Annotated in this window: 53 protein-coding genes and 3 pseudogenes (2 of these 56 cut by a window edge); 43 read left to right on the top strand and 13 right to left on the bottom strand. The window is 69.1% G+C overall.

Translation table 11 applies throughout. The features are described 5' to 3' along the window. From QMO76_RS19080 to nrdF, 10 genes and pseudogenes are all read left to right on the top strand, one after another. Positions 1-442: the 3' portion of an NAD(P)H-dependent oxidoreductase gene (locus QMO76_RS19080; RefSeq protein WP_306362663.1), read on the top strand. Its footprint begins 128 nt before the window's first position; only the last 442 of its 570 coding nucleotides appear in the window; its start codon lies beyond the left edge, outside the window; it ends in the stop codon at positions 440-442. Between the two features lie 513 nt (positions 443-955). Continuing rightward, on the top strand, positions 956-1,189 hold the full coding sequence (locus QMO76_RS19075) for a redoxin NrdH (RefSeq protein ID WP_029927314.1): 234 nt from the start codon (positions 956-958) through the stop codon (positions 1,187-1,189). A gap of 76 nt (positions 1,190-1,265) precedes the next feature. Further along, positions 1,266-1,727: a class Ib ribonucleoside-diphosphate reductase assembly flavoprotein NrdI gene (nrdI, locus tag QMO76_RS19070; protein WP_029927316.1), complete on the top strand. Its 462-nt coding sequence runs from the start codon at positions 1,266-1,268 to the stop codon at positions 1,725-1,727. Positions 1,728-1,765: 38 nt separating this feature from the next. Continuing rightward, positions 1,766-2,263: pseudogene (locus QMO76_RS19065) on the top strand (ribonucleotide reductase N-terminal alpha domain-containing protein); the annotation flags it as partial. A gap of 6 nt (positions 2,264-2,269) precedes the next feature. Then, positions 2,270-3,451: pseudogene (locus tag QMO76_RS19060) on the top strand (LAGLIDADG family homing endonuclease); the annotation flags it as partial. A 24-nt stretch (positions 3,452-3,475) separates the two neighbouring features. Beyond that, a pseudogene (gene nrdE, locus QMO76_RS19055) lies at positions 3,476-5,092 on the top strand (class 1b ribonucleoside-diphosphate reductase subunit alpha); the annotation flags it as partial. 98 nt (positions 5,093-5,190) lie between these two features. Then, entirely contained in the window at positions 5,191-5,889 is a 699-nt protein-coding gene (locus tag QMO76_RS19050; protein WP_306362662.1) for a DJ-1/PfpI family protein, read from the top strand. Positions 5,890-5,975: 86 nt separating this feature from the next. Continuing rightward, complete coding sequence (locus tag QMO76_RS19045; RefSeq protein ID WP_306362661.1) at positions 5,976-6,419, top strand: MarR family winged helix-turn-helix transcriptional regulator; 444 nt, start codon at positions 5,976-5,978, stop codon at positions 6,417-6,419. Between the two features lie 406 nt (positions 6,420-6,825). Continuing rightward, on the top strand, positions 6,826-8,508 hold the full coding sequence (mgtE, locus tag QMO76_RS19040) for a magnesium transporter (RefSeq protein ID WP_306362660.1): 1,683 nt from the start codon (positions 6,826-6,828) through the stop codon (positions 8,506-8,508). A 236-nt stretch (positions 8,509-8,744) separates the two neighbouring features. Further along, a complete protein-coding gene (gene nrdF / locus QMO76_RS19035; protein ID WP_244961326.1) occupies positions 8,745-9,710 on the top strand; it encodes a class 1b ribonucleoside-diphosphate reductase subunit beta in 966 nt (321 codons plus the stop codon). Between the two features lie 200 nt (positions 9,711-9,910). Here the strand turns inward: nrdF and QMO76_RS19030 are convergent, their stop codons facing one another. After that, the gene (locus QMO76_RS19030; protein ID WP_306362659.1) at positions 9,911-11,020 is read right to left on the bottom strand and encodes an iron-siderophore ABC transporter substrate-binding protein; all 1,110 of its coding nucleotides are present in this window, start codon (positions 11,018-11,020) and stop codon (positions 9,911-9,913) included. 268 nt (positions 11,021-11,288) lie between these two features. Here QMO76_RS19030 and ctaD point away from each other — a divergent pair, with 268 nt between their 5' ends. Further along, a complete protein-coding gene (gene ctaD, locus QMO76_RS19025; RefSeq protein ID WP_306362658.1) occupies positions 11,289-13,019 on the top strand; it encodes a cytochrome c oxidase subunit I in 1,731 nt (576 codons plus the stop codon). An 88-nt stretch (positions 13,020-13,107) separates the two neighbouring features. On the opposite strand, the gene QMO76_RS19020 is transcribed toward ctaD, so the two are convergent. Further along, complete coding sequence (locus tag QMO76_RS19020) at positions 13,108-13,734, bottom strand: SagB/ThcOx family dehydrogenase (protein ID WP_306362657.1); 627 nt, start codon at positions 13,732-13,734, stop codon at positions 13,108-13,110. A 143-nt stretch (positions 13,735-13,877) separates the two neighbouring features. Here QMO76_RS19020 and serB point away from each other — a divergent pair, with 143 nt between their 5' ends. The 13 genes from serB to QMO76_RS18955 all read left to right on the top strand — a co-directional run bounded on the left by serB (position 13,878) and on the right by QMO76_RS18955 (position 26,420). After that, complete coding sequence (serB, locus tag QMO76_RS19015) at positions 13,878-15,179, top strand: phosphoserine phosphatase SerB (protein ID WP_306362656.1); 1,302 nt, start codon at positions 13,878-13,880, stop codon at positions 15,177-15,179. A gap of 78 nt (positions 15,180-15,257) precedes the next feature. Continuing rightward, positions 15,258-15,737 (top strand): protease inhibitor I42 family protein, encoded by a 480-nt coding sequence (locus tag QMO76_RS19010; protein WP_306362655.1) that lies wholly within the window; start codon positions 15,258-15,260, stop codon positions 15,735-15,737. Between the two features lie 93 nt (positions 15,738-15,830). Next, the gene (locus tag QMO76_RS19005; RefSeq protein WP_372342018.1) at positions 15,831-16,595 is read left to right on the top strand and encodes a peptidyl-tRNA hydrolase; all 765 of its coding nucleotides are present in this window, start codon (positions 15,831-15,833) and stop codon (positions 16,593-16,595) included. Between the two features lie 170 nt (positions 16,596-16,765). After that, entirely contained in the window at positions 16,766-16,972 is a 207-nt protein-coding gene (locus tag QMO76_RS19000; protein WP_306362653.1) for a hypothetical protein, read from the top strand. A gap of 55 nt (positions 16,973-17,027) precedes the next feature. After that, the gene (locus tag QMO76_RS18995; RefSeq protein WP_282785336.1) at positions 17,028-17,861 is read left to right on the top strand and encodes an ABC transporter ATP-binding protein; all 834 of its coding nucleotides are present in this window, start codon (positions 17,028-17,030) and stop codon (positions 17,859-17,861) included. Between the two features lie 278 nt (positions 17,862-18,139). After that, a complete protein-coding gene (locus QMO76_RS18990; protein WP_306362652.1) occupies positions 18,140-18,583 on the top strand; it encodes a hypothetical protein in 444 nt (147 codons plus the stop codon). Positions 18,584-18,872: 289 nt separating this feature from the next. Continuing rightward, positions 18,873-19,712, top strand: a complete 840-nt coding sequence (locus tag QMO76_RS18985) for an NUDIX hydrolase (protein ID WP_372342011.1) — start codon at positions 18,873-18,875, stop codon at positions 19,710-19,712. Between the two features lie 245 nt (positions 19,713-19,957). Next, positions 19,958-20,923 (top strand): DUF5996 family protein, encoded by a 966-nt coding sequence (locus QMO76_RS18980; protein WP_306362651.1) that lies wholly within the window; start codon positions 19,958-19,960, stop codon positions 20,921-20,923. Positions 20,924-21,196: 273 nt separating this feature from the next. After that, the gene (locus QMO76_RS18975) at positions 21,197-21,964 is read left to right on the top strand and encodes an enoyl-CoA hydratase-related protein (protein ID WP_306362650.1); all 768 of its coding nucleotides are present in this window, start codon (positions 21,197-21,199) and stop codon (positions 21,962-21,964) included. A gap of 47 nt (positions 21,965-22,011) precedes the next feature. Next, positions 22,012-22,986, top strand: coding sequence for a class I SAM-dependent methyltransferase (locus tag QMO76_RS18970; RefSeq protein ID WP_306362649.1), 975 nt, complete (start codon positions 22,012-22,014; stop codon positions 22,984-22,986). Between the two features lie 3 nt (positions 22,987-22,989). Further along, on the top strand, positions 22,990-24,294 hold the full coding sequence (locus tag QMO76_RS18965; RefSeq protein ID WP_306362648.1) for a class I SAM-dependent methyltransferase: 1,305 nt from the start codon (positions 22,990-22,992) through the stop codon (positions 24,292-24,294). A 28-nt stretch (positions 24,295-24,322) separates the two neighbouring features. Then, positions 24,323-24,877 (top strand): TetR/AcrR family transcriptional regulator, encoded by a 555-nt coding sequence (locus tag QMO76_RS18960; RefSeq protein ID WP_306362647.1) that lies wholly within the window; start codon positions 24,323-24,325, stop codon positions 24,875-24,877. 73 nt (positions 24,878-24,950) lie between these two features. Further along, on the top strand, positions 24,951-26,420 hold the full coding sequence (locus tag QMO76_RS18955; protein ID WP_306362646.1) for an SDR family oxidoreductase: 1,470 nt from the start codon (positions 24,951-24,953) through the stop codon (positions 26,418-26,420). A 26-nt stretch (positions 26,421-26,446) separates the two neighbouring features. On the opposite strand, the gene QMO76_RS18950 is transcribed toward QMO76_RS18955, so the two are convergent. Next, positions 26,447-27,736, bottom strand: coding sequence for a PQQ-binding-like beta-propeller repeat protein (locus QMO76_RS18950; RefSeq protein ID WP_306362645.1), 1,290 nt, complete (start codon positions 27,734-27,736; stop codon positions 26,447-26,449). Between the two features lie 269 nt (positions 27,737-28,005). On the opposite strand from QMO76_RS18950, the gene QMO76_RS18945 reads away from it, so the two are divergent. The 4 genes from QMO76_RS18945 to QMO76_RS18930 all read left to right on the top strand — a co-directional run bounded on the left by QMO76_RS18945 (position 28,006) and on the right by QMO76_RS18930 (position 32,901). After that, positions 28,006-28,743, top strand: a complete 738-nt coding sequence (locus QMO76_RS18945) for an acyltransferase (RefSeq protein WP_306362696.1) — start codon at positions 28,006-28,008, stop codon at positions 28,741-28,743. Positions 28,744-28,773: 30 nt separating this feature from the next. Beyond that, the gene (locus QMO76_RS18940) at positions 28,774-29,313 is read left to right on the top strand and encodes a DUF1697 domain-containing protein (RefSeq protein ID WP_306362644.1); all 540 of its coding nucleotides are present in this window, start codon (positions 28,774-28,776) and stop codon (positions 29,311-29,313) included. A 122-nt stretch (positions 29,314-29,435) separates the two neighbouring features. After that, positions 29,436-31,610 (top strand): hypothetical protein, encoded by a 2,175-nt coding sequence (locus QMO76_RS18935; protein WP_306362643.1) that lies wholly within the window; start codon positions 29,436-29,438, stop codon positions 31,608-31,610. Between the two features lie 46 nt (positions 31,611-31,656). Continuing rightward, positions 31,657-32,901 (top strand): VWA domain-containing protein, encoded by a 1,245-nt coding sequence (locus QMO76_RS18930; protein ID WP_306362642.1) that lies wholly within the window; start codon positions 31,657-31,659, stop codon positions 32,899-32,901. A gap of 111 nt (positions 32,902-33,012) precedes the next feature. On the opposite strand, the gene QMO76_RS18925 is transcribed toward QMO76_RS18930, so the two are convergent. From QMO76_RS18925 to QMO76_RS18915, 3 genes are read right to left on the bottom strand one after another with little or no spacing between them, the layout of a single operon-like run. Then, entirely contained in the window at positions 33,013-34,275 is a 1,263-nt protein-coding gene (locus QMO76_RS18925; RefSeq protein ID WP_306362641.1) for a glycosyltransferase family 4 protein, read from the bottom strand. A gap of 37 nt (positions 34,276-34,312) precedes the next feature. Then, positions 34,313-35,875: a glycoside hydrolase family 57 protein gene (locus QMO76_RS18920; RefSeq protein ID WP_306362640.1), complete on the bottom strand. Its 1,563-nt coding sequence runs from the start codon at positions 35,873-35,875 to the stop codon at positions 34,313-34,315. Continuing rightward, on the bottom strand, positions 35,872-36,654 hold the full coding sequence (locus QMO76_RS18915; RefSeq protein WP_306362639.1) for a bifunctional 2-polyprenyl-6-hydroxyphenol methylase/3-demethylubiquinol 3-O-methyltransferase UbiG: 783 nt from the start codon (positions 36,652-36,654) through the stop codon (positions 35,872-35,874). Before QMO76_RS18915 ends, QMO76_RS18920 begins: the two co-directional genes overlap by 4 nt. Positions 36,655-36,838: 184 nt before the next feature. Between QMO76_RS18915 and QMO76_RS18910 the strand changes: the two genes are divergently transcribed. The 3 genes from QMO76_RS18910 to QMO76_RS18900 all read left to right on the top strand — a co-directional run bounded on the left by QMO76_RS18910 (position 36,839) and on the right by QMO76_RS18900 (position 39,263). Then, on the top strand, positions 36,839-37,624 hold the full coding sequence (locus QMO76_RS18910) for an electron transfer flavoprotein subunit beta/FixA family protein (protein WP_306362638.1): 786 nt from the start codon (positions 36,839-36,841) through the stop codon (positions 37,622-37,624). 35 nt (positions 37,625-37,659) lie between these two features. Then, positions 37,660-38,619: an electron transfer flavoprotein subunit alpha/FixB family protein gene (locus tag QMO76_RS18905; protein WP_306362637.1), complete on the top strand. Its 960-nt coding sequence runs from the start codon at positions 37,660-37,662 to the stop codon at positions 38,617-38,619. A gap of 227 nt (positions 38,620-38,846) precedes the next feature. Further along, positions 38,847-39,263, top strand: a complete 417-nt coding sequence (locus QMO76_RS18900; RefSeq protein WP_306362636.1) for a hypothetical protein — start codon at positions 38,847-38,849, stop codon at positions 39,261-39,263. A gap of 37 nt (positions 39,264-39,300) precedes the next feature. Here the strand turns inward: QMO76_RS18900 and QMO76_RS18895 are convergent, their stop codons facing one another. Continuing rightward, a complete protein-coding gene (locus tag QMO76_RS18895; protein WP_306362635.1) occupies positions 39,301-39,708 on the bottom strand; it encodes a DUF1707 domain-containing protein in 408 nt (135 codons plus the stop codon). 56 nt (positions 39,709-39,764) lie between these two features. Here QMO76_RS18895 and QMO76_RS18890 point away from each other — a divergent pair, with 56 nt between their 5' ends. Further along, positions 39,765-40,703 (top strand): aminoglycoside phosphotransferase family protein, encoded by a 939-nt coding sequence (locus QMO76_RS18890; RefSeq protein WP_306362634.1) that lies wholly within the window; start codon positions 39,765-39,767, stop codon positions 40,701-40,703. Between the two features lie 33 nt (positions 40,704-40,736). On the opposite strand, the gene QMO76_RS18885 is transcribed toward QMO76_RS18890, so the two are convergent. After that, a complete protein-coding gene (locus tag QMO76_RS18885) occupies positions 40,737-41,594 on the bottom strand; it encodes a LysR family transcriptional regulator (protein WP_306362695.1) in 858 nt (285 codons plus the stop codon). 113 nt (positions 41,595-41,707) lie between these two features. Between QMO76_RS18885 and QMO76_RS18880 the strand changes: the two genes are divergently transcribed. The 3 genes from QMO76_RS18880 to QMO76_RS18870 all read left to right on the top strand — a co-directional run bounded on the left by QMO76_RS18880 (position 41,708) and on the right by QMO76_RS18870 (position 45,389). Continuing rightward, positions 41,708-43,000, top strand: a complete 1,293-nt coding sequence (locus QMO76_RS18880) for an NAD(P)/FAD-dependent oxidoreductase (protein ID WP_306362633.1) — start codon at positions 41,708-41,710, stop codon at positions 42,998-43,000. A gap of 460 nt (positions 43,001-43,460) precedes the next feature. Then, the gene (locus tag QMO76_RS18875; RefSeq protein ID WP_306362632.1) at positions 43,461-44,309 is read left to right on the top strand and encodes a GNAT family N-acetyltransferase; all 849 of its coding nucleotides are present in this window, start codon (positions 43,461-43,463) and stop codon (positions 44,307-44,309) included. A gap of 9 nt (positions 44,310-44,318) precedes the next feature. Continuing rightward, complete coding sequence (locus QMO76_RS18870) at positions 44,319-45,389, top strand: lysophospholipid acyltransferase family protein (RefSeq protein ID WP_372342017.1); 1,071 nt, start codon at positions 44,319-44,321, stop codon at positions 45,387-45,389. A gap of 213 nt (positions 45,390-45,602) precedes the next feature. On the opposite strand, the gene QMO76_RS18865 is transcribed toward QMO76_RS18870, so the two are convergent. Beyond that, entirely contained in the window at positions 45,603-46,013 is a 411-nt protein-coding gene (locus QMO76_RS18865) for a PRC-barrel domain-containing protein (protein ID WP_306362630.1), read from the bottom strand. 271 nt (positions 46,014-46,284) lie between these two features. Here QMO76_RS18865 and QMO76_RS18860 point away from each other — a divergent pair, with 271 nt between their 5' ends. Continuing rightward, the gene (locus QMO76_RS18860) at positions 46,285-47,127 is read left to right on the top strand and encodes an aminotransferase class IV family protein (protein WP_306362629.1); all 843 of its coding nucleotides are present in this window, start codon (positions 46,285-46,287) and stop codon (positions 47,125-47,127) included. A 58-nt stretch (positions 47,128-47,185) separates the two neighbouring features. Here the strand turns inward: QMO76_RS18860 and QMO76_RS18855 are convergent, their stop codons facing one another. After that, complete coding sequence (locus QMO76_RS18855; protein WP_306362628.1) at positions 47,186-48,286, bottom strand: enolase C-terminal domain-like protein; 1,101 nt, start codon at positions 48,284-48,286, stop codon at positions 47,186-47,188. 243 nt (positions 48,287-48,529) lie between these two features. On the opposite strand from QMO76_RS18855, the gene QMO76_RS18850 reads away from it, so the two are divergent. The 3 genes from QMO76_RS18850 to QMO76_RS18840 all read left to right on the top strand — a co-directional run bounded on the left by QMO76_RS18850 (position 48,530) and on the right by QMO76_RS18840 (position 52,116). Further along, on the top strand, positions 48,530-49,768 hold the full coding sequence (locus tag QMO76_RS18850; RefSeq protein ID WP_306362627.1) for a cysteine desulfurase family protein: 1,239 nt from the start codon (positions 48,530-48,532) through the stop codon (positions 49,766-49,768). A gap of 2 nt (positions 49,769-49,770) precedes the next feature. Then, positions 49,771-50,895, top strand: a complete 1,125-nt coding sequence (gene mnmA / locus QMO76_RS18845; protein WP_306362626.1) for a tRNA 2-thiouridine(34) synthase MnmA — start codon at positions 49,771-49,773, stop codon at positions 50,893-50,895. Between the two features lie 171 nt (positions 50,896-51,066). After that, entirely contained in the window at positions 51,067-52,116 is a 1,050-nt protein-coding gene (locus QMO76_RS18840; RefSeq protein ID WP_306362625.1) for a methionine synthase, read from the top strand. A 34-nt stretch (positions 52,117-52,150) separates the two neighbouring features. On the opposite strand, the gene QMO76_RS18835 is transcribed toward QMO76_RS18840, so the two are convergent. Then, the gene (locus tag QMO76_RS18835; RefSeq protein WP_306362624.1) at positions 52,151-52,495 is read right to left on the bottom strand and encodes a hypothetical protein; all 345 of its coding nucleotides are present in this window, start codon (positions 52,493-52,495) and stop codon (positions 52,151-52,153) included. Positions 52,496-52,601: 106 nt separating this feature from the next. Between QMO76_RS18835 and QMO76_RS18830 the strand changes: the two genes are divergently transcribed. Further along, the gene (locus QMO76_RS18830) at positions 52,602-53,045 is read left to right on the top strand and encodes an excisionase family DNA-binding protein (RefSeq protein ID WP_306362623.1); all 444 of its coding nucleotides are present in this window, start codon (positions 52,602-52,604) and stop codon (positions 53,043-53,045) included. Between the two features lie 12 nt (positions 53,046-53,057). Beyond that, positions 53,058-53,534 carry a hypothetical protein gene (locus tag QMO76_RS18825; protein ID WP_306362622.1) on the top strand — a complete coding sequence of 159 codons (477 nt, stop codon included), beginning with the start codon at positions 53,058-53,060 and terminating at the stop codon, positions 53,532-53,534. An 8-nt stretch (positions 53,535-53,542) separates the two neighbouring features. On the opposite strand, the gene QMO76_RS18820 is transcribed toward QMO76_RS18825, so the two are convergent. Next, positions 53,543-54,796 carry an ATP/GTP-binding protein gene (locus QMO76_RS18820; RefSeq protein ID WP_306362621.1) on the bottom strand — a complete coding sequence of 418 codons (1,254 nt, stop codon included), beginning with the start codon at positions 54,794-54,796 and terminating at the stop codon, positions 53,543-53,545. Between the two features lie 125 nt (positions 54,797-54,921). Here QMO76_RS18820 and QMO76_RS18815 point away from each other — a divergent pair, with 125 nt between their 5' ends. Then, positions 54,922-55,740 carry a metalloregulator ArsR/SmtB family transcription factor gene (locus QMO76_RS18815; protein ID WP_306362620.1) on the top strand — a complete coding sequence of 273 codons (819 nt, stop codon included), beginning with the start codon at positions 54,922-54,924 and terminating at the stop codon, positions 55,738-55,740. 12 nt (positions 55,741-55,752) lie between these two features. Here QMO76_RS18815 and QMO76_RS18810 read toward each other — a convergent pair whose 3' ends face one another. After that, positions 55,753-56,172, bottom strand: a complete 420-nt coding sequence (locus QMO76_RS18810; RefSeq protein ID WP_306362619.1) for a PPOX class F420-dependent oxidoreductase — start codon at positions 56,170-56,172, stop codon at positions 55,753-55,755. 162 nt (positions 56,173-56,334) lie between these two features. Between QMO76_RS18810 and ligA the strand changes: the two genes are divergently transcribed. Next, positions 56,335-57,671, top strand: the 5' portion of a protein-coding gene (ligA, locus tag QMO76_RS18805) for an NAD-dependent DNA ligase LigA (RefSeq protein ID WP_372342009.1). 745 nt of this gene lie beyond the right edge of the window; the window shows 1,337 of its 2,082 coding nt (coding positions 1-1,337); the start codon lies at positions 56,335-56,337; its stop codon lies off the right edge, out of view.

Here is a 57,671-nt window from a genome sequence, read left to right as displayed (position 1 = left end):
GGATATCCCTTTCTACAACGAAGATCTGGATGTCGAGGGCGAAGTGCCCGCCGCCGCGCAGGCGCTGCGTGACGCGATCGCCGCCGCCGACGGTCTGCTGCTGGTCACGCCCGAATACAACGGCACCCTCCCGGCCGTGCTGAAGAACGCCATCGACTGGGCCTCGCGCCCCTACGGCGCCGGTGCGATCAAGGGCAAGCCGACCGCCGTGGTCTCCGCGTCCATCAGCCAGAACGCCGCCAAGTGGGCGCACGGCGACGCCGTCAAGGCGCTGGGGATCGCGGGCGCATCCGTCGTGGAAGGCGCGCACCTGCACTTCGGCACCATCGGCAGCCGCTTCGTCGACGTCCACCCCGCCGATGACGCCGAGGCGCTGACCCAGCTGGCCGCGACCGTCGTCTCGTTGGCGGAATCGGCCGACGGCAACCTGGTCACCGCCTGACCGGCGCGTCACCGAACTCCCACGGGGCCACGGCTTTCGGAGCCGTGGCCCCGTCGTCCGCGGTGGGGTGCGAGCGCGCTGACGACACGCCGGGGCGGGTCTCGATTCGATGTCGGCCGCGTGACGGGACGGTGTTGCGACGCCCGTGCATCCGTGGTGTGCGTGTGACCCGCGTGATGGGTGTTATGCCTGATGAAGCAGCGTTTGCTGAGAATGTGCTAGTTGCCGAAATTGTGATCTCTGCCTCAGTCGTGTCGAGTTGCGAATTGAGTGTCCAGGTACTTACGGCACCGGAATTTCACCTTTGTGAGTCGCAACATGTCGTGTTGTGTGAATCTGTCGGCCACTAGGTGTAGTGTCTACAGCGCTGGAAAGCCACCCGAGATGAACAGTGGATCGGATCGGGTGACCAGGGGCTTCGGTTCCGCTTCCAGGGGTTTGCGCAGCTAGTACGTGGATGTTGTTTCAGTCGTGCACTGCATACGGATCGAAGGCGAGGAGAAGGGGACACCAATGACCATCACCGTGTACACGAAGCCTGCTTGTGTTCAGTGCAATGCCACCTACAAGGCGCTCGACAAGATCGGCGTCGACTACGACGTCGTCGACATCTCCGAGAACCCCGAAGCCCGCGACTACGTCATGGCCCTGGGCTACCTGCAGGCCCCCGTCGTCGTCGCCGGTGACGACCACTGGTCCGGCTTCCGCCCGGACCGCATCAAGGCGCTCGCCACCGTCGCGGCCTGAGCGGCCCCCCAGCGGCGTGCGGGGAAGCTCGCCGCTGGTCGCAGGTTCGCCCGATCGAACTGGGAAGGTGGCCGACATGTCCACCCAGACAGCCAATCTGGTCTACTTCTCGAGTGCGTCGGAGAACACGCACCGCTTCGTGGAGAAGCTGGGCCTCCCGGCGCTCCGCATACCACTGCATACCGCCGACTCGCTTCGCGTCGATGAACCCTACGTGCTGATCGTCCCCACTTACGGGGGCGGTCGGCACGTACTGGGTGGGAACCGATCCGAGAAGGAATTCGTGCCCCGGCAGGTGGCCAAATTCCTCAACGATCCCCACAACCGCGCCCTGCTGCGCGGCGTGATCGCGGCCGGCAATACGAACTTCGGCGATACGTACTGCTTTGCGGGAGAGGTGATCTCGCGCAAGGCGGGAGTGCCGTACCTGTATCGCTTCGAACTCATGGGAACTGCCGAGGACGTCGAGCGCGTCCGAGAGGGATTGGGATTGTTTTGGCAACGACAACAGCACCGGTCGGAAAGACTGCCCGCGTAGAGCGTCCGGTCAGCGGGGACTCCTCCACCACCGAGGGCCTGGACTACCACGCCCTCAACGCCATGCTGAACCTGTACGGCCCGGGTGGCGAGATCCAGTTCGACAAGGACCGCGAGGCCGCGCACCAGTACTTCCTGCAGCACGTCAACCAGAACACCGTCTTCTTCCACAATCTCGACGAGAAGCTCGACTACCTCATCGAGGAGAACTACTACGAGACGGAGGTGCTGGAGAAGTACAGCCGCGCCTTCATCAAGCAGCTGTTCCAGCAGGCGTACGCCAAGAAGTTCCGGTTCCCCACCTTCCTCGGCGCGTTCAAGTACTACACCTCGTACACGCTCAAGACCTTCGACGGCAAGCGCTACCTGGAGCGCTTCGAGGATCGCGTGTGCATGGTCGCGCTGACCCTGGCCGACGGAGACGAGATCCTGGCCTCGGAACTGGTCGAGGAGATCATGGAGGGCCGCTTCCAGCCCGCCACCCCGACCTTCCTCAACTCGGGCAAGAAGCAGCGCGGCGAGCCGGTATCCTGCTTCCCTGCCGGAACCCCGGTGGACACCATTGACGGTCCGCGAGCCATCGAGACGCTGCGCCCTGGGGACCGGGTGCTCTCCCACGACGGGACCTACGCCGCGGTGGAGGCGGTCGTCGAGAACCCGAACGATCAAGCGCTGGTGTCGCTTTCCCATTTCGGTCACAAGGAGCCCATTCGATGCACGCCTGAGCATCCGATCCTCGTGTGGACCACGCGAGACGTCGATACACTGATCGACGGTGACGGCGCCGACCCTTTCAACGGATTCGTGTGGCTCGCCGCCCAGGATGTCCATCCTTCGGACTTCATTGTCACTGCCGCGCCCCTGGAAGTGCGTGAGCGGCGAACGCACGACCTGATGAACCACGTCGGGGAAGGGACCTTCGAAGAGGTCGACGGCCTGATTCGCAAGGTGAATGTCGATGCGAAGCATCGGAACAAGCAACGGCACCGGCAGGGATTCGTGGCGGTCAACCGTTATGTCGAGGAGTCCTACGAACTCGGCCTCATCCTGGGATGGTACGTCGCGGAGGGGCACGTCTCGAGGCGAACCGGCAGCACGGTTCCGAACGGCGTCCATTTCACTCTCGGTGCGCATGAGACCGCGTATCAGGAGGAGCTTTCGGCTGCATTCAAGCAGGTGTTCGCCGTCGATCTCAGTGCGCACGCGAACCAGTCCGATCATTCGGTTCGCATGGTGTGCAACAGCAAGATCGTGGCCTCGCTGATGCTGTCCCTGGCCGGAACCGGATACAGCACAAAGCGGCTGACTCATGATGTCCTGACAGCGAACGAGGACTTTCAGCGTGGACTCCTCGCCGGTTTGTATCGTGGAGACGGCTGTTGCACCAACGGTGGGCTCGTGCTGGATCTGGTGAATCCCGAACTGGTGGACCAGGTACAGCTGATTCTTCGGCGTTTGGGGATCGTTTCGACAGTGCGCCGGTATGCGAATCAGGCGGGCAACGACACCGGCCAGGTGTTCGTTCCGGGTGTGCCGGGCGTGAACGAAGACTTCATCCTCGATGTAGGCAAGAATCTGCACAACTACGTGGGTCGCAAGGGCACGAAGCGGACAACGTACCAGGTTGTGCACGGGCGGCATGTGTACGGTATCCGGGAAATCGCGCGAACCGAGGAAACTCCGGAGCAGGTCTACAACCTGCATGTGGAAGGAACCCACACCTACGCTATTCGCGGCACGGTGGTGCACAATTGCTTCCTGCTGCGCATCGAGGACAATATGGAGTCCATCGGGCGCTCCATCAACTCCGCCCTGCAGCTGTCCAAGCGCGGCGGCGGAGTCGCGTTGCTGCTCAGCAATATTCGTGAGGCCGGCGCTCCGATCAAGAAGATCGAGAACCAGTCCTCGGGCGTCATCCCGATCATGAAGCTGCTGGAGGACTCGTTCTCCTACGCCAACCAGCTCGGTGCGCGCCAGGGCGCGGGTGCGGTGTACCTGCACGCCCACCACCCCGACATCTACCGCTTCCTCGACACCAAGCGGGAGAACGCGGACGAGAAGATCCGCATCAAGACGCTGTCGCTGGGCGTGGTGATCCCGGACATCACCTTCGAGCTGGCGAAGAAGAACGAGGACATGTACCTGTTCTCGCCGTACGACGTGGAGCGCATCTACGGCGTGCCGTTCGCCGACATCAATGTCACCGAGAAGTACTACGAGATGGTCGACGACAAGCGCATCCGCAAGTCGAAGATCAAGGCGCGCGAGTTCTTCCAGACCATCGCCGAGCTGCAGTTCGAGTCCGGCTACCCGTACATCATGTACGAGGACACGGTGAACCGGTCGAACCCGATCAAGGGCAAGATCACCCACTCCAACCTGTGCTCGGAGATCCTCCAGGTCTCCACGCCCTCGGAGTTCAACGACGATCTCTCGTATTCCAAGGTGGGCAAGGACATCTCCTGCAACCTGGGATCGCTGAACATCGCCAAGACCATGGACTCGCCGGACTTCGGCAAGACCGTGGAGACCGCCATTCGCGCGCTCACCGCGGTGTCGGATCAGACGCACATCCACTCGGTGCCGTCGATCGAGCAGGGCAACAACGAATCCCACGCCATCGGCCTCGGCCAGATGAACCTGCACGGCTACCTGGCGCGCGAGCGCGTCTACTACGGTTCCGAAGAGGGCGTCGACTTCACGAACATCTACTTCTACACCATCGCCTACCACGCGGTGCGGGCGTCGAATCTCATCGCCAAGGAACGCGGCACGTACTTCGGCGGCTTCCCGGAGTCCAAATACGCCTCGGGCGAGTACTTCGACAAGTACACCGAGCAGGCGTGGGAGCCCAAGACCGAGCGGGTGCGCCAGATCTTCGCCGACGCGGACGTGCACATCCCCACCCAGGACGACTGGCGCGAACTGAAGGCGTCGGTCATGCAGTACGGCATCTACAACCAGAACCTGCAGGCCGTGCCGCCGACCGGCTCCATCTCCTACATCAACCACTCCACCAGCTCGATCCACCCGATCGCCTCCAAGATCGAGATCCGCAAGGAAGGCAAGATCGGCCGCGTCTACTACCCGGCCCCCTACCTCACCAACGACAATCTCGACTACTTCGAGGACGCCTACGACATCGGCTACGAGAAGGTCATCGACACCTACGCCGCCGCCACCCAGCACGTGGACCAGGGCCTGTCGCTGACGCTGTTCTTCAAGGACAGCGCCACCACCCGCGACGTCAACAAGGCCCAGATCTACGCCTGGCGCAAGGGCATCAAGACCCTCTACTACATCCGCATCCGCCAGATGGCCCTGGAGGGCACCGAAGTCGAGGGCTGCGTGAGCTGCATGCTCTGAGCCGAGCGACGAGCCGAGGGCGCTTCCGGTACGCGAACCGGGAGCGCCCTCGGCGTTTCTAACCGGGGAACGGCGTCGGTGCTGACACCATCTCTGCCGTGACCGATGGGACGCGGCGAATTGGGATTCTGCTGTTCAACGGTGTCGAGGAGCTGGATTTCGCGGGGCCCTGGGAGGTCCTCGCCTTCTGGACGAAGCTGTGTCCGGAGGACGGCTGGGAGGTGTTCACCTTCTCGCGGCACGGGGAGAGCGTCGAATCCGCCAAGGGACTGAAGGTGATTCCCGACTGCTCCCTGGCCGACGCGCCGCCCATGGACGTCGTGGTGTTCCCCGGGGGCAAGGGCACCCGGTGGATGCTGCGGGACGACGCCGTGCTCGCCTGTGTGCGCCGGTTCCGGGACAAGATCCCGCTCGTCACCAGCGTGTGCACCGGATCGCTGGTACTGGCCGCCGCCGGGCTGCTGCACGGGCGACCGGCGACCACGCACTGGCTGTCCATGGACGTGCTGGCGCAGCTGGACCCGACCATCGACGTGCGGCGTGACGAACGGTTCGTCGACGACGGCGACATCATCACCGCCGCCGGTGTGTCCGCGGGGATCGACATGGCCCTCCATCTGGTGCAGCGGCTGGCGGGCAAGGAGCGCGCCCAATGGGTGCGCCGCGGCATCCAGTACGACCCCGATCCGCCGACCGGCACCGAGTGGCCGGACGGCGCGGACTGGGAGATCGGCTCGGTCGACCCGACCGCCGAATCCCGCGCCGACACCGGCCAGCTCGCCCGGCTGGTCCGCTGAGAACACCAGCGGGGGCGGCTGTTCCGTGATCCGGCGAGAATGTTGGCAAGACCAACAATGAAGGCACGGTGGTCTAGGCTGAGTTCGTGGATCCCCGCACCGCGCCGCGCCGACTGCGTTCGCTGCCGACCTGGCTGCTCGCTCGGAGCGCCGCTCAGGGGCAGCGGATCGTCGGCGAACGGCTGAGCTCCGCCGATGTCGCGCACCGCTACCACTTCTCGCTGCTGGCGGCGCTCGACGAAGCCGGGCCGACCAGTCAGGCCGAACTCGGGCGTCGTATCGGACTCGACCGCAGTGATGTCACCGCCGCCATCACCGATCTGGAGCGCGGCGGATACGTCGAACGCGCCCCCGATACCCGGGACCGCCGCCGGAATCTGGTGCACCTCACCGATTCCGGCCGCCGCCACCTCGACACGCTCGACACCCTCGTCCGCACCGCCCAGGCCGAACTCCTGGCTCCCCTCACCGGCGAGGAGCAACGCCACCTCATCCGCCTGCTCCGCACCATCGTCGACCACCACGCCTGACCGCGAGCGGAATCGGCGGTGCGAGCATCCGCGCGATGCCGCCGCCTGCGCGGCCCGCGCACTGCCCCGCATCGTCGGCCACGGTCCGGTCCCCGTCGCCGCGGTGGCGTGTCGCTGCCCACATGTGGCCTGTGGGTTAGGCCGGTTTGTCCGTGGGTTGTATTCTGCACGAGGATGATTTTTGCGCTCGCAATATGGCGAGTGGTCTCTGACGGTGCACGGCGACGATGGAGGAGGTGGGTTGCATGCGCAGCGAACCCCCCAGTCGAAGGCCGCGCGGCGCCGTCCCCTCGTTCCGCGGATAGGGCAGTAGGACTGCCGCGGTCGGGTCGGTGCCTCGCGGTGTGAAACCAGGTGTATGCCCTCGTTCACCCCCTTTACTCGCCTGCCCGGCCGAGGTTCCGTCATGACGCAGACAGATCTGCACGTCGCTCCGTCGACGTTGCCCGCATTCACCCCGCTGACCGATCGCGAGGCGGTATCGCCCCCGTGCGCGTCGGCGGCGCCCTACCGCGACCCGGCGCCGACCCACCGCGATACGGCGCGGCCGGGTCGTGAGACCGCGCTGCCCGACCGCGAAGCCGCATCGCTCGGCAGCGACCTCGCGCTGCCCGGTCGCGCGCACATGCGGGCCGCATCCGACGGCATGCTGCCCGACCGCGAGAACGGTCCCCGCACCGGCGAGAACGGATCGGAATACGCTGCCGCGCAAGATGTTCCGGCGCAGCAGTCCGCCTCCGCGCACGAGGACGACCGCGCGCCCTATGTCCCGCTGCGCGATATCGTCGACCCCCATCGCGTCGGCCCCACCCTGGAGTGGCTGGACGATCACGCCCCGCACGTGATCGCCGACGAACTCGCCCGCATGGACGCCGTGACCGCCGGGATGGTGTTCCGGCTGCTCGACAAGGACCGTGCCCTCGACGTCTTCGAGGAGCTGGAACCCGTTGACCAGCAGCAGATTCTGAGCGGGCTGCGAGACGAGCGCTTCCGGGAGCTGGTCGAGGAGATGGATCCCGACGACCGCGCCCGCATGCTGCGCGAGGCCCCCGCCAAGGTCGCCAAGAAGGTGCTGGCCGGCCTCAGCCCGCGCGAACGGCGCATGACCGCGCAGCTGCTCGGCTACCCCGAGGGGTCCGTCGGCTACTACATGACGCCGGAAGTCGTTGCGCTGCCGCGTAATCTGCCGGTCGTGCAGGCGCTGCAGTGGGTGCGCACCAAGGGCGGCAACGCCGAGACCGTCTACACCCTGCCGGTGGTGGACGGCGGCCGCCGCATCATCGGCGTGGTGGAACTGCGCGATCTGGTGCTCTCCTCCCCGGACGCCATGATCGCCGATCTGGTGGCGGCCGAACCGGTGTTCGTGCGCGCCACCGACTCGGCGGAGAAGGCCGCCCGCCTCATGCAGGGGGCCAATCTCATCAACCTGCCGGTGGTGGACAGCGAGGACCGTCTCGTCGGCCTGCTCACCATCGACGACGCCATCGAGGTCATCGAGGCCGCCGACTCCGAGGACGTGGCCCGCCAGGCCGGTGCCGCGCCCTGGGAGGGGCACTACATGGCGGCGGGCGTCTTCCAGCTGGCGCGCTACCGCGCCATGTGGCTGACGCTGCTGCTGGTGGCGGCCACCCTGACGGTCTCGGTCACCGACCTGTTCGAGGGCACCCTCGAACAGGCCGCGCATCTGGCGCTGTTCATCCCGCTGATCATCGGTGCGGGCGGCAATGCCGGCGCGCAGGCCGCCACCTCCTGTGTGCGCGCGGTGGCGGTGGGTGAGGTGCGGGGCTCGGATCTGTTCCGGGTGGTGTGGCGCGAATGCCGGGTGGGGCTGCTGCTCGGCACCATGCTGGCGCTGATCGGCGTGGTGATCGGCGGACTCTTCGTCGGCATGGAAATCGCCGCGGTGGTGGGGATTACGCTGGTGCTCATCTGCGCGTGGGCGGCCACCATCGGCGGCACCATGCCGCTGCTGGCCAAGAAGCTGCGCATCGACCCCGCGGTCATCTCGGCCCCGATGGTCACCACCCTGGTGGACGCGACCGGGCTGATCATCTACTTCAGCACCGCCAAGCTGGTGCTGGGCATCTGAGCGCCCGGCATCCGATCGGCAAACCTTCGGGCGGTCCCGCCGATAGCCGCCCGAAGGTGCTGTGACAGAGTGCACGGGTGGCCGCTCGGCTATCACCCCAGGACACCGAACGACACAACACCTTGTGCTGTAATACTTTGTCCGCCACAAGTAGTAGTGTCCAGGGCAAGAGAATCCGGTGAGCTGGGAAGGGTGAGTGAACGGGCGTGACCTCTGAGACGCATACGACGATGCGTGTGACCAAGGTGATCGATCGGGTGTCGGCGATCAACTGGAACCGCGTGCCCGACGAGAAGGATGCGGAGGTCTGGGACCGACTGACGGGCAACTTCTGGCTGCCCGAGAAGGTACCCGTCTCCAATGACATTCCGTCGTGGAACACGCTGACCCCCCACGAGAAGCAGCTGACCATGCGGGTCTTCACCGGCCTCACGCTGCTCGACACCATCCAGGGCACGGTCGGCGCGGTGAGTCTCATCCCGGACGCGCTCACCCCGCACGAGGAGGCGGTGCTCACCAATATCGCCTTCATGGAGTCGGTGCACGCCAAGAGCTACAGCTCCATCTTCTCCACGCTGTGCTCCACCCGGGAGATCGACGACGCCTTCCGCTGGTCGGAGGAGAATCCCAATCTTCAGCGCAAGGCGCAGATCGTCATGGACTACTACCAGGGCGACGATCCGCTCAAGCGCAAGGTGGCCTCCACCCTGCTGGAGAGCTTCCTGTTCTACTCCGGCTTCTATCTGCCCATGTACTGGTCCTCGCGGGCCAAGCTCACCAACACCGCGGACCTGATCCGCCTCATCATCCGCGACGAGGCCGTGCACGGGTACTACATCGGCTACAAGTACCAGAAGGGCCTGGAGCAGGTCTCCCAGGCCGAACAGGACGAGCTCAAGTCCTACACCTTCGAGCTGCTGTTCGAGCTGTACGAGAACGAGGTCGAGTACACCCAGGATCTCTACGACGAGGTCGGCCTGACCGAGGACGTCAAGAAGTTCCTGCGCTACAACGCCAACAAGGCGCTGATGAACCTCGGCTACGAGGGTCTGTTCCCCAAGGACGAGTGCGATGTGAACCCGGCCATCCTGTCGGCGCTGTCGCCCAATGCCGACGAGAACCACGACTTCTTCTCGGGCTCGGGTTCGAGCTACGTGATCGGCAAGGCCGTCAACACCGAGGACGAGGACTGGGAGTTCTAGAGCTCGCCCGCCTCTCCGGGTATTCAGCGGGCGGCTGAGTGCCGTGATGGGTCGGGCACCCGTGCCGGCGGATGGGAGCCGACCCGATGCTGGGCGTCCCCGGTGAGTTACCCCGATCCTCGCGAAATCAGTTGTTGCGTCACGTAGTCGAGGGTGTGCCTGGTGCCGGATGGTGAATCCATCCGGCACCACGGGCGAGGTCAGTCGGTCACGTAGCCGTTGAGGGTGTTGCGGATGTCCTCCAGCAGGGCCCGCGCCGCGGTCACGCCGCTGCCGTGCCAGATCACGTCGTCGACGGCGAAAGTGCGTTTGTCGGCGACCGCGGCGAGTTCCTTCCAGTCGTCGCCGCGCATGAGCGATTCGCCGAAGTCACGACCCTCGGGCCCGTCGAACATGACGTAGATTAGGTCGCCCTCCACCTTGTCCCGATTCTCCTGGGACGCCACATCCGCCAGTTCGAAGGTCGCGCCGCGCTGTGCGGTCGGCCGCTGCACCCCCGCATCGCCCAGCACCTGTCCGGCGAAGCTGTCCCCGCCGAGCACCTGGAGGTCGTCGGCGCGGAAGCGCACCACCGACGCCTGGGTCAGGCTGGCGGCCACCGCGTTTCCGGTGTCGCGGGCCGCGGTGCGGTAGTCGGCGAGCACCTGGTCGGCGGCCCGCTCCCGGCCCAGCGCCGCGGCGATCTCCGAGAACTGCCGCTGCCAGCCGCCGTCGCCGGAGACCAGGACGGTGGGCGCGATGCCGCGCAGCGCATCGTAGTTCGCGCCGTCGGTCGAGCCGCCGACGATCACGTCCGGATCCAGCGCGGCGATCCGCGCGGGGTCGGGCGTGCCGACCATGCCGACCGCGGGGATCTCGGAGATGCCGGTACCCAGGTAGGCGGGCTGGGGTGTGGGACCGGTGACGGTGGCCGCGCCGACCACCCGCTCCCACAGCCCCAGCGCGCAGATCGCGTCCAGGGCCGGGGTGGAGATCACCACGATGCGTCGCGGATCGGCGGGCACCTCGACGGTTCCGGTGGTGGTGTCCACGGACCTCGACTCGCCCGCGGCCGGGTCGGCGGTGGTGGGCAGCGCGCACGCGGTACGGGTATCGCGCTCCAGGCCGACCACACCCGCGCCCGCGATATTCGTGGTGGTGCGCACGATGGCGCTGGAGGTGTCGTCGGCCGGTTCGGCACAACCTGTCAACAGACCGGTCGGCAGCGCCGCGGCGGCGGCCAGTGCCACCCCCCAGATGCGCAGCCGCCGCGCGGGAGCGGGGGAGGAGGCGAACGGGTTTCGGGTGGAAGCGGACTCGCGCACCGACATGCGGAGGAGCGTACATGCGCGGAACAGCGGGCCCAATCGCGACGCTCTGGCCAGCACGAAGATTCGACGGCGCGCCCACCGCCGCCACGCCGCGATTCGACCGCCCCCAGGGGAAATACGACAGAGAGTAGGACCGGCCGCGACCGCTGCGACAGCACGGTTTACGATTCACAACAGCGCAAGCCACCCGTCGTTCGCGTGTGCGTGAAAACGCCGACGCCGGAAGCAACCGCGACGAACGACCAGAAGGCACCTGTCAGGAGGTTCAGTGACTGCCGTAGAGCCACGCCCAGTCCATGAAGTGGAAGCGGCTCGGCCATACCCGCCCCGTGTGGGTCCCAAGGGTTCGTTCATCTACAAGATGGTCACCACGACAGACCCGAAGACACTCGGCGTCATGTACCTGGTGACGGCGATGTCCTTCTTCCTCATCGGCGGCCTGATGGCCCTGCTGATGCGCGCCGAGCTCGCCCGTCCGGGCCTGCAGTTCCTGTCGCCGGAACAGTTCAACCAGCTGTTCACCATGCACGGCACCATCATGCTGCTGTTCTACGCGACCGCGATCGTGTTCGGCTTCGCCAACATCATCCTGCCGTTGCAGATCGGCGCACCCGACGTCGCCTTCCCGCGCCTGAACTCGTTCAGCTACTGGCTGTACCTGTTCGGCGGCACCATGGCGACCGCGGGCTTCATCACCCCCGGTGGCGCGGCCGACTTCGGCTGGACCGCCTACACCCCGCTGTCGGACATCGTGCACTCGCCCGGCGTCGGCGCGGACCTGTGGATCCTGGGTCTGGCGGTGTCCGGTCTGGGCACCATCCTCGGTGGCGTCAACATGATCACCACGGTGGTCTGCCTGCGCTGCCCGGGTATGACCCTGTTCCGCATGCCGATCTTCACCTGGAACATCCTGGTGACCGCGGTGCTGGTGCTGCTGGCCTTCCCGCTGCTGACCGCCGCGCTCATGGCGCTGGCCTACGACCGGCACCTCGGCGGCCACATCTACGACCCGGCCTCCGGTGGCACGCTGCTCTACCAGCACCTGTTCTGGTTCTTCGGGCATCCCGAGGTGTACATCATCGCGCTGCCGTTCTTCGGCATCGTGTCGGAGATCTTCCCGGTGTTCAGCCGCAAGCCGATCTTCGGCTACACCACGCTGGTGTACGCGACGCTGGGCATCGCCGCGCTGTCCATCGCGGTGTGGGCGCACCACATGTACGCCACCGGCGCGGTGCTGCTGCCGTTCTTCTCGTTCATGACCTTCCTCATCGCCGTGCCCACCGGCGTGAAGTTCTTCAACTGGATCGGCACCATGTGGCGAGGGCAGCTGACCTTCGAATCACCCATGCTGTTCTCGGTGGGCTTCCTGGTGACCTTCCTCTTCGGTGGTCTGTCCGGCGTCCTGCTGGCCTCGCCGCCGATGGACTTCCACGTGTCCGACACCTATTTCGTGGTGGCGCACTTCCACTACGTGCTGTTCGGCACCATCGTGTTCGCCACCTACGCGGGCATCTACTTCTGGTTCCCCAAGATGACCGGCCGCATGCTGGACGAACGGCTCGCCAAGTGGCACTTCTGGGCCACTTTCGTCGGCTTCCACACCACCTTCCTGGTGCAGCACTGGCTGGGCAACGAGGGCATGCCGCGTCGCTACGCCGACTACCTGCCCACCGACGGGTTCACCACGCTGAACACCATCTCCACCATCGGCGCCTTCATCCTGGGCGCGTCGATGCTGCCGTTCATCTGGAACGTCTTCAAGTCCTACCGCTACGGCGAGGTGGTGACGGTGGACGATCCGTGGGGCTACGGCAACTCCCTGGAGTGGGCGACCTCGTGCCCGCCGCCGCGGCACAACTTCTACGAGCTGCCGCGCATCCGCTCCGAGCGCCCGGCGTTCGAGCTGCACTACCCGCACATGATCGACCGCATGCGCGCGGAGGCACACGTGGGCTGGGGCGGCAAGGCGCACACCGTCAAGGAGACGGCGAAGGTCTGACCCCGCAGCCAGCGAGACCGTAACGCGGCGGCCGTCCCCGGACGGCCGCCGTGTTCGCGTTGCGGCGGCGGCCCCGCCGAGCGCGGCCTCACTCTCGCTGCGCCGCCGCCCGTCCGACCGCGAGCAGTCCGCGTAGCCGGTGATTCGCCGGCACCAGTTCCGGATGGGTTGCGGTGAGGCGTGTCTCGTCGAAGCCGCCGACGAAGACCGCGCCGAGGTCCAGCGCCGTCGCCTGTAGGCACATGTTCTGCACGGCGTGCCCGACCTCCATATCGGCGTAGCGTTCCCCGCGCCGACCCGTCGGCGGCTGCTCGGCGAAATGCGCTCGCACCCGGTCGATGTCGACCGCGACCGCCACCACCAGCGCGGCGTCGCGCAGCCAGGGCTGCGGGCCGAACGCGGCCTCGGCCAGCGCGGCCCGCACCTCGCGGTCACCGGTGCGGACGAGGCCGTGCGACTGCGGCACATACTCGTAGACGCCGGGATCCAGGCCGTCCACCCGGCTCACGGCCACGCGCAGCGCGACCGGATACAGCGCTCCCGCCGACGGCACCGTGCGGCCCGTCCCCGCTACACCCTGCCCGGACCACAGCAGGTCGGCCAGCGCCGCGCGCGCGACCGGGTCGGGGGTGAACTCGCGCACCGTCCGCCGCCGCGCGAGGATATCCGGCAGCGACCCCGGTGCGCCGGGATCGGGATCGGGCAATCTCCACATCGGGCGATCGTATTGCGGGCGGCGCGTGCGTGATACCCACCACCGGGGCCGTGGTCGGCGCGGGCCGTCGGAGAGGGACCTGGAAGAATGAGCGGGCCCGTCGCGTGCCGACGGTCAGGTCATACGCGAGAACGGAGTTTCGATTGAGCACGTCTGACACGACGGTTCTGGTCACGGTCACCGGACCCGACAAGCCGGGCGTGACGTCGGTGCTGCTCGCGGCACTGGCGAACAACTCCGTGAGCCTGCTCGACGTGGAGCAGGTCGTCATCCGCGGCCGCCTGACCCTGGGGGTGCTGGTGACGTGTCCCAGCGATCCGGAGGCCCTGCAGGATCAGCTCGAGGACGCCATGGCCACCGTCGGCATGCATGTCGACGTGGAGATCGGCGCGAACAACGTCTCGGGCGCGAAGCTGTCCACCCACGCCGTGGTGGTGCTCGGCAGCCCGGTCACCGCGCGCGCCTTCGGGGCCATCTCGCGGGAACTGGCCGGGCAGGGCGTCAATATCGACTCCATTCGCGGTATCGCCGACTATCCGGTGACCGGGCTGGAACTCATGGTGACGGTGCCGTCCGCGGACGCCGTGGCGGTGCCGATCGGCGGCGCGGGCCGACCGGCCGTGGTCGAGTCGGCGTCCGACGCGGTCGACACCGGCATGGCGGAGACGCGGCTGCGCACCGGGCTGGCCGCGGTGGCCGTGAAGGCGGGCGTGGATGTGGCGGTCGAGCGCGCGGGCCTGGCGCGCCGCTCCAAGCGGCTCGTCGTCTTCGACGTGGACTCCACCCTCATCCAGGGCGAGGTCATCGAGATGCTGGCCGCGCACGCGGGCGTCGAGGACGAGGTCCGCCAGGTCACCGAGGCCGCCATGCGCGGCGAGATCGACTTCGCCGAATCGCTGCGCCAGCGGGTGGCGACGCTGGCCGGGCTGGACGCCGCGGTGATCGACGAGGTCGCCGACCGCATCGAACTCACCCCCGGTGCGCGCACCACCATTCGCACGCTGCGCCGCATCGGCTTCCGCTGCGGCGTGGTCTCCGGCGGCTTCCGCCAGGTCATCGAACCGCTCGCGCACGAGCTGGAACTCGATTTCGTGCAGGCCAATACGCTCGAGATCGTCGACGGCAAGCTCACCGGCAAGGTGGTGGGCGATATCGTCGACCGCGCCGCCAAGGCGGTGGCGCTGCGGCGCTTCGCCGCCGAGGCCGGTGTGGCCATGGAGCAGACCGTCGCGGTGGGCGACGGCGCCAACGACATCGACATGCTCAACGCCGCCGGGCTGGGCATCGCCTTCCAGGCCAAGCCCGCACTGCGCGAGGTGGCGGACGCGGCGCTGTCGCATCCGTACCTGGACGCGATCCTGTTCATTCTCGGCGTCACCCGCGACGAGGTGGAGGCGGCCGACGCCCGCGACGGAATGCTGCGCCGGGTACCGCTCAACAGCTGACGCGCCCGCGTCGGTTCAACAGCTGACGCGCCCGCGTCGGTAGCCGGTATGCCAGGGATTCGCCAGTAGGCTCGCGTCATGCGTAGCCTCCTGCCGATAGTGGCGCTCGGCCTGGTACTCGTCGGCTGTTCCACCGAGTCCGGCGACTCCGACCCGGCAGCGACCACGGCGCAGCGCACCACCGCGCCGAGCACCGCCGCGGCGTCCACCACCGCGCCCGATCCCGCGCCGAGTCCGGTCACGGTCGACGAGTCGGCGAACGGCACCGAACTGGACCTGCTGACCGGGCAGCGGCTGCTGGTGCGGCTGCCGTCCAATCCGTCCACCGGAGCGTCCTGGGCGATGGTGCGACTCGATCAGGACATCCTGCTCCAGGACGGCGAGCCGGACTACCGAGCGGATCCGGGCCCCGCCATGCCCGGCAAGGGCGGCACCGAGACGTGGGCGTTCCGCGCGGAGCGGCCGGGGACCGCCACCCTCGAACTGGTCTACGCCCGGTCGTGGGAGGAACCCTCCGACACGGATCAGCGCTTCACGCTCACCGTGCGCGTCCCGTAGTCCCGTCCCGGCACATCGACAATGCACTCGAGGGAAATGCGCTCGACGGACGGCGAGTTGGCGGTGCCGGGCATTCTCGAGCAGAGTGGATCGGTGACCGAAGATGTGTGCGATATCGAATCAGCATCCGGATTCGCGGAATTCGCGGTGCGGCACGCGGAATTGGCGCGCGGTTACGGCGGCGCGGGCGATCCCGACGATCCGGCGCTGGTCCAGGCCATGCAACTGGTATTGCATATCCCGAAGGCCGATCCGCCCCGCCGTGCCGCCGTGTTGGCCGCTGCCGCCGCCGCGACGGTCGCGCTGTGTCTCGACGAACGGGTGGGGCCGGACGGGCCGTGGGCGGACCGGTATCTGGCGTGGCAGCGGGCGCGGATCCGCAAGGTCGCTCGCCGGGCCCGCGGCGCGCACTGGCTGGCCGCCCAGGAGGTGGACGGGGTGACCGTGGATCTCGACGGGGCGCAGGCGCGGGCCCTGGTGCCAGGACCCGTCGGTTCGATCGACGCGCGGATCAAGCGCCTGCAGATCGGCGGCACCGAACTGCCCCTCGACGAACCCGGCGATCTCGACGACAGGTATCCGGTGCTATGGGTGAACGCCGAATTGGGTATGTCCGTGGGTAAGGCCGCCGCGCAGGTGGGACACGCGAGCATGCTGCTCGCCGGGGCTCTGCCCGTGCAGCGGGTGTACGCCTGGTCCGAGTGCGGTTTCCGCTGCGCGGTGGCGGACGCCGATCCCGATCGCTGGGCACGGCTGCGACAGCGCGTGGCCGAGGGCGGTGCGATCGCCGTCCGCGATGCCGGATTCACCGAGGTGGCTCCGGGGTCGATGACGGTGATCGCGGTGCCGGGACGGTGACGGAACATCGCCGCGCGGAGGGACGTTGAATCGTTGCGCGATTGCCGCGCCGATGTCCCAGCGATGAACCGAATGGTCTCCACACTGGCCTATGTGTGCTGCCGGTATCGACTTCGCCGTACCGCTGGGCAAGGATCGGGGCACGAGTTTCCGCGGGAGGAAACACGGAGATGACTACTCTGCTGGTGATTCTTATCGTGTGGGTGCTGCTGTCCATTCCGGCGGCGCTGATTCTGGCACGCATGTTCCGCCGACCGCGCATCGACCGGCGGCCGTCGGAATTCGACGGCCTGGAAATGCGGGAACGTGCGCAACGCTGGGAATTCGACCGTCCCGCCGACGAATTCGACCGCGATCGGCGGCCCAGCGGACTGTGACACGCGCCCGGTGATCGCCCACCACGTTGACGCGCGGCGTGGGGCGTGAGACAAGATGGAGCCCGTGCCGCAACCGGATCCCGATCTGCTCATCGACTTCAACGACGTCACCGTCCGACGTTCCGGTCACACCCTCGTCGGGCCGGTCACCTGGCAGGTGGAACTCGACGAACGCTGGGTGGTGCTCGGCCCCAACGGCGCCGGGAAGACCTCATTGCTCCGCATGGCCGCCGCCGAGATGTATCCCACCTCGGGGACGGCGAACCTGCTGGGGGAGGTGCTCGGCCGGGTCGACATCAGCGAGCTACGCCCCCGCATCGGACTCTCCTCGGCGGCCGTGGCCAGCCGGGTCCCGCTCGACGAGAAGGTGTCGGACCTGGTGGTCTCGGCCGGATACGCGGTCATGGGCCGCTGGCGGGAGCGCTACGACGACATGGACACCGACCGTGCCGTCGACGTGCTGGAAAGCCTGGGCGCCGAACACCTTTCCGACCGCGCCTACGGCACCCTCTCCGAGGGCGAACGCAAGCGGGTGCTCATCGCCCGCGCGCTCATGGCCGATCCGGAACTGCTTCTGCTCGACGAACCCGCCGCCGGTCTGGACCTGGGCGGCCGGGAGGAACTGGTGGAACGCCTGGGCGACCTGGCCGCCGACCCCGACGCGCCCGCCACCGTGCTGGTCACCCACCACGTCGAGGAGATTCCGCCGGGCTTCACGCACGGCATGCTCCTCAACGAGGGCGCGGTGATCGCGCAGGGACTGCTCGAGGATGTGCTCACCGCCGACAACCTCAGCGAGGCCTTCCGCCAGTCCATCACCCTCGATCGCATCGACGGCCGCTACTTCGCGCGCCGCAGTCAGCGCTTCGGGCGGCACCGCACCCGCTGAGTGGTCGGCGGGTGACGCCTCACGTGTGCGTTTCACTTGCTCCGATTCGGTTACGCGGCTGGTGAATCGGTGTCATGCTCACGGCGTTCGGGGCATTCGTCCGATTCGGTGACGAGTGTTCGCTGCGCCGCGAACCTCCCGGCGGGCAAACTGTCCGCAACATGATCGGGGCGCGTCGAACAGGGTGGGCAGCGCGCAATGCCCCGCTTTCCATCCCGGGGCGAACACTCAGCGCGGTGCGGCGGCCGGAGGTCGGGTCGCGGACGGAGGGAGCAGCGTTGCGTCGAACTCTCGTCTCGGTGGTGCTCGCCGTTGTCCTCCTGGGTGCTGCCGCATGCGTGGCGAATCCGCCGCCACCCCAGCGGGCCACGGCCACCGCGACACCCGCGGGCGTCGCCACGGCCACGCTGCCGGTCACGCTCGCCGGCAAGACCGTGCGGGTGCGCTACGACTCCGGCCCCGCGGTGACACTCGCGTTCGCCGCGGACGCCGCATCCGTGATCCGCCGCGGCGCGGATCGGTCAGCCACCACCGTCCCGGCCACCGTGGTCGCCCTCGAGGCCGGGGTCTTCCTGGTGACCTGGACCGAAGCCGACGGCATCGCGAGCCAGGTCCAGGACTTCCGCACCGGCGCGGTGCACGGCACCTGGGCGCACCGCCCCGATCCCGACGCGCCGTACACGATCGAAACGCGCACCGGCACCGTACGGCTGTCCGGCTGAGGCCCGACCGGCGTGGAGCGACCCCGCACCGACCTTGTGCGAGCAGGTACCGACCTTGTGCGAGCAGGCTGACCGAGCAGGTGCAACCGGGTGGTTCGGCAGGTCCGGTGCCAATCGGCGCTGTATGACCGGCCGCGAAACCGATCGGCCGCCATGCGACCGGCCGATTGGCGACCGGCTCGGTGTCGGTCCGGCCGGATGCCCGGTTCGGTGTTGTGTGGCTGGTCGACCGGGTGCCGGATCGGCACCGCCCTGTCGCGCCGACCTAGCAAACGTTAGGGTGCGGAGTGTGAGCGAGACAGTTGCGCGCGGCGAGCAGCCGATCGCGGTGCCGGTCCGGGACGCCTCCACGGTCATGCTGGTGCGAGACGGCGCGAACGGACCCGAGGTCTTCCTGCAGCGCCGGGTGAGCGCCATGGCGTTCGCGCCCGGGATGACCGTCTTCCCGGGCGGCGGGGTGGACGCCACCGACGCCGCCGTGGCGCTGGACTGGGCCGGACCCGAACCCGCCTGGTGGGCGGCGCGTTTCGGGGGCGCCGACGCGGCACGGGCGCAGGCGCTGGTCTGCGCCGCGGTGCGCGAGACGTTCGAGGAGTGCGGGGTGCTGCTGGCCGGGCCGACCGCCGACACCGTGGTGGCCGATACCGCCGTCTACGCCGAGACGCGCGGCCGGCTGGAGCGTCGCGAACTGTCCTTCGCCGAATTCCTCACCCGCGAGCGGCTGGTGCTGCGCGCCGACCTGCTGCGACCGTGGGCGAACTGGATCACCCCCGAGGTGGAGTCGCGCCGCTACGACACCCACTTCTTCGTGGCGGTGCTGCCCGAGGGGCAGCAGGCCGACGACGCCACCTCCGAGGCGGAGGTCGTCACCTGGTCCACCCCCGCCGAGGCCATCGAACGCTGGCGGTCCGGTCTGGACGTGCTGCTCCCGCCCACCTGGTCGCAGCTGGTCGCCCTGGCCGAATTCGGCTCCACCGCCGACATTCTCGCGGCCACCCCCGTGATCGAACCGATCATGCCGGTCTACGACCCGGAGTCGGGCGGCCCCACCCTGGCCTTCCCGAACGCCGCACGCTACTTCTCCGACCTGCCCGCGGGTGCACGCCTGCGCGGATCCCAGCGGCCCTGAGCGCGGCGGTGCTTCGGCGGCGGGCCTCGAGTCCAGCGGATTTCGGCGGTCGTGAGCGCAGCGGATTTCGGCGGTCGCGAGGGCGGTGCGTCTCAGCGGTCCCGGGCGCGACCACGCAAACCCCGGCGGCGTAGGCCGAGGGCGTCGTGATCGGCCGAGCGTCCGGAGGCCGCGGTGCCCGGGGTTACCCTGAGCTTGCTGATTTCGTGCATATCCGGCGAACGCCCGACGAGAGGTGCGTACCGATGGCCATGACCGACCCGCTGCCCGCGATTCCACTCGCATCCTGGCGGCCCACCAAGGAGACGCTGCACCGCTACCTCCAGATCGTCGGCAAGGTGGCGCTGGAGCGCGGGATTCGCCGAAACCATTGGTGGCATATGACATTCCGGCCCACCGCGCGCGGTTGGACCACGGTTCCGCTCGGTTCGGCCCGCACCGGACCGGTCTTCACCTGCGCCTTCGACTTCTTCGATCACGAACTGCGCATCGAGACCGATCACGGTCGGCGCGCTGCGGTGCCGCTGGCGGGGCGGTCGGTGGCGAGCTTCTACACCGAGGTGATGGCGGCCCTGCGCGCCGCCGACATCGACTGCGCACTGCCCAATCCGACCCCCTTCGACCTGCCCGATCACGGCCGCCCCTTCGACGAGGACACCGAGCACGCCGACTACGACCCGGAGCGGGCGCGGCACGCCTTCCTGGTGTACAGCCAGGTCGGCCGGATCCTGGAGGAGTTCAGCGCCGCCTTCTCCGGAAAGATCAGCCCGGTGCAGGTCTTCTGGCACACCTTCGACATCGCGGTGCAGCGCTTCGCGCCCCGGCAGATCGAGATGCCCGCGAGCGTGGATCCGGTGACCCGCGAGGCGTATTCGCGCGAGGTGATCAGCGCCGGATTCTGGTTCGGCGACGACAAGGTCCCCGAACCGACCTTCTACTCCTACGTCGCCCCCGAACCCGACGGGCTGACCGACGCCGAACCGCGCCCGGCCAAGGCCCGCTGGGTGCCCTCGGGTTCGGCCCACGCCGCCTACTACGCCTACGACGAGGCCCGCGCCACCGCCGACCCGGTGGGCGCGGCCCTGGAGTTCTACCAGTTCGTCTACGGCCGCGGCGCGGAATTGGCGGGCTGGGACGCCCCCGCCCTGACCTGCTGGGGCGGCATTACCGACCCGGTGCTGCGCGAGCAGGACCCCCGCTGGGCCGACTGACCACCGCCCGGTGCTCGGCGGCCGGGCGGGCGGCCCGGGGCGGCTCGGCGCGTCTCGGGACGGCTCGGAGTGGCTCAGGCGTCTCGGCGTGGCGTGGCTCGGGCTTGGCGCGTCTCGGAGCGGCGCGTCTCGGGACGGCTCGGGGAGGCTCGGCGCGGCGTGGCTCGCCGCGTCTCCGCGCGGGACGGCTCGGCCCGGGTGGTGTTCGTGGAGTACCCGCACCGCCGCATCCGGCATGGAGCACGGTGTCGCGCGGCAGTACGCTGGCCCGCTGTGGCCGAATTCGTAACCGTGGACCGGGGTGTGGCGGAGGGGATCGCCGTCATCCGAATCGCACGTCCGCCCATGAATCTGATCGATCTCCAGGTCGCGCTGGAGGTGGCGAGCGCCGCGGACGGGCTCGCGACGGACGAGAGTGTGCGGGCCGTGGTGCTCTACGGCGATGAGCGGGTGTTCTCGGCGGGGGACGAGCTGACCGAACTGGCCGGGCTCTCCGCCGCACAGGCGGCCGCCATGGCCGCGGACTTCCAGCGGGCGCTGGGCGCGCTGGCGCGGCTGCCGCAGCCGACGGTGGCCGCCATCAGCGGGTACGCGCTGGGAGCTGGGCTGGAATTGGCGCTGGGCGCGGATCGGCGGATCATCGGCGACAATGTGAAGCTCGGCCTGCCGCAGATCAAGGCGGGGTTGATCCCGCTGGCGGGGATCCGGCGGCTGAGCCTGCTCATCGGCCCGGCGGCGGCCAAGGATCTGGTCTACACCGGCCGTTTCGTCGATCCGGAGGAGGCTGCCTCGCTCGGCCTCGTCGACGAGGTCGTCGCCCCCGACGATGTGTTCGAGGCCGCCGTCGGCTGGGCACGGCGGTTCAGCACGGGTCCGGCCAAGGCCCTCGCGGCCGCCAAGCGGGTCTTCGAGGCGGGCACGCACGGCCACGATCGCGCCCGCGCGGAATGGGCGGAGCTGTTCGACACCGAAGATCGGCGGATAGGAACGAGTTCCTATTTGGCGGCCGGTCCGGACGCGGCCCGATTCGTGGGCGGATGACCGGGCCGATCAGCGGGCTCGCCTGGTGATTCATTAGGCTGCCCTGCATGACTGCTCGTCCTGACGATCCAGCGCCGAACCCGCACGCCACCGAGGCCGAGGTCCAGGCCGCGCTGACCGACAACAAGCTCGCCCAGGTGCTGTATCACGACTGGGAAGCCGAGACGTACGACGACAAGTGGTCCATCTCCTACGACGAGCGCTGCATCGAGTACGCGCGCGGCCGATTCGACGCCGTGGTCCCGGATGCCCCCCTGCCGTACGACCGGGCGCTCGAGCTCGGCTGCGGCACCGGCTTCTTCCTGCTGAACCTGATGCAGTCCGGGATCGCGAAGGCCGGCTCGGTCACCGACCTGTCGCCCGGCATGGTGAAGGTCGCGACGCGCAACGGCCGCAACCTCGGCCTGGATGTGGACGGCCGGGTCGCCGACGCCGAGACCATCCCGTACGAGGACGACACCTTCGACCTGGTGGTCGGCCACGCCGTGCTGCATCACATTCCGGATGTGGAGCTGGCGCTGAAGGAGTGCCTGCGGGTGCTGAAGCCGGGCGGTCGTTTCGTCTTCGCGGGTGAGCCGACCACCATCGGCAACCTCTACGCCCGCAAGCTGGGCCAGGTCACCTGGAAGCTCACCACCGAGGTCACCAAGCTGCCGTTCCTGCGGGACTGGCGGCGTCCGCAGGAGGAACTGGACGAGTCCTCGCGCGCGGCCGCCCTGGAGGCCGTGGTCGATCTGCACACCTTCGATCCCACCGATCTGGAGGGCATCGCCCGCCGCGCGGGCGCGGTGGACGTACAGGCCAAGACCGAGGAGTTCGCCGCCGCGCTGTGGGGCTGGCCGGTGCGCACCTTCGAGGCCGCCGTGCCCGCCGAGAAGCTGACCTGGCGCTACCGCATGGCGCAGTACAAGGCGTGGCTGGGGTTGTCCAAGCTGGACGAGAGGGTGCTGCGCCACGTGGTGCCGCGACAGTTCTTCTACAACGTCATGATCACCGGCGTGAAGCCCGGCGGCTCCAAGTAGCCGGTGGGCTACGCCTTCACCCGCGACGATGTCGCCTATCTCGGCAGCGCGGCCGGTGCGGCCGCGCTCGCCGAGGCCGACCGGCTGCCGCTGACCGCCGCGACCCTGCTGCGCGACCTGGAGCGGCTGCGACGGGAGTTCGGTGACCGCGCCGCGGCGCTCGTGGAAACGGTGCGCCTGCGCCGCCGCGCGGCCGCCAAACTCGACGGTGCCGCGCGCTGGCTGTGCACCGACGACGCCCTCCAGCAGGCGACCCCGACGGCCGTGGCCCGGCACCGGGCGCGACGCCTGGCCGGACGCACCGTCCACGATGTCACCTGCTCCATCGGCGCGGAGCTGGTCGAGCTGTCCCGCGTCTGCCCCGCGGTCGTCGGCAGCGACCTGGATGCTGTGCGACTCGATATGGCGGCACAGAATCTGAATGCTGTTCGTCTGGAGGCGCTTTCGCAAGGTCTGCGCCCGAGCGGCGCGACGCCGACCGCCGTGGCCGGTGCGCCGTCCGAGGACGCGGCGGCGGCATCCGCCGGACCGGGGCGGATGCCGGAGTCGTGCGGGGCTCGGAATGTGTTGTTGGCGAAGGCCGATGCGCTGGCACCGTGCAGCACCGCCGAGGTGGTGATCGCCGACCCGGCGCGCCGGGCCGATGGGCGGCGCACCCATGATCCGGCCAAGCTGCAACCGCCGCTACCGGATCTGCTGGCGGCCTACGCGGGGCGGGATCTGGTCGTGAAATGCGGTCCCGGACTGGATTTCGACCGGCTCGACTGGGCCGGTGAAATCGAGGTGGTGTCGCTCGACGGTGCGGTGCGCGAGGCATGCCTGTGGTCGGCGGGGCTGGCGGAGGCCGGGGTGACCCGGCGGGCCACCGTGCTGTCCGCGAGCGGCGTCGGGTGGAGCATCACCGACGCGGAACCCGACCACATACCCGAGCGGGAGCCGGGGGAGTGGATCATCGATCCCGACGGCGCGGTGGTGCGCGCGGGTCTTGTTCGCCACTACGCCGCGAAACACGGCCTGTGGCAACTCGATCCGCGCATCGCCTATCTGACCGGCGATACCGTTCCCGAGGGCGTGCGCGGTTTCCACGTCCGGCACCGGATGGGCTTCAGGGAGAAGCCGCTGCGCGCCGAACTGCATCGCCGCGACTGCGGTCCGCTCGAAATCCTCACGCGCGGTGTGGATATCGATCCCGATGCGTTGCGAGGACGGTTGCGGCCGCGCGGCTCCCGGCCGCACACCCTGGTCATCACCCGGATCGGCCGCGCACCGACGGTCTTCGTGTGCGACACCCCGGCCCCGATTGCATGAATATGTAGATCGGTCTATTGTTGGCGGCATGGGAAAGAAGGGTGCCGAGACGAAGTCCAGGCTGCTGGCGGCCACCGGCTCGCTCATGGAGTCGCGCGGCTACTTCGGCACCGGTCTCAATCAGATCCTGGAGGTCAGCGGCGCGCCGCGCGGATCGCTCTACTTCCATTTCCCGGGCGGCAAGGACCAGATCGTCGCCGAATCGCTCGAACAAGCGGGCGCGGAGATCGCGGCCATCATCGATACGGCCGAGGCCGCCGATGCGCGCGAGTACCTGACACGGCTCGTCACCGTGCTCGGCGACCGCCTGGAGTCGTCGGATTGGACCAAGGGCTGTCCGGTCGCCGGGGTCGCCCTGGATGCCGCATCCTCCAATGATGCTGTCCGGCAGGCATGTTCGGCCGTCTACCGGCGTTGGGAGGAGGGGTTGCGCCGCCGCCTGGACGAGTACGGGCACCCGGAACCCGAACGGCTGGCCACCGCCGCCCTGGCGCTGCTGGAGGGCGGGCTGATCCTCGCGCGGGCGCACCGCGACCGGCAGCCGCTGCTCGGCATCGCCGCCACCATTCGGTCACTCGTCTGAATCGAGGCCGCCGTCCGGGCGGCCTTTCTTCGGATCACGAAATATGTAAATCGGTCTACTGAAAGTAGGAATCATGTCCGACACCATCGTGTTCGGCGCCGCCGGATTCATCGGCCGCTCCCTGGTGCTCGAACTGCTGCGTGAGGGCCGCGCCGTGGTCGCGGCGGTACGGCCGGGCAGCCGCGACCGCCTCACCGCCTGGCTCGCCACCCAGAACGCCGACACCTCCGGCCTGACGATCGCCCACGCCGATATCACCCGTCCCGGCCTGGGCCTGGAACAGGAGTTCGGGGATATTCGCGATGTCTACAACACCGCCGCGCTCATGAAGTTCGGCCTCGACGCGGACGAGGCGCGCCGGGTGAACGTCACCGCCGCGCTGGCCGTGGCGCGCTGGGCGAGCCGCCGACCGCAGTTGCGCCGCCTGGTGCACATCACCGGGTATCGCGCCGCGGTCGGCAACGGATCGGAGAACGACTATCACCGTGGCGCGTACGAGGCGTCGAAACTGGAGGCGGATGCGGCGCTGCGCGAACTCGCCGACGAGCTCGGCATCGCACTGACCATCGCCAATCCGGCCTCTGTGCTCGGCCCGGGCCAGTACTTCGGCCTCTCGGACATCGCCGACAACCTGTGGCGTGGCCGGTTGCCCGCGCTCCCCGGCCGTCGCGATACCTTCGTCCCGGTCGTCGAGGTCGACTATGTGGCGCGATTCCTGGCACGACTGCCCGAGCTGCCCGAGACCGCCGGTCGGGCCTACACCATTCTCGACTCCGCCACCCCGGATCTACCCGACCTGGTGCGGCTGCTCGCCGACCATGTGCGCGTACCCGCCCCGAAGTTCAGCATCCCGGTGCCGGTGCTGCGGGCACTGCCCAGCGCGGTCACCGGGGTCGATCCGGAATCGCTGGCCTTCATCGCGGGCGACCGCTACGACACCTCCGATGCCGACGCGGTGGCCCGGTCGATCGGCCTCCACCACCGCCCCGTGGGCGACGTGCTGCGGGACTGGGTCGACGGCGTCGTCGCCACCCGGCACGGTGCCGTACCCGCGCGCACGGGCGGCTTCCGGAGCGGCCTGTGGCGCACCGGTGCCGCCGTCGATCCCGAATACGTGCTGCTGCACGGTCTTCCGTTCGACAGTGATTCCTGGGCCGAGGTCTCCGCGGCTCTGGGCGCACCCGTACTGGCTGGCTCACCCCTCACCGCCCCCGCGCTGAAGCGGCTGCCGACACCGAAACTGGCCGAGTTGCTCGGCGTTCCGGACGGCCCGGCGGTGGCCAGCGCCGCCGCCAACCTGCACCGCCCGGGGGTGGCCCGCCGCACCGTCGCCGCCCTCGCCGCCGCCAGCACCTCGCACTGGCGCACCGTGCGAGCCGAACAGCTCGCCCGCGTGCGCGTCCCGATCGACATCATCACCGGTTCGGGCGACCCGTTGACGGTGGCGACCGCGCACCCCGTCACCACGGTCGACGGCGCGGGGCACAACCCCCACGTCTCGCACCCGTCCCGCATCGCAGACCTGCTGGCCGCCCGCCCGTGAGGTGCGGCGGCGGGCGGCGGAGACGGTTACGCCTCCGGCTTGAACACGAACAGTTCGCCGATCCTGGAGGCCACCACGACCTCGCCCTCCGCGCCCACCGAGGTGCTCTCCGTGGTGCCCCGTGCCCCGGGTAGCTCGTCGGAGTCGACGGTCGCGCCGGTCTCGGTGTCGAAGGTGATCAGGGTCAGCGCCCCGCCGAGGGTGGACACCGCGTAGCCGGTGCCGCCCGCGGTCTGCACCGGCCGTCCGCGCAGCGCCAGATCCTTGCGCTCCCAGGCGATCTCGGAGCTGTCGCCGTTGTCGCGCACCGCCATGAGGTGGCCGTCGTCGCCGGAGGGCACCAGCAGGCCGTCGGCGACCGAGACCGAACCGCGGAGCGGGAAGCCCACGTCCCGCGACCATCTGGTGCGGCCGTCGGCGGAGTCGACGGCGATCAGCCGACCGGCGTTGTCGCCCACGTAGACGGTGGAGCCGTCGGCGGACAGCGCCGGGCTGGTGGCGCTGCCGCCGGTCAGCATGGCCGCCCGCCACTCCTCGCGCACCGCCTTGTCGCCGTAGGTCAGGGCCACCAGTTCGGCGGTGCCCTCGCCGGGTCGCCAGACGGTCGCGTAGAAGCGTCCGGTCTCCCGGTCCACGGCCGAGACGTTCGCCACCGGGCACCGGGGGCCGCCCGTGGCGCAGTCCTCGAGCCCCTGCCCGTCCGGTGGGCGGTTCAGGCCCGGATTCTCCAGCGGATCGGGTTCGCCCAGCAGTTGATAGGTGGAGACCACGCGCTCCCCGGTCTGGCGGCTGAGCACGTCGACCTGGCCGGACTGGGTCACCGACAGCACGTGGCTGTCGCCGGTGAACTGCACCGACACCGGCACCCCCGCGACCGGCGTCCGCCAGCGCGGCTGGCCCAGCGCATTGAAGGAGTTCATGCCGCCGTCGTCGCCGACGTAGATGTTGGTGCCGCTGTCCACCGCGCTCGCGGCCTGAATGGCGCTGGGGCCCAGGGGATTGCAGAAGCGTTTGCGCCCGGTGCCCATCTGGAAGGAGAACAGTGTGCAGGGGGAGTCGGTGCGGGTGGTGACGAACAGCTGTCCCTCGGGCCCCACGGTGACGGGTGCGGCGATGGGTCCGCCCACCGGGCGCGTCCAGTCCAGCGCCAGCGCGCGTGATCCGGTGACCGGGGTGGTGCCGCTGTTGCGGGCGTCGTGGAAGGCGACCGGCCAGCCCTTGCCCGGCCCCGCGGTGATGTCGTCGACATCGGTACCGCAGGCGGTGAGGGCGAGCAGCCCGGTGGCCCCGAGCGTCACCGCCGTGCGCCAGGGCACGACGCGATGCCGGGTCCGGTCGGGGCGTATGCGCCGCTCACTGCGTCCGGTCTGCCGCCTGCCGCTTCGCACCTGCTGGTGTCCCTTCTGCCAGTACCGAAACTCCGGGTTCTTCGTCGGGGCTGATGCAGCCGGAGCACAGCCTACTTTCGCGCCCGTCGGCGGGGACCGATACCCTCGTCTAAACGATCCAGCTGTCCGCGCCGGGTCGCGGACAGCCGCCGCCGGAACGGCGGCGCCAGGAAACACAGGAGCAGTTCGTGACGAGCATGTGGGGCGCACCGCTGCGCTCGCGTTGGCGGGGGTCGCGGCGCCGGGATCCGGAGCAGGCGCGTTTTCTGACCATGGCATCGCTCAAGTGGGTGCTCGCCCATCGCGCGTACACGCCCTGGTATCTGGTGCGGTACTACCGCCTGTTCAAGTTCAAACTGGCCAATCCGCACATCGTGTTGCGCGGAATGGTGTTCCTCGGCCGCAATGTGGAAATTCACGCGACGCCGGAGCTGGGTCGCATGGAGATCGGCCGCTGGGTGCACATCGGCGACGGGAACGCGTTGCGCTGCCACGAGGGTTCCCTGCGCATCGGCGACAAGGTGGTGTTCGGCAAGGACAATGTCGTCAACACCTACCTGGATATCGAGATCGGTGAATCCACCCTGGTCGCGGACTGGTGCTACATCTGCGACTTCGACCATCGCATGGACGACATCGGCATGCCCATCAAGGATCAGGGCATCGTGAAGAGCCCGGTTCGCATCGGCCCCGACACCTGGATCGCCGCCAAGGTCACCGTGCTGCGCGAGACCCGGGTGGGGCGCGGCTGTGTGCTGGGCGCGCACGCCGTGGTCAAGGGCGATATCCCGGACTTCAGCATTGCCGTGGGCGCGCCCGCCAAGGTGGTCAGGAATCGCAAGGAGGCGTGGGACGCCGCCGCCGAGGCCCGCGCCGCGCAACTGGCCGCGCTGGCCGATATCGAGCGCAAGAAGAACGGCGTCGCCGCCTCCTGAGTGTCGGTTCGCCCCGGTAGGTTCGGCGGCATGAAACGCTATGCCGCCTTCCTGCGCGGGATCATGCCGAGCAACCCGAATATGCGCAATGAGAAGTTGCGCGCAGTGTTCGAGGGTCTCGGTTTCGAGGGCGTCGCCTCGGTGCTCTCCAGCGGCAATATCGTCTTCCGCGGTGCGGAGACCGACGTTCCGGCCCTGGAATCCCGCATCCAGGAGGCGTTGCGCGGTGAACTCGGCATCGGCGGCGGCACGCTCATCCGCGGTTACGAGGAGCTGCGGGCGCTGGTCGACGCCGATCCCTTCGAGGGATTGACGCATTGCCGGGAGACCTACCTGACCGTCACCTTCCTCCGCGCCGACACCCCGCCGCCGTCCGCCCCCGATGAACTCGACGCGACCGTCCGGGTCGTCGGCTACGACCCGGCGGCGCGGGCGGTGCTGTGGGTGGTGGACAACAGCGCGCCGAACGGCGCGGGCTTCATGACGTGGCTGGAACGGCAGTACGGCAAGGACATCACCACGCGCACATTTCTCACGGTGCAGCGCGTCCTGAAGAAAATGGATTCCTGACCAATTCGAAAAGGGTTGATTTACAACGCAACCCTGCTGCTGTGACGGTGGAACATATGGCATGCTGTCGCGCAGCAGTGCGGCGAGAGTAGGGGCGATTGTCCGACTTAGGGGGTAGATCCTTGTTGGTTCGCAGGGCCGAGGACCTGGCCCGAGCGGTGCGGGAGCGGGAACAGGAGAATCTGGCCCTGCTCTGGATGTCGCGTGCCGAATACGACCGAAGTGTCGAATATGACCGAATTCGATTCGAAAGCTGGGCTCCTGAAGCCGAATACGAGGACCCGGCCATTCGCACCGTGCGGCGCATCGGCGAATACTATCCGCACCGCACCGGCGATCGCCTGGTGATTCTGGGCGAGCCCGGCGCGGGCAAGGCCGTCACCCTGCTCGGCCTGCTGCTCGCCCGGCACGCCGCACGCGACGGCCTGCCCGCCGGGGAACGCGGTCCGATCCCGGTGCGAGTGGATGCCAGCACCTGGAACCCGTTGACGCGCAGCCTGACCGGATGGCTCGCCGAGCGCATCGCCCGCGACTACGGACTGCACACGATGGTGGTGCGGCGACTGGTGGAGACCGGTGCGATCCTGCCGATGCTGGAACGCGCCGACGCCATGGATGTGCCGGGGCGCGAACCGATTCGGCTGCGCCGCGCGATCGAGCAGCTCGACGCCGACGAATGGGCGGACCGGCCGTTGGTGCTGGGCTGCGATGCCGACGTCTATCAGCGGCTGCGTGCCGACCGTGCGGCGCTGACCGCGGCGACGGTGATCGAACTCCAGCCCATCGGCACCCAGACGGTGCTGGAGCGGCTCAACGAGATGCGGGTCGATCCCAGCTACGACAGCGATACCTGGAAGCCGGTGGTGTGGCGGCTGGTGGAGAGCCCGGACGGTCCGCTGGCCCGATCCCTGCGCACCCCACTGCGTTTCACGCTCGCCGTGAGCTATCTGCGGCGCACCGACGCCGACGACATCGTGCGGCTGGCCTGCGCGGGCAGTGAGGCCGAGGTGTCCGCGCTGCTGCACTCGGCGGTGCTGGGCGCGGCGGTCGACGCCACCGCGCGCACCGCGGGCGGCGACGCCTATCCCGAAGCGCACGTGCATCGCTGGCTGCACGGTCTCGCGCGCTATCTGGGCACCCGGCCGCGCTCCGGCCGCATCGACACCGTCTTCGGCCGCGACGACATCTGGGAGCTGGTCGGCAGGCGGTCGCGCCTGCTGCACGCCACGCTCGCCGCGGTGCTCGGCTTCATCCTGCTCGGCTACGCCTACGGCATGCTGACCACGCGCTACGCCTGCCTGCCCACCTCCTCCGGGGAGGGGTTGTTCGGGCTGTTCGGATGGTCCTGCGCGGCACCGGCTTTCGATCTCGACCCGCTGCTGATCCCGCTCGCCCTGCTGTGCGGGGTGGTGAGTTCGGCGCCGACCTGGACCCGCCAGTCCTGGTCGCCCGTGGCGAGCGTGCCCGCCCGGGTGGGCGCGACGGCCTTGTTCGCCGGACTGGTGGTGGCGCTGGCGGTCGATATCGCCTGGTGGGAATACCGGCCCATGGAATCGGCCCGCACCCTCGCCATCGGCCTGGCCGTCTCGGCCATCGCCGCGGCCGCGGTGGCCGCGCGCGGCTGGTCGGGCAGCACCTCCCGCCTCGTCGAGCGCGCCACCCGGTTCGCCGCAACGGGTTTCGTGGTCGGGCTGGCGGTCACGGTGGCCCAGGCCGCCGCCATCGCCGACGCCGCGCCCACGCCGTGGCTGCACGATCGGGTAATCCTGCTGGTCGGCCACGGCATGGCCGGGGTGGCGGGAATCTGGCCGATCGCCGCGCTGCTCGCCGCCCTGCTGGCCTTCCTCGGCCCGGTGCTGGAGAACCGCTTCCTCGAACCCGCCGCCGACTACCGCTGGCTGTTCCGGTGGGGCCGGACCGGATGGGTGCTGCTGCTCGCGGCCGCGGCGCTGCTGGTGATCGGCTACCTCACCGTCATGATCGTGACCCACCGGTCCGGGCCGCGCCTGGCGCTGTTCACGGCCGTGGTGGCGGTGCTGGTGGTGGGCGGCGGCGGCGCCGTCGTCCGCCGGGTGCGCTACTGGTGCGCCTGTCTGGTCCTGCTCGGCAGCGAGCAGTTCAGCGCCCGCCCGGCGGAATTCCTCGACTGGGCGCACCGCGCCGGCCTGCTGCGCGCCGGCGGCGGCCACTACCAGTTCAGCGACGAATCCTTCCGCCGCTGGCTGCTGGCGAACCCGTTGCCCCGCACCGCATCCGACCCCCGGCCCGCGACCGCACCGGCGCTTGCCCGGACGTAGCGGGTTAGGCTGCGCGGGTTCATTGGGATCGACATCTGGAGTGGTTGTGGCTCGAGCACTGATGAAGGGGCAGAACGCGGCGCTGCCGGTCGCGGAGTTGACGGTCGCGGTGCGCACCGACGCCGCGGCCGATATCGCGGCGCTGCTGCTCACCTCGCGACGGCAGGTGCGCTCGGACGCCGATTTCGTGTTCTTCAATCAGCCACAGGGCCCGGGGGTGCGGTTGACGGGAGCCGATGGTGAGCTGTCGTTCTCGCTCGGCGCGGTGCCCGCCGACGTGGACGCCGTGCGGGTGGTGCTCACCCTCGGCGATGCGGGCGACACCTTCGGACGGCACGGCGCGCCCTCGGCCAGCGTGCGCGATGCGGCGGGAAATCCGCTGTACGAGTACACGATCGAGGGTCTGACCAGCGAGTCCGTGGTGATCGCGCTGGAACTCTACCGGCGCGGACCGGACTGGAAGGTGCGAGCGGTGGGGCAGGGGTACGCGGGCGGTTTCGCGGCGCTGGTCACCGATCACGGTGTGACGGTGGACGATGCGCCGGAGGCCGCCGAGCAGCCGGTGGTGCGTTCGGTGCCCGGTGAGGAGCGGCTGTCGGCCGACGAGCGGCGGCGGCTGGACCTGAGCAAGCGCGAAGTCGCCAAGGTGCTGTTGGTGAAGCAGGCCGCGACGGAGCGGGCCCGGGTGGTGCTGGTGATCGACAAGACCGGCAGTATGCATCGGCTCTACCGGGACAAGGTCGTGCACCGCGTGGTGCGGCGGATGATCCCGGTGGCCGTCCAGCTCGACGACGACGGTGTGCTCGAACCGTACCTGTACGCCAAATCCTTTCTGCGACTGCCGAATGTGACGGTGGACCAGGCCGAGTCGTGGTCGCAGACCTATCTGCACGTCTACGGCACGCACGGCGGTATCGACTACAAGCCGATCGGGGCGGTGAACTCCGAGGTCCCGATCATCAGCGAGATCATGTCCACGCTGCGCCCCGGCGACGCGCCGACCCTGGTGCTGTTCTTCACCGACGGCGGCTTCTCCGACAAAACGAAGATCGCACGCCTGATGCGCGAAGCCGCCCGGCTGCCCGTGTTCTGGCAGTTCGTCGGTCTGGGGCGGGCCGACTACGGTCTGCTGCGCAGCCTCGACGAACTCGACGGCCGCGTGGTCGACAATGCGGGGTTCTTCGCGGTCGACGATATCGACCGCATCGACGATGCCGAACTCTACTCCCGGCTGCTCGGCGAATTCCCCACGTGGCTCACCGCCGCCCGCGCGGCCGGTGTGCTGCGCTGAATCGCCGCGGCTGTCGGCGTGGCGCTCGTCTCGGTCGGCGCCGGGACCGGGCGCACCTGTTCGCTACGGTGACCCGGTGCGCGCACGGGAGCGGCGCGCGCATCGTCGGTGTCAGTACGGCTGGTTCGGATCGCGTTCCGGCAGTGGGCGTTCCATGATGACCGGGCGGGACAGCGGGGTGCGGACGCGGCGTTTGGCGGCCTGGTAGACCAGGGCGGTTTCGGCGGCGACCACGTCCCAGGCGAAGTCGGCGGTGAGGCGTTCGCGGGCGGCCCAGGCGCGGTCCTGGGCGGCGGGCTGGTCGTCGAGGACCGAGAGGGCCGCGTCGACCAGGCCGCTGACGTCGGCGGGCGCGAAGGACGCGCCGGTGACGCCGTCGGTCACCAGTTCACCGAGGCCGCCCGCGGTGGAGGTGACCAGCGGGGTGCCGGCGGCGGCCGCCTCCAGCGCCACGATGCCGAACGGCTCGTAGCGGCTGGGCAGCACGATCGCGTCGGCGCTGTGCAGCCAGCCCAGCAGGTCGGTGTGGTCCAGGCGGCCGGCGAAGTTGACGGCGCGGGCCACCCGGTGCGCGCGGGCGCGCTCGCGCAGCCAGTCGAACTGGGTGCCGACCCCGGCGATGGTCAACGTCGTTCCGGGATGCGCTTTCCGGATGCGGGGCAGGGCGGCGATGGCGTCCTGCACGCCCTTCTCGTACTCCAGGCGGCCGACGTACAGCAGGCGCGGCGGACCCGAGCGGGGAGCGCGCTCGCGGAATGTCCACGCGCCCACGTCGATTCCGTTGCGGATGACGGCGAGCGGGGTGCGCTCGGGGTTGTAGAGGCGCTCCACCTCCTCCCGCATGGAGGCCGAACAGGTGATGAGCGCGTCGGATTCGTGCGCCAGCCACCATTCCACCGAATGCACCTGCCGATTGACCCGGCCCGACACCCAGCCGCTGTGCCGCCCGGCCTCGGTGGCGTGAATGGTGGAAACCAGTGGCACGTCGTAGAACTCGGCCAGCGCGATGGCCGGATGCGCGACCAGCCAGTCGTGGGCGTGCACCACATCCGGCGCCCAGCCCTCGCCGATGCCGGGTTTGGTGAGCGCCACCCCGGCCCGCACCATGGCGTGCCCCATGGCCAGCGTCCAGGCCAGCATGTCCTCGCCGAAGTCGAAGCACGGCGGATCCTCGGCCACCGCCACCACCAGGACGCCGTCCTCCACGAAGGAGTGGGTGGGGTGGGTGCTCGCGTCGGTGCCCATGGGCCGCCGGGCCAGCACCACCACCTCGTGTCCGGCGGCGGCCAGTTCGGTGGCCAGGTGGTGGACGTGGCGGCCCAGCCCGCCGACTACGACGGGCGGGTACTCCCACGACACCATCAGAATTTTCATCGGGGTCCTTCTGTAACTGTGCGGCGTCCGCGGACCCCTACGTGGTTACGCAAGCTGCCTCCTCCGGGGCCGTCGCCCCCGCCGGGGCGGCAGGGCCGAGTCGGCGCGCGTCCAGCGCCGGGAAGAGTCCGTCGGCCGCGCTCCATCCTGCCGCCAACCGCCGGGCTTTGGCGAGTTGCCCGGCCGAAATGGCGGCCGCGATCTCGCGGACGGCGTGGGCGTGCTGATGGGCGCGGTCGCGGGCGTAACCGGCGGCCGAATCCTTCGACACCATGAACGCCCAGTCACTGGAGACGGTGAGGATGGCCTCGCGCAGCAGCTGGTCGGCCACCGGATCGCGCAGGCCGTCCTGGTCGGTGCGCATCTTGTCCAGGGTGTCCAGGGCCAGCCGCACGATCTCGGCGTCGAGGTCGACCAGATCGCGCACCTGATCCCCGGCCCACACCCGCCAGTCCTTGCCCGAACCCCACGACGAGTCGGCCAGTTCCACGCGTTCGCCCACGTAGCCGCGGGCGCGGGCGTCGGCGAGGGTGCCGACGGTGACCCCGGCCTCGGGCAGTGCGCGCAGCACCTGTTCCAGCCACCGCGGTCCCTCGTGCCACCAGTGCCCGAACAGTTCGGTGTCGAAGGCGGCCACCACGAGGGCCGGGCGGCCGATCCGCTCGGACTCCGCGAGCAGGCGTTCGCGCACCGTCTCCACGAAGTCCGCGACATCGCGTTCGACGGCCGCGGCGGCGAGTTCCGGATCGTAGGGAGCCTTGTCCGGCCCGGCCACGGTCTTGCCCGTGACCCGCGCGGGCTTGAGCCCGGTGGCGTGATCGTAGTGATGGAAATCACGATAGTAGGGCTGACCCGGATAGCCGGATTTCGGCGACCACACGCGATAGGACACGTGCAGATCGCGGCCGAACACCACCACGTCGGAGTCCCACACCGGCCGCCCGAGGGTGGTGTCACCGCGCAGCGCGGGTCCGTCGCACAGGAAGTGCGAGATCCCGGCCGCCGCGTAGTCCCGCTCCATGCCGGGGGTGAATCCGCATTCGGGAGCCCAGATGCCCGCGGGCGTGTGGCCCCACCGCTGTCGCGCGTCGGCGAGGCCCTCGCTGAGCTGGTAGGCGCGCAGCCGCTGGTCCAGCAGCGGCTGGAAGGGGTGCGCCAGCGGCCCGCCCAGCAGTTCGATGGCGTCGGCGTCGATGAGTTCGCGCCACACCGGCGAGGCCCCGTGTCGCCAGCGCGTCTCGAAGTCCGCGAGCGCCGCCGTGGCGAGCCGGTGTTCGTGCGCGCCGAGTGCGGTATTCCCACTCATGGAGGCTTCGTCCGCGCGCAGTCGCCAGTTGCCCAGCCAGTGGTGCATGCCGGACAGGCAGTGCGGGTCGTCCAGCTGCGCCGCCAGCACCGGCGTGATGCCCAGGCTCAGCAGATGCGAACGGCCTTCGGCGGCAAGGCTTCTCAGTACCCGGGCCACCGGCAGGTAGGACGCTGCCCAGGACTGGTAGAGCCACTCCTCGCCGACCGGCCACCGCCCGTGGTGGGCCAGCCAGGGCAGGTGCGAGTGCAGGACCAGCGTGAACTGGCCCGGAACCGCGGACTTCGCGCTCACGGTTTCACCGCGACGGCGACCAGATCGAGGCTGGCGTCGATATCGGAGTCGGAGTCGGCGAGCAGGTCGAAGTCGTCGATGGACACCGCCGCCACATCGGCGGCCAGCTCGGCGGGCCACGGCTGTCCGGCGACCGCCCGCTCGATCTGCGCGTCGATGATCGACCCGCCCCACTTCTGGTCCAGTGCGGCCAGGGTCGCGCCGTGGAACACGCCGCTCATGACATCGACCCGGAAACCGGCCTCGACAAGCAGTTCGGTGAGTTCGGCGGCATCGAGTTCCCGGGTGTGGAAAGGATTGAGCGGCGTATCGCGCCCCGGCGAGAAGGTGATGCGATTGGGGGTGCTGATCAGCAGCTCGCCGCCGGGCCGCAGCACCCGCAGGCATTCGCGCACGAATTGCGCCTGGTCCCACAGGTGTTCGATGACCTGGAAGTTCACCACCACGTCGACCGAGGCGTCCTCGAGCGGCAGTTCGGCGAGATTGCCCTGGATCATCTCCACCCGTGGGTACTTGGCCCGCACGTGCGCGACCGCGGAGTCGTCGTAGTCCAGCCCGATGACCCGCGCGGCCACGCCGGCGATCATGTCGGCCCCGTAGCCTTCTCCGCTGCCGGCCTCGAGCACGGTCTTGCCCGCGCAGCGCGGTAGCAGTCGGGCGTAAGCGATTTCGTGGCGGCGGAACCAGTAGTTCTCCTCGGCGATGCCGGGCACCGTCCGCTCGCCGGTCAGCGGCAGCGGATCGGCGTGGTCTTCGGGGGATACAACGGCATCGCTCACCCGTCCGACGTTAGCGGTTGCCTGTATCACACTCGGCGTCGGAGGGGGGTCATGCAAAACATCACAGCCTAAGTTACCCACGAGTAACTTAACGTAGGGTAATGTCCTGGCCGAGCTACACATGTGGGCAGTCGTGCGACCGCCACACCCCAGTGCCACCAGAACAGGAGGTCGACGAAGACCAATGCCGAACATCGTCGTACTGATCAAGCAGGTTCCCGACACCTGGTCCGAGCGCAAGCTGACCGACGGTGACTACACCCTCGACCGCGAGGCCGCCGACGCCATCCTCGACGAGATCAACGAGCGCGCCGTCGAAGAGGCGCTGCTGATCAAGGAGGCGCAGGGCGGCGAGGTCACCGTCCTGGCCGCGGGTCCGGCGCGGGCCACCGAGGCCATCCGCAAGGCGCTGTCCATGGGCGCCGACAAGGCCATCCACATCCAGGATGACGCCATCCACGGCTCCGACGCCGTGCAGACCTCCTACATCCTCGCCGCCGCGCTGGGCCAGATCGAGGGTGTCGAGCTGGTCATCGCCGGCAACGAGTCCACCGATGGCCGCGCCGGCGCCGTCCCGGCCATCGTCGCCGAGTACCTGGGCCTGCCGCAGCTGACCCACCTGCGCAAGCTGACCGTCGACGGCGACAAGGTCACCGGCGAGCGCGAGACCGACGAGGGCGTGTTCAAGCTGGAGGCCAGCCTCCCGGCCATCGTCTCGGTCAACGAGAAGATCAACGAGCCGCGCTTCCCGTCCTTCAAGGGCATCATGGCCGCCAAGAAGAAGGAAGTGCAGACCTTCACCCTGGCCGACCTGGGCGTGGACCCCGAGACCGTGGGCGTTGCGAACGCCGGCACCCAGGTGACCGGTGTGACCCCGAAGCCGCCGCGCACGGCGGGCGAGAAGATCGTCGACGAAGGTGAGGGCGGCAACCAGATCGCCACCTACCTGGTCGGCCAGAAGGTCATCTAAAGCCCCCGAGCACTACGAACTTCAGGAGAAAGACAATGGCAGAAGTACTCGTGCTCGTGGAGCACGCCGAAGGTGCCCCCAAGAAGGTCACCACCGAACTCCTCACCGCCGCCCGCTCGCTGGGCACCCCGGCCGCCGTCGTGGTCGCCGCCCCCGGCACCGCCGACAAGCTGGGTGACGCCCTGGCCGCCGCCGGCGCCGAGAAGATCTACGTCGCCGAGTCCGACGACGCCGAGGGCTTCCTGGTGACCCCGAAGGTCGACGTGCTGGCCGGGCTGTCCGAATCCGCCTCCCCGGCCGCGATCCTGGTCGCCGCCACCGCCGAGGGCAAGGAGGTGTCGGGCCGCCTCGCCGCCCGCATCGGCTCCGGTCTGCTGGTCGACGTCGTCGCCGTGAACGGTGACGGCTCGGCCGTGCACTCCATCTTCGGTGGCGCGTTCACCGTCGACGCCAAGGCCACCGGCGACGTGCCGGTGATCTCGGTGCGCCCGGGCGCCATCGAGGCGGCCCCGCAGAACGGCGCCGGCGAGAAGGTCGTCGTCGAGGTGCCCGCCCAGGAAGAGGGCGTCGTCAAGGTCACCGCCCGCGAGCCGATCGTCGGCGGCGACCGTCCGGAGCTCACCGAGGCCGCCATCGTGGTCTCCGGTGGCCGCGGCGTGGGTTCGGCCGACAACTTCGGCAAGGTCGTCGAGCCGCTCGCGGACGCCCTCGGTGCCGCCGTCGGCGCGTCCCGCGCGGCCGTCGACTCCGGCTACTACCCGGGCCAGTTCCAGGTCGGCCAGACCGGTAAGACGGTCTCCCCGCAGCTGTACGTCGCCCTCGGCATCTCCGGCGCCATCCAGCACCGCGCCGGCATGCAGACCTCGAAGACCATCGTGGCCGTCAACAAGGACGAAGAGGCCCCGATCTTCGAGATCAGCGACTACGGCATCGTCGGCGACCTGTTCAACGTCGCTCCGCAGCTGACCGAGGCGGTCAAGGCCCACAAGGGCTGAGCGCCCCCCGGCGCATCCGCCTCTCCGCGCTTCTCGCGGGCGGGTCGGCGGCGTGATTCGTCACGTCGCCGACCCGCCGCCCGCGCGGGTCGGGGCGGTCGGTGCCCGACGAGTTACCCTCGACTCGCCGAATCAGTTGTCGCGTCAGTGATCTGATTCGGCGATTCGTGCTTTCAGGGGGAATGGTGCGTGGTCGGTTCGATCCTCGGCGCAAGAGGGCCGAGGCGGTGGCCGCCGAAAACCGCGATGCGGCGGTGGAACTCGATCTGTCCGAGGTGGTCGCCGCGCTGCACTGGGATCTGGCGGAGTGGCTCGGCACCGATGCGCCGCCCAAGGTGTTCGACCGGATCTCCGGTGCGCTGGACGAGGGATTCACCTCGGTGGTGACCACCGGACAGGCGGTGGACCGGGAAACCCTGTTGTCCGGGCTGTGGTCGGCGCGCAATGCCCAGCCGGGCTTGCGGATCGAGGTGTCCGAGGTGGGAGAGATCGCGCGGCGGCCGGGGCTGGTGGTGGCGCGGTTCATGGCCGCGAACACCGTGGGGGAGCTGACGACACGGCGGCGGGTGACCGCCGTGCTGGTGACCGACGGCCAGCGGCATCTGTGGCGGTCGGTGCACGAGACGCCTTTCGCCGGAAGCTGATCGGGCACGGTGTCGGCGGTGAGGTTGCCGTGAGCGCCTAGCGGGCGCGGCGACGCTGGTCTCGGGTGGTGATGATGCCGATGGTGGTGGGTATGAACAGGGCCAGGCCCCACGGCACCATCACCCAGAACGGCCAGAAGTAGCCGAGGCCGGTCGCCAGCCAGATCACCACGCACAGCAGGTTCACGAAGACCCAGGGCGTCCACATGATCTTCACCCAGGTGGGGATGTCGGAATCGGCCGGGAGCGGGCGGCGGGCGGGCCGCTGCGCGGGCAGGTCGGAGGTCAGCGGAATCAGTTCGCCGTAGGTCTTGGCGGCGTAGACCTGTTGCAACCGCTCGTCGAATTCGTGGAGGCCGAGGCGGCCTTCGTCCACGGCCAGTCGCAGCCGGCTGACGATCTTCTCGCGGTCCGCGTCGGACGCCCGCAGATTCTCGGAGCTCACGAAGTCAGAGTAGGTCGAATGACCGACCCGCGCCCGTGCAATGCGATGCTGGTGCGGTGACCTTGCCCGACGACGTCGCCGAGAACATCCGTGAGATCTTCGAAGAGCGCGGGGAGCACTGGTTGGCGGCCCTGCCCACGGTGATCGAGGAATGCTGTGCCGCATGGGGACTGGAGGTGATCGGCGACGCCTTCGGGGGCGGCACCCACTCCTGGGTCGCGCCCGTGCGCCGCGCCGACGCCAGTCCGGCGGTGCTCGAGATCCCGGTGGTCGATCCGGAGAACATCGGCGAGGCCGGGGGACTGCATTGCTACGGGGGTGACGGCGCGGTCCGGCTCTACGAGTTCGACCCGAATTCCGGTGCCATGCTGCTGGAATGGGCTCGCCCCGGCACTGCGCTGCTGGACCAGCCGGGCTTCCCGAGCCTCGAGGGCAGGCCGGAGTACGTCGACAGGATCGAGTTGGCCTGCGCGCTGTACCGGCGACTGCGCCGCGAGCCGACCGGCGTTCCCGACCATATTCCGCCCCTGCCCGAGGCCACCGGCATGGTGCAGGAGTGGATGGCGATGTTCACCGACCCCGAACCCGTGGTGGCGCAGGCGATCCCGGCGCGACTGCGGCGGTCGGCACTGGACTGGTGCGAGCGCGTGGCGGTCCCGGACGGTCCGCTGCTGGTGGTCAACCGCGACACCCACCTCGGCAATATCGTGGCGGCCGAACGTGAACCGTGGCTGCTCATCGACCCCAAGCCATACCTGGGCGAGGCCGCCTTCGACGCGGGCTTCCTGATCATGATCCAGGTGCAGTGCGACCCGGCCCCCGCGCACGCCCGTAGCGTCGTCGCGCGCACGGCGGCGGGCCTGGGTGTCGACCCGGAGCGCGCCCGCGGCTGGGCGTTCCTGCGCGCCATGGAGGAGATCGTCTGGGCCGTCGAGGACGAGGAACCGGAGGATCTGCGCCTGCACCTCGCCGTGGCCGGGGCGCTCCACCACTGACGCGGCCGGGACCACTGACGCGGCCGGGCGCGATCAGGCGCTGTGCAGGGCCGCCAGCAGCGTGGTCAGGATGGGGGAACGGCGCACGTCGCTGCGGGTCACCGCCGACACCGGCACCCGCAGCGGCCGCCCCGCCAGCCGCAGCGTGGCGATGCCCTCGGTCTGGCTGTCGGCGTACAGGATGGTCCAGGCGTCGGGGCGATTGATGAGTTCCATGGTGGCCGTGTGGTCCGGCGGGATGGGCGGTCCGAAGGCCGGACCGGTGGGCAGATCGGCGAAGGCGGCGCGCACCACATTGTGCAGCAGCACCTGATCGGATTCCGGCGGCAGCAGCAGCGGGTACGAACCGAGGTCGGCGAAGGTGACGTCCTCGCGCCCGGCCAGGGGGTGGGCGGTGGAGGTGGCGATGACCAGATCCTCCACCCAGAGTTTCTCCACGGTCAGTCCGGGCTGGTCCACGCTGCCGCGGATGAGCGCGAGGTCGCAGTCGCCGTCCGCCACCGCCTGGATGCGCTGCCGGAACGGCTTGATGACGAATTCGATTTCGGCCCCCGGATGCGCGGCGCGTGCTCCCGCGATCGCCGACAGTGATCTTGTTGCGAAGGACATGTTCGCCGCCAAGCGAATTCTCGGTCCGGAAGCCCGTACAGCTGCGCGAATAGCCGATTCCAGGCTCAGCATTTGTTTCGCAAGAGGAAGTAGCCGGGTGGTCGCGTCGGTGGGCACCACCGAGCGGGTCGAGCGTTCGAAGAGGGTCACGCCGAGGTCACGCTCGAGTCGGGCGATCTGGTGGCTGATGGCCGACTGGGAGATGAAGCAGCGCGTCGCCGCGCGGCTGAAACTCAGCTCCTCGCAGACGGCGACGAAGTACGCCAGCTGTCGCAGCTCCACTCGATGATCTCCATTCATGATCAAACTAGATAAGAGTCATCTACATTATGCGCCCTGACCCTTGGAACAATCACGTTCCGAATCACGGTTACTCATGACAGAAGGGAGCTGTCATGCAGTACTTGGATTCGGGGATCGAAGCCACTGATGTCGTCATCGTCGGATCGGGCTTCGGTGGCTTGGCCGCCGCCAAGCAGTTGAACAAGTCGGGGATCGATTACGTTCTCATCTCGGCCACTCCGGAGCATCTGTTCCAGCCGCTGCTCTACCAGGTAGCGACGGGTGTGCTGGCCTCCGATGAGATCGCACCACCCATCCAGAACATCATTCGTCACCACAAGCACGGTGAGGCCCGGCTGGGCACGGTGGTCGGCATCGACGCCGAGGACGCCGTCCTCACCTACGAGACGCCCGAGGGGCTGCGGCGCATCCGCTACAACAAGCTCATCGCGGCGACCGGCGCCAACCAGTCCTACTTCGGCCGTGACGATTTCGCCGACAAGACCTTCTCGCTCAAGACCATCGACGATGCCAAGCGCCTGCGCGCCCAGATCGAGCACGTCTTCGACATGGCGAAAGACGCCGATCCGGCGACCCGCGAGCGCCTGCTGAGCTTCGTGGTGGTGGGCGCGGGTGCGACCGGCGTCGAGGTCGCGGGCCAGCTGAAGGAGCTGTCGAAGCGGCACTACCACCAGGAGGCGTCGGTCACCCTGGTCGAGGGCGCCGGCGCCGTGCTGCCGCCCTTCGGCGGCAATCTGTCGGAGTACGCGAAGCGCTCGCTCACCGACAGCGGCGTCGAGGTACTGCTGGACACCTTCGTGACCGATATCGAACTCGGCAAGGTGACCGTCAAGAGCAAGGACGGCGTGGAGCGCGGTATCGCGGCCGAGACCGTGGTGTGGTCGGCCGGTGTGCAGGCGGGCGGATTCGCGCGCCTGCTGGCCGAGGCCACCGGCTGCGAAACCGACCGTGCCGGGCGGCTGTTGGTGAATCCCGACCTCACCGTGGGCGGGCACGCCGATATCTACGCCATCGGCGATATGACCTCGCTCAACGGCTACCCGGGCCAGTCGCCGGTGGCCATGCAGGAGGGCCGCCACGTCGCCGACATCATCCGCCGCAAGAAGCAGGCCGCCACCCCGTTCGAATACTGGGACAAGGGCAGCATGGCGGTGATCAGCCGGTTCAGCGCGGTCACCAAGGTCAACGACAAGATCAAGTTCACCGGTACCGTCGCCTGGGTGGCCTGGCTGGCGGTGCACCTGTTCTACCTGGTCGGCTTCCGCAACCGGTTCGCCGCGGTGTTCTCCTGGCTGGTGGCCTTCATCGGCACCGGGCGACCGGGCTTCGACGAGGTGGAAAAGCCCGCCGCGCCGGAGATCACCGAGCAACGTCGCGCGGCCTGATCCGCATCGCACCGCTTCGCGGGCATCCGGCACCGTTTCGCGGCATACCGCACCGCCCGGCGTACTCGCCGGGCGGTCGTCGTTAGCCGCCCGGTCCGGGGCCCGGGACCTGGGAACTGGGACCCGGAACCTGGGACCCGGGAGCTGGGACCCGGAACCTGGGATCCGGGCCAGGCATGGGGATCACCATGCCGCTGTCGTGCGGGCACCGCGCGGGGGTGGCCGACCGGCCGCGGTCGCGGTGACGTAGGCTGTCACTTCTCGCGCACTTCGCGTCGAGGCTCCGCATCCTCACCGTCAGCGGAAAGCCGCCTCGGAAACCAGTATTCGTCCTGGTGGGGAACGGTCGGCGACCGTCGGATGAACTCCGTGTGCGGTCCAGATCACGTTCACTCGACCGGCATCGGCTCGCCATCCCGAGGTTGCCCCGGCGCAGTGTGCGCCTGGCTTGATCATCGGTATGACCACCAAGGCAGCGTCGAATCCAGCCCTGCTCTCCGCCGCGCCGTGCTCCACACCGGACCCGATTCGCGCCCAGGGCCGTGCCCGGTACTCCCTGGTCGTCGAATCCGATGCCGCCCACCGCGAGGTGGCCCAGCGGCTGCGCTACCGGGTGTTCGCGGGCGAGCCCGGATTCACCATCGCCGACGACGGCACCGGTCGCGACCACGACCGTTTCGACGAGCACTGCGATCACCTGCTGGTCCGCGACAACCACACCGACGAGTTCGTCGGCTGCTACCGAATGCTGCCGCCGCACAAGGTGTCCGCCGCCGGCGGCTACTACACCGCCACCGAATTCGATCTCACCGGGCTGGATCCGCACGGGCAGCGGATCGTCGAGATGGGCCGCGCGTGTGTGGTGCCCGAACACCGCAACGGTTCGGTGCTGAGTCTCATGTGGGCGGGCATCCTGCACTACATCGAGATCACCGGCTACGACTGGGTGATGGGCTGCGTCTCGGTGCCCATGCGGCTGACACCCGAGGACGAGCCCGGCGTGAACGTGCGCGGGGTGCGGGACATGCTGCTGGCCCGCCACGCGGTGCGGCCGGAGCGATTCGTGCACCCGTACCGCCCGGTGGAAGTGGACGGCCGCACCCTCGACGAGCTGGAACCGCCCGCCCGCGCGAAGGTTCCGCCGCTGCTCAACGGCTATCTGCGCCTGGGCGCGCAGATCTGCGGCGAGCCCGCCCACGACCCCGATTTCGGTGTCGCCGACTTCGTGGCGCTGCTCGGCTTCGCCACCGTGAACACCCGCTACCTGGACCGCTTGCGCAGTGCCGCGGCGACTTTCGAGGCCCGGTGATCCGCCATGATGCCCGCGTTCCTGTCCCCGGATTCGGCGCCGCTGTCGTGCCCGCCCGCCGCGCCCGTGCACGCCTGGATGCCGTCGAGCCCCTGCGGTCCGGACTGCGTCGAGGCCACCGCTGAGTCCGGAACCCCGCGGGTGGCCGGACGGATCCTGTCCTTCGCGGCCGTGCTGTCCACCTTCCCCGCCGCCTATCTGGTCACCCCGCGCCGCTGGCGGCCCGCCCTACAGCGCCGCTACGCGCGAAGGCTGCTGTCGTGCTGCGGCATTCGCGTGCGAGTCGTGGACCGGCGCGGGGACGGTCCGGTGCGCGTCGAGTACGACGCCGACACCGGTGCGCCGCGCGCCGACACCGGGACGCGGATCGAGGACGGTCATCTCGGCCGCGGCCTGCTGGTGGTCGCCGACCACGTGGGCTGGACCGATATCGTGGTGCTGAGCGCCGTGCAGCCCATGAGCTTCGTGGCCCGCGCCGATCTGGTGAACTGGCCGCTGCTCGGCGATGTGGCCCGCCTGGTCCGCGTCATCCCCATCGAGCGGGAGAATCTGCGCACCCTGCCCACCGTGGTGCAGGAGATGGTGCGACGCCTGAAATCCGGTGAGCGCGTGGGCGTTTTCCCCGAGGGCACCACCTGGTGCGGTCGTGGCCGCGGACGCATGCGACCCGCCCTCTTCCAGGCCGCCGTCGACGCCGGTACACCGGTGCAGCCGATCCGCGTGCGCTATCAGGACCGCGCGGGTGAACTCTCCACGATCCCCGGCTTCGTCGGCATCGACACCCTGATGGATTCCATCCGCCGCGTCCTGCGCTCACGCGGCGTCGTCGCCGAGGTGGTCCTGCAGCCGCTCGAACTGCCCGGCACCGACCGCCGCGACCTCGCACTGCGCTGTGAGCGGGCCCTGCACGACGACCATCCCAACCAGGGCATCGCCGCCGGGCTGATTCACGAACTCCAGGCGGAGCTGGCGCAGGCGGAGCCGACCGCCTGGGCCGCGCATCCTGCCGACCAGCGCGTGACACCACCGCGGCAGTCCGAACCGGTGCCGCACGCCGCGGTGAGCGTCGCCTACAGCTGAATCGGGCCGCGATCACCGCACGGCACCCGCTGGCCGAGCGACCTACGCGGCCGTCTCCGCGAAAGCCTTCGAGCATCCGCCCGGCCGGAATCGTGCCGGGGCTGCCGTGCCGGGTCCGCCGTGCTCGCCGCGTGCGCCGGGATGGCCGCCTCGCGCCGACCCCGTCGGCCTGGATGTCCGACCGACTATCGCGGTCGTGGTGGGGTGGACGCGTCAAGGCGTCGGGTAGCGGCTAATCCCCGCCCCCCAGAACGGTGGGTACCCGTACTGCCCGTAGAGCGTCTCGTAGAACGTGGGGGCGTCGACGAGCGGCGGGTCGTAGGGCTGGCTGTCGGTGACGTGCTGCTTGGTGCGATCGATGTGGACCGACTTCCCCTCGATCCCGACAATCACCTCCACCGGCACCAGGCGCTTGGTCTGCCCGATCCCGAGCACCCCGCCCGATCCGATCCGGATGAACCGCACCCGCCGCTCGCTCTCGTCGATGACGAGCCCGTCGACCTCCCCGATCTCCGTTCCCTCGCTGTCGAATACGGTGCGATTCCCGATGTCGTAGGCCGGATCTCGCAAGGTCAGATCCGTATCGTCGAGATCAATGAGCGTGGGCAGCCGTTGCTCGGCCATTACTGCGCTCTCTTTCCCGCCCGACGAACCGCAGTTCTCCTCCTCGGGATTGGGATGTCTCGGCCGACGACGCACAAGCCTCACCGCCGAGATGCCCGGCCGTCACGCCGCCAAACGCCGGGGGCGGGGACCAGGAGTGTGGCGGGTGCGGTCGAACCGGCAACTTGAGCGAAGCTAAACGCTGGTTACGCGACGCGTCATTGTTTCGAATCGCCGGTTGGCGCACGGTAGAGGTCACGCTCGATGAAACCGCTGTGCTACTGGGAGTCTCATGTCCACACCATCGTTCCTGGCCGATACGCGTCCGGAAACCACCGCCTTCGTCCTCCATCACGACGGCGAGGCCACCACCGGTGAGCAGTTGGCGAATCTCGCTTTCGCCGGACATGCGCACTTCACGGCCATGCAGGTGCGGGGCGGTCGCATTCGGGGCCTGGATCTGCATCTGGAGCGGTTGCGGGGCGCCTCGATGGAGCTGTTCGGCACGGCACTGCCCGAGCAGCGAGTGCGTTCCCACCTGCGCACCGCATTGGCGGCCAGCGCCCCCGACGTCTCGCTGATGGCCACCGTCTACTCACCCGAGGGCGAATTCACGCTGGCGCGATCCGGTACCGAGCCCTCGGTCGTCATTCGCACCGCACCGCCCGCTTCCGGTCCGCAGGGTCCGCTGTCGCTCATGACCTTCGAACACGAGCGGTACCTGCCGGCGGTGAAGCACGTGGGTGAGGTGGCCAAAACACATCTGCTGCGCCGCGCGGCCGCCGCCGGTTTCGACGACGCCGCCTTCCTCGACCGCCACGGCGGATTCAGCGAGGCATCGATCTGGAATCTCGCCTTCTGGGACGGTTCCGCGGTGGTGTGGCCCGTCGCCCACAAACTGACCGGCACCACCATGGGCATAGTCCGACGTCAACTCGCCGCCCTCGGAATCCCCCAGCGCGACGAGGTCGTAACTCCCGCCGATCTCCCGGACCTGCGGGGAGCCGTAGTCATGAACTCCTGGACCCCCGGCATCCTCGTTCACAGGATCGACACGGTGGACATCCCCACCACCCAGCCCTTCCTCGACGCCCTCCACACGGCCTACCGCACCGAACCCCTCACCGCCCCGTAACGCCTCCTGGCGACGGTCCGGATGAGTTGCGTGACGACCGGGCATCCCGATCCCGGAGTCACCGCAGCCGGTAGTCGGCCGCCGCCGCGGCGATCCGCATGCCGTGGCCGGGCGCGTCGAGGGGTACCGCGAGCTCACCGCCCGACACCTCGGGTACGCCATCCACCAGCAGCGGTTCCAGGCGAGCGTGATCGATGAACCATTCGATATGGCGCAGGTCGGTCACCGCCCCGGCGACCGGGGCGTGCAGGGACGGCGCGCAGTGCGCCGACACGTCCAACCCGTGCGCGCCCGCGACCGCCGCACCGCGCAGGAAGCCGGTGTAGCCGCCGCAGCGGGTGACGTCCAGTTGCAGGCAGTCCACCACGTCCACCAGCGCGGCGGCGTCGTAGGAGTCGTAGACGTATTCACCGGCGGCCACATCGCAGCGCACCGCGTCCCGCACCGCCGCGAGGCCGGTGCGGTCGTCGCTGGTCACCGGCTCCTCGAACCACACCACGCCGAGCCGATCCAGTTCCTGGCCGACGCGCCGCGCCTGGCCCCGGGTGTAGCCGCCATTGGCGTCGACCAGGATGCGGACGTCGGGGCCGGTGAGCTTGCGTACCTGCTGCACCCGCTCGAGATCGCGCTCGACATGGCCGCCACGCCCTTCGCCGATCTTGATCTTCACGGCCCGGCAGCCCGCCGCCAGCCATCCGCCCACCTGCTCGCTCAGCTGATCCTCGTGCAGATTGACGAACCCGCCCGACCCGTAGACCGGCACCCGTTCCCGTGTCACACCGAGCAACGTGGCCAGCGGCACGTTCAGCAATCGGGCCTTCAGATCCCACAACGCGATATCGACCGCGCTGATCGCCAGCGCCGCGATTCCCTTCGTCCCGATATTGCGACAGGCCCGATGCATGGTCCGCCAGCATTCGGCGATATCGAACGGCGACTTGTTGCCGAGATGCGGGGCCAGATGCACCGAGACGACCTCCGCCGTCGCGGGCGACCCGTACGTCCATCCCAGCCCGAACTCACCGCCCGCACCGACCCGCACCACCACCGCGGTGGTCCAGTCCCATTCCAGCGTCGCATCGGCCTCTACGTGCTCGGTCGGAAACCTGTACACCGCCACGGCGATGTCCTCGTCGATCCGCGCAGTCCTGATACTCATCTCTTCGTCCTTCGGTTGGGCTCGATGCCGCGCCGGGCGCGACGCCGGGCCCTCACCTGACCGATACCCACCCCGCGGTCCGCCTATCCCCCGGGGGAGGTCTCGATCGACCGGGAGCGGTGTGCGCCGGTTCCGGTGCACCGGTGAAACCGCTGGACCGCGGGCACGGTCCGGTGGTGCGGTGGCCCAGGCGGGCGACGCCGGGAATATCGGCGCGCGGTCGACGGCTATCCTTGTACGGTCATGAAGTCGGCTTTCCCGGGTCCGGTCGGTGCCCAGACGGTCTACCTCGATCACGCGGCCACGACACCCATGTTCCCGGTCGCCGTCGAGGCGATGACGGCTGTCCTGGGGACGGCGGGGAACGCCTCGTCGCTGCACGGGTCGGGGCGGGCGGCGCGGCGGCTGCTGGAGGAGGCGCGGGAGTCGATCGCGGCGAATCTGGGGGCGCGGCCGTCGGAGGTGATCTTCACCTCCGGGGGGACCGAGAGCGACAATCTCGCCGTCAAGGGGATCTATCGGGCGCGGCGTGACGCCGAGCCGCGGCGCAACCGGATACTGGTGAGCGCCGTCGAACACCATGCCGTGCTGGACGCCGTCGAATGGCTGGAGCAGCACGAGGGCGCGGAGGTGACGTGGCTGGAGGTCGACTCCGAGGGGGTCGTCTCGGCGCGCACGCTGCGTGCCGCCTTGGAATCGTATGCCGGAGAAGTGGCGCTGGTCAGCGTCATGTGGGCCAACAACGAGGTCGGCACCGTCGAGCCGATCGTCGAACTGTCCTCGGTGGCGCAGGAATTCGACGTGCCCATGCACAGCGACGCGGTACAGGCCGCGGCGCAGCTGCCGGTGGACTTCGCGGCCAGCGGCCTGTCGGCGGCCAGTTTCGCCGGACACAAGGTCGGCGGACCGCACGGCGTCGGCGTGCTGCTGCTGGGACGCACCGTGCCGTGCGTGCCGATCGTGCACGGCGGCGGGCACGAACGCGATCTGCGCTCGGGCACCTCGGATGTGCCCGCAGCCGTCGGCTTGGCCGCCGCGCTGCGGGAGACCGTGCGCGGAATGTCTTCCCGCACCGTCGAATTGACGCGGCTGAGCGATCGTCTCGTGGCCGGTGTGCGGGAGCTGGTTCCCGACGCGGTGCTCAACGGCGCGACGGGGGAGCGGCGGCTGCCCGGCAATGTGCACTTCACCTTCCCCGGCTGCGAGGGTGATTCACTGCTGATGCTGTTGGACGCGGCCGGAATCGAATGTTCGACCGGGTCGGCCTGCAATGCGGGCGTGGCCGGACCGAGCCACGTGCTGCTCGCCATGGGCGTGGAACCGGCGCTGGCGCGCGGTTCGCTGCGCTTCTCGCTGGGCCACGACTCGACCGATACCGATGTGGACGCCGTACTGGCGGCGCTGCCACAGGTGGTGGAGCGGGCCAAGGCCGCCGGACTGGCGAGCGTCGGTTCCACCCCGCATGCGAAGGGAGGCTACTAGCAATGCGTGTACTGGCCGCCATGAGCGGTGGCGTGGACTCGGCGGTGGCCGCCGCCCGCGCCGTCGACGCCGGACACGAGGTCGTGGGCGTGCACCTGGCGCTGTCGACCGCGCCGGGAACACTGCGCACCGGATCGCGCGGCTGCTGCTCCAAGGAGGACGCCGGGGATGCGCGCCGCGCCGCCGACGTCCTCGGAATCCCGTTCTACGTCTGGGATTTCGCCGACCGGTTCAAGGAGGACGTGATCGACGACTTCGTCGCGTCCTATGCCGCCGGGGAAACCCCCAATCCGTGCCTGCGCTGCAATGAGAAGATCAAGTTCTCGGCGCTGGCCGACCGCGCGGTGGCGCTGGGCTTCGACGCCGTGGTCACCGGGCACTACGCGCGCCTCGCCGACGGGGTGCTGCGTCGCGCCGTGGACGCCGACAAGGACCAGTCCTACGTATTGGCGGTACTGACCGCCGAGCAGCTCGCGCGGGCCATGTTCCCGGTGGGCGACACCCCCAAGCCGCTGATTCGCGAGGAGGCCGCTTCGCGCGGCCTCGCCGTGGCGAACAAGCCCGACAGCCACGACATCTGCTTCATCCCCTCCGGTGACACCCGCGCCTTCCTGGGCGCGAAGATCGGCGTCCGGCCCGGCGCCGTCCTCGACGCCGACGGAACCAAGCTCGCCGACCACGAAGGCGTGCACGGCTTCACCATCGGCCAGCGCAAGGGCCTGGGCCTGCCCGGACCGGCCGCCGACGGCAAACCGCGCTACGTCACCGATATCGACCCGGAGACCGGGACCGTGCGCGTCGGCTCCGCCGCCGACCTCGAGGTGTGGACGGTGCTCGCCGACCGCGCCATCTGGACCTCCGGCGAGACCCCCGACGGCCCCATCGAGTGCGTGGCCCAGGTGCGTGCCCACGGCGGCACCGCCCCGGCGGTGGCCGAACCCGCCGACGGCGGCCTGGTGGTCCGCCTGCGCCAGCCGCTCACCGGCGTGGCGCGCGGCCAGGCCGTGGTGCTGTACCGCTCGGACGCCGAGCACGGCGACCAGGTGCTAGGCAGCGGCACCATCAGCGGTACCGAGCGCGAACGGCATTCGTACGCAACCGAACTGGTGTCGGACGCGACGGCGTGAGCGGCGCGCGGGCATCGTGCGCCGAGACGGGTTCCGCGACGACCAGGGCTGCGAGCGTGCGTCTGCTTCCGCGTTCGGACATCGTGGATCCGGACGCACGGGCGGCTTCTCGGTCGGATGATCACGACCGTGTGCGACAGGTGAGCGGCTGCGAAGGGCAGAATGAATCCCATGAGTGACGAGGGGGCGGACGGCCGCGCCGGGTTGCGCGGCGGTGTCGCGACCGGTGTGGGCTCGTGGCCCGGCACCGATATTCGCGAGGCGACGGCGACCGTGGTCGGCGAGCTCGGCGAGCTGCCGCATCTGGTGGAACTGCCCGGCCGTGGTGTCGGCGCGGATATGATCGGCCGCGCCTCGGCGCTGCTGGTGGACATGGCCTACGACAGCACGCCCCGGGGTTACCGGCTGGCCGCGCGGCCGGGCGCGGTGGCCCGCCGGGCGCACGATCTGCTGCGCACCGATCTCGACGCCCTCGAAGAGGCGTGGGAGACAGCCGGTCTCGCGGGCGCCGGGCGCACAGTCAAGGTGCAGGCCACCGGCCCGCTGACCCTCGCCGCCCAGGTCGAACTCCCGGTCGGACATCGCGTGCTCACCGATTCCGGCGCCCTGCGCGACCTGTCGGAATCGCTCGCGGAGGGTCTCGCGAACCATGTCGCGGAGGTGGGCAAACGCCTGGGCGCGAACGTCGTCGTCCAGCTCGACGAACCGTCCCTCACCGCCGTCCTCGATGGTTCGCTGCGGGGCGCCAGCGTCATGAACACCGTGCGCGCCCTGCCCGCTCCGGAAGCCCGGCACATCCTCGACACCGTGATCGCGGCCCAGCCCGCCCCGGTGCTCGTTCACAGCTGCGACGCCCGCCCGCCCCTGCAGTTCCTGCGCCGAACCACTGCTGCCGCAGTCGGTTTCGACCTCGCCACCATCGGCACCCGCGATCTCGACAGTATCGGTGAACTACTCGACTCGGGTCGCCACCTGGCCCTCGGCCTGGTCCCCACCACCGCCCCCGCCACCCCGGTCACCTGGCGCGAGCTCGCCGAACCCGCCGTCCGCCTGCTGGACCGCCTCGGCCTCCCCCGCCGCCTGCTCGCCACCCACATCCTGGTCGCCCCCGCCTGCGGCCTGTCCGGCGCACCCCTGTCCTGGGCACGTCGGGCCCTGGAACTGTCCACCGCCTGCGCCCGCGCCTTCGCCGACGAACCCGAGGCGTTCACCCGCGAATAGGACGGCGGCGTCGCACATTTCGCGCCGCTGAAGATCAGCCCCCGAAGTAGGGCCGCGAGCCGGGATGGGCGATGCTCCACCTGTCCGGCTTGCCCGGCGGGTACACGACCGGAATCTGATCCCCCACCGACGGCCACTGGTTCACATCCCACGCGAACCGCCCGTACGTCTCGTGCGCCACCACCGACGGCCCCGAAATATTGCCGCTGATGGTCACGTACTGATCCCCGGGCACATCCGGCCGCGGACTCACCCCCGTGACATACAGCGTCCCGTTCTCGGCCCCCGCCATCGGCTTCCCCTGCCGACCGCGCCGGTAGAGCATCACCATCGCCACCAGACTTCCGGCGATCATCACAAGGAAGGCGAATTCCAACATGCCTTCCATGCTATTGCGCGGGCGGCTGTATTCACGATCTTGGTTGCATTTATGTCGTTTGTGGCGCATCCTTGCGGTACGAGGGCCCAGTGAGAGGAGCCGCACCATGGCCGTGTGCCACGTGGAAGCTGACGTTTCGCAGGCGGTTCGCGATGAATTGCGGAATGCTGTGGCCGAACTGCGCGGCGGTGCACCCGTTGAGTCGACCATTACCATCGATGAGGTCGCCATCCGAGTGCCCTCAGCCGTGCGTGAGGCGGTGTTGGTCGTCCTCGAGCATCTCAGCGCCGGTCGGGGAGTTGTGATCGGTCCCGTCGACGCTCTTCTGACCACCTCGACGGCAGCCGAATTACTAGGTCTGTCGCGCACCTATGTGTGCCGCCTGGTCGATTCCGGCGAGCTTGCCGCCGAGTATCGCGGTACGCACCGTCGGATCCCCCTACAAGCCGTTCTCGATTACCGAGAGCAGCGGCGACGTGACCGTGCCCGGGCACTCGACGACGTCGCCGGGATCTCTCGTACAGCAGCCCTCTACGACGACGACTTCTGAGAAGAGCGCACGGTGCCGTTTCGAGCCTTCCTGGATGCGAATGTACTGGTGTCGGCTCGGTTGCGTGACGTCCTACTCACGTTGGCGGAAGTGGCGCTGTACGAAGCGCGCTGGAGTCCGGTGGTGCTCGCCGAGGTCGAACGTCACCTGCCGAGCACGATGGCAGGCGATGTTGTCGCCGCCGCGGTATTCTCACGGTCCGAGGCGTTGGTCACCTCGGACTGTCGGCTGCGGCAGGAGCTCGAGTCGTATCCCGAGCTGATCGAGGCCCAGACGCCCTCGGCGTTCGTCGCCTACGCGATCGATTCCGATCTGTCATGTGCGGGAAGTGCGCTGCTGAATATGGCGGCACGCCGGTGGCTCGCAGGGGCCGAGAGCGCCGCGAACCCTGCGATCCGCGATCGGTTGGCGGTGTGGGCGCGACGTGAACTCGGAGACGCCGTATCGGATTTGATACTGCAACCGGAGTTTCGTAGTCGGGTCGGGTAGCGGGTGCCTCAGTGCGCCGTGAGTTCGCTGGTGCCCTCGGGGGTGCGGCGGAGTTGCCAGACCGTGGTGCGTTTGGTTTGGGAGCGGCCGTTGCCGCGGTCGATGAGGGGGCGGTTGGGGGTGGTGAAGATCAATTGGGCGCCGTGGGTGTTGGTTTCCGGGTTCTGGAAGAGCTGGATGAGGCGGTCGGCGGCGTCGGGGGTGAGGTGGGTGTCGATATCGTCGACGGCCAGCACGCCGCCGGAGTCGAGGGTGTCGAGGATCGGGGGGAGCAGGCGGAGCAGGGCCAGGGTGGCGGTGGATTCCTCGGTGATGCCGAAGGGGGTGTCGATGCCGTCGTGCACCAGGCTGAGACCGACGCCGCGTCGGGCCACCATGCGGGCGTAGAGGGCGTCGCGGGCGGCGTAGAGGGCGGTGAGTTCGCGGTGCAGCACCGTGACGGTCAGCCCGTGGTCGCGCAGCAGCGCCTCGGCGCGGGCGGGGGAGGTGGTGGCGGCGTCGACTTCCTTCGCGGTGGTGGCGATATCGCTGTCCAGCTCGCGCAGGTAGTCGGCGTACATGGGGTCGTTCTCGGGGATGAGCAGATCGGTGATACCGAGGTCGGCGGAGCGCAGCAGGGTGAGCAGGCGGGCGGCGTGTTCGGTGGAGCGGGAGATGTGGCTGCCCAAGCGGTGTGCGATGGCCTGTGGATCCTGTTGTCCGCGTTGTACTTCCAGGAGCGACTGGAACCAGCGGTAGGCGGGGACCAGGGCTTCGGCGTACATCTGTCCGGACAGGCTGAGCAGCAAGGCGTTCGGGCGCACCAGCGGCACCAGTGCGCCGATGCCGTAGCGGGCGGCCTCGAACATGGGGCCGACGCGGATATCGGTTCCGTTGCGTTCGAACACGATTCGCTTGCGGTTGTGCGGATGCGTGTACAGCCATTCGGCCGTCACATCGGCATTGTCGAGCCGGAAGCCGTAGGTGTACGGGTAGCCCTCGGCCACGAAGTTGGCCGCGAATTCCGAAGGGCGGTCCGGGAATCCGAGATGCGGGCTGCGAATGGGACCGGCGAACGGGTCCCAGCCGGTGACCGAGTTCAGCACCGCGTCGCGCATATGCCAGAGCGCGTCGACGAGCGAGGTCTTGCCGGTGGCGGCCGCGCCGTGCACCGCGGTGACCGGAACGGCGACCGGTCCGCTGCCGCGGGTGAGCCGCAATTCCTGCGGTTCGGCGAGGGACCTGTGATTCGACACCTGGAAGCTGCGCAACACGCTCGCCATCCTGCCGGTCGCCACCGGAATGCGCGAGCGGGGGGTCGGTGTGTGCGGTGGGACCCTTGACATGCAACCAATAGGTTGCCTATGGTCCAATGTGCAACCAAGGAGTTGCCTATTGAGGAGATGGCGTGGACGAGGTGTTCAAGGCGCTGGCCGACGCGAGTCGCCGCCGCCTGCTCGACAGCCTGAACGAACGCACCGGTCAAACGTTGCGCGAGTTGTGCGCCGGACTGGATATGTCCCGGCAGGCCGTCAGCAAGCATCTGGCCGTGCTGGAGGCCGCCAATCTGGTGATCACCCGCCGCCACGGCCGGGAGAAGCTGCACTACCTGAACGCCGAGCCCGTCAATGCCATCGCCGACCGCTGGATCAACCGCTACGACCGCGGGCGGGTGCACGCACTCGCCGACCTCAAGAACGCATTGGAGAGCACGACCATGGGCAGCAACGAATTCGTCTACGCCACCTACATCAAGACCACCCCGGAGAAGCTGTGGCAGGCACTCACCGAACCGGCCTTCACCAAGCGCTACTGGGGCGCGAGCTTCGACACCGACTGGCAGCCCGGCTCGGAAATGACCTGGCACGAACGTGATTGGACGAGCAAGGCTCCCGAGCAGGTGGTGCTGGAGGCGCAGCCGTACACCCGGCTGTCCTACACCTGGCACTCCTTCGGCCCCGACTACGGTGAGCAGTTCGGGCTCGATCAGGCCACGATCGACAAGTGGGCGAGCGAATCGCGCTCCAAGGTGACCTTCGAACTGGAACCGGTCGGCGCGCTGGTGAAACTCACCGTCGTGCACGACGGCTTCGACGAGGGCAGCGGCCTGCTCGAAGCCGTGAGCCACGGCTGGCCCGGCATCCTCACCAACCTGAAGGCCCTGCTGGAAACCGGCGAGACCCTGCCCGAACTCGATCCGGACGCGTGGACGCCCGAATCGGTGTGAGCCGACGGCGATTCAGCCGAGCATGCCGTACGCCCGCGTCGTCGTGATCCGCACGACGACGCGGCGATCGGCCACCATGGCCCGCCGATAGTCGTCCCAATCCGGATGCTCCCCGTTGAGCGCGCGGTAGTAGGCGATCAACTCCGCCACCGTCGCATCGCCCTCCTCGGCCGCCACCGGCGACAGCTCCGCCTTCCCCTCCAGCACCGCATACGACCAGAAATCCTCGCTGGTCACATGCAATGCCGCCCACGGCTCCCGCCGCAGATTGTGATACTTGGCCCGATCCGCCGTGATCGAGATCCGAACGACCCCGTCCTCACCCACCCAATGCGTGACATTGGACAGCTGGGGACGCGTGTCCTTGCGAATCGTGGCCAGTACCGACCGGCTGTGCTCCCGAGCGAATGTGACGGCGGTCTCGATATCCATACGCTCTGCAACAGCGGCCGCGATGGCGCTGTTCCCGGCGCGCTGTGTCCGAAATCCGCTGGGCAAGAAAGCCACCGACCGGTCGCAAATAGCCGGTGATACCCGCTCGACGTGCGGGAATGTCGCGCTCGGGTGTCGGTTCGGCTCCGATAGGGTGCCTGTGTGAGCGAATCGGGAATCGAGATCACCCCGGCGAGCGGGGACGAGCGCGTGGAGTGGCAGCGACTGGCGGAGGAGGTTCGCGATCATCAGTTCCGCTATTACGTGCGGGACGCGCCGATCATCTCGGATGGGGAGTTCGACAGGCTGTTCCAGCGGCTCGAGGCGCTGGAGGAGGCGCATCCGGACCTGCGGACGCCGGATTCGCCGACGCAGCTGGTGGGCGGGGGATTCACCACCGAGTTCGCGCCGGTGGACCACCTGGAGCGGATGTACTCGCTGGACAATGTGTTCAACGACGAGGAGATGCGGCAGTGGATCGGCCGGGTGGAGGCCGAGACCGGGCCGGATATCCGGTACGTGTGCGAGGTCAAGATCGACGGTGTCGCACTCAATCTGGTGTACGAGGACGGGCGGCTGGTACGCGGCGCGACCCGCGGTGACGGACGCACCGGGGAGGACGTCACGCTCAACGCGCGCACCATCGACGACATCCCGCACGTGCTCACCCCCAGCGACGAATTCCCGGTGCCGAAACTGCTCGAGGTGCGCGGCGAGGCGTATCTGACACTCGAGGATTTCGCCCAGCTCAATGCGGCCATCGTGGCGGAAGGCAAACCGCCGTACGCGAATCCGCGCAATACCGCGGCCGGATCGCTGCGGCAGAAGGATCCGGCGGTGACCGCGCGACGGCGGCTGCGCATGATCTGCCACGGCTTCGGCCGCCTGGACGGGTGGTCGCCCGAATCGCAGCACGAGGCGTATCGAGCGCTGTCCGCGTGGGGCCTGCCGGTCTCCGCGCACACCGTGCTGGTGCGCGGCGCGGACGCGGTGCTCGAGCGCGTCGCGTACTGGGGCGAGCACCGCCACGACATCGAGCACGAGATCGACGGCCAGGTCGTCAAGGTCGACGAATTCGCGCTGCAACGCCGCCTCGGCGCGACCTCGCGGGCCCCGCGCTGGGCCATCGCGTACAAATACCCGCCCGAGGAGGCCACCACCAGACTCCGGGACATCCAGGTCAACGTGGGCCGCACCGGACGCGTCACGCCGTTCGCGGTCATGGAACCGGTGACGGTCGCGGGCTCCACCGTCGCCATGGCCACCCTGCACAATGCCGCGGAGGTGAAACGCAAGGGCGTGCTGATCGGCGACACCGTCACCATTCGCAAGGCCGGTGACGTGATCCCCGAGGTGCTCGGCCCGGTGGTGGACATGCGCGACGGCAGCGAACGCGAATTCGTCATGCCCACACGGTGTCCGGAGTGCGATACCGAACTCGCCCCCGAGAAGGAGGGCGACGCCGACATCCGCTGCCCCAACCAGCAGTACTGCCCGGC

It is taken from the genome of Nocardia sp. CC227C, assembly GCF_030767025.1.
Classification (GTDB): Bacteria; Actinomycetota; Actinomycetes; order Mycobacteriales; family Mycobacteriaceae; genus Nocardia.
Note: the sequence above shows the minus strand (reverse complement) of the source record. Positions and strands in the feature narration are given on the sequence as shown.

Coding starts and splice junctions, on each gene's coding strand:
- QMO76_RS18995 (WP_282785336.1), top strand. CDS start 17,028: ATGGAGCCCGTGCCGCAACCGGATCCCGATCTGCTCATCGACTTCAAC.
- QMO76_RS18925 (WP_306362641.1), bottom strand. CDS start 34,275: ATGAAAATTCTGATGGTGTCGTGGGAGTACCCGCCCGTCGTAGTCGGC.
- QMO76_RS18955 (WP_306362646.1), top strand. CDS start 24,951: ATGTCCGACACCATCGTGTTCGGCGCCGCCGGATTCATCGGCCGCTCC.
- QMO76_RS18910 (WP_306362638.1), top strand. CDS start 36,839: ATGCCGAACATCGTCGTACTGATCAAGCAGGTTCCCGACACCTGGTCC.
- QMO76_RS18960 (WP_306362647.1), top strand. CDS start 24,323: ATGGGAAAGAAGGGTGCCGAGACGAAGTCCAGGCTGCTGGCGGCCACC.
- mnmA (WP_306362626.1), top strand. CDS start 49,771: ATGCGTGTACTGGCCGCCATGAGCGGTGGCGTGGACTCGGCGGTGGCC.
- mgtE (WP_306362660.1), top strand. CDS start 6,826: ATGACGCAGACAGATCTGCACGTCGCTCCGTCGACGTTGCCCGCATTC.
- QMO76_RS19030 (WP_306362659.1), bottom strand. CDS start 11,020: ATGTCGGTGCGCGAGTCCGCTTCCACCCGAAACCCGTTCGCCTCCTCC.
- QMO76_RS18870 (WP_372342017.1), top strand. CDS start 44,319: ATGCCCGCGTTCCTGTCCCCGGATTCGGCGCCGCTGTCGTGCCCGCCC.
- QMO76_RS19010 (WP_306362655.1), top strand. CDS start 15,258: ATGCGTAGCCTCCTGCCGATAGTGGCGCTCGGCCTGGTACTCGTCGGC.
- QMO76_RS18865 (WP_306362630.1), bottom strand. CDS start 46,013: ATGGCCGAGCAACGGCTGCCCACGCTCATTGATCTCGACGATACGGAT.
- QMO76_RS18855 (WP_306362628.1), bottom strand. CDS start 48,286: ATGAGTATCAGGACTGCGCGGATCGACGAGGACATCGCCGTGGCGGTG.
- QMO76_RS18810 (WP_306362619.1), bottom strand. CDS start 56,172: ATGGATATCGAGACCGCCGTCACATTCGCTCGGGAGCACAGCCGGTCG.
- QMO76_RS18880 (WP_306362633.1), top strand. CDS start 41,708: ATGCAGTACTTGGATTCGGGGATCGAAGCCACTGATGTCGTCATCGTC.
- QMO76_RS18835 (WP_306362624.1), bottom strand. CDS start 52,495: ATGTTGGAATTCGCCTTCCTTGTGATGATCGCCGGAAGTCTGGTGGCG.
- QMO76_RS19075 (WP_029927314.1), top strand. CDS start 956: ATGACCATCACCGTGTACACGAAGCCTGCTTGTGTTCAGTGCAATGCC.
- QMO76_RS19000 (WP_306362653.1), top strand. CDS start 16,766: ATGACTACTCTGCTGGTGATTCTTATCGTGTGGGTGCTGCTGTCCATT.
- nrdI (WP_029927316.1), top strand. CDS start 1,266: ATGTCCACCCAGACAGCCAATCTGGTCTACTTCTCGAGTGCGTCGGAG.
- QMO76_RS18940 (WP_306362644.1), top strand. CDS start 28,774: ATGAAACGCTATGCCGCCTTCCTGCGCGGGATCATGCCGAGCAACCCG.
- QMO76_RS18875 (WP_306362632.1), top strand. CDS start 43,461: ATGACCACCAAGGCAGCGTCGAATCCAGCCCTGCTCTCCGCCGCGCCG.
- QMO76_RS19020 (WP_306362657.1), bottom strand. CDS start 13,734: ATGTGGAGATTGCCCGATCCCGATCCCGGCGCACCGGGGTCGCTGCCG.
- QMO76_RS18860 (WP_306362629.1), top strand. CDS start 46,285: ATGTCCACACCATCGTTCCTGGCCGATACGCGTCCGGAAACCACCGCC.
- QMO76_RS18980 (WP_306362651.1), top strand. CDS start 19,958: ATGGCCATGACCGACCCGCTGCCCGCGATTCCACTCGCATCCTGGCGG.
- QMO76_RS18970 (WP_306362649.1), top strand. CDS start 22,012: ATGACTGCTCGTCCTGACGATCCAGCGCCGAACCCGCACGCCACCGAG.
- QMO76_RS18945 (WP_306362696.1), top strand. CDS start 28,006: ATGTGGGGCGCACCGCTGCGCTCGCGTTGGCGGGGGTCGCGGCGCCGG.
- QMO76_RS18905 (WP_306362637.1), top strand. CDS start 37,660: ATGGCAGAAGTACTCGTGCTCGTGGAGCACGCCGAAGGTGCCCCCAAG.
- QMO76_RS18830 (WP_306362623.1), top strand. CDS start 52,602: ATGGCCGTGTGCCACGTGGAAGCTGACGTTTCGCAGGCGGTTCGCGAT.
- QMO76_RS18840 (WP_306362625.1), top strand. CDS start 51,067: ATGAGTGACGAGGGGGCGGACGGCCGCGCCGGGTTGCGCGGCGGTGTC.
- QMO76_RS18850 (WP_306362627.1), top strand. CDS start 48,530: ATGAAGTCGGCTTTCCCGGGTCCGGTCGGTGCCCAGACGGTCTACCTC.
- QMO76_RS18820 (WP_306362621.1), bottom strand. CDS start 54,796: ATGGCGAGCGTGTTGCGCAGCTTCCAGGTGTCGAATCACAGGTCCCTC.